A 55,999-nucleotide genomic window follows, 5' to 3' on the forward strand; every position below is an offset into this window, starting at 1 on the left:
GAGAAACTGCTCGTTGTGGCCGTGCTGATGCCGCTGTGGGCAAGCTACCTGGTCAAGGCCTACGCCTGGCGGAATGTCCTGTCCGAGGGTGGGCTGCTGGAGTGGCTGGGGACCCCGATCGGCCTGTCCTCGCCGGGCTACGGCGAAACCGCCGTCATCCTGACCCTGTCCTACATCTGGCTGCCATACATGATCCTGCCGATCTACGCGGGCTTTGACCGGGTGCCCGACTCCCTGCTGGAGGCCTCCGGGGATCTGGGCGCGAAGCCGCTCACCACCATGCGCCTGGTCATGCTTCCGCTGCTGGTTCCCTCCATCATCGCGGGCACGATCTTCACGTTCTCCCTGTCGCTGGGCGACTACATCACTGCGCAGATCGTCGGCGGGACCACCCAGATGCTGGGCACCGTGATTTACGCCAACGTCGGAGCGGCCAACAATCTGCCGTTCGCCGCCGCGGTATCGCTGGTGCCGATCGCCATCATCATGTTCTACCTTTTCGTCGTCCGCCGCACCGGCGCCCTGAACAGCCTGTAGTGCGAGGAGCATCATGAGACTTTCCCGTAGCGCCAAGGTGGTCCTGGGCATTGTCACGGCGCTGGTGTTTTTGTTCATCTACACACCGCTGCTGCTGGTGGTGGTGAACTCGTTCAACGCAGACCGGACTTTCGGCTGGCCGCCCAAGGGCTTCACGCTGGAATGGTGGGGCAAGGCCTTTGACTCGCCCGGCGTCAAGGAGGCCGTCGTGTCCTCCCTGTGGGTGGCAGTCGTATCGACCATCATTTCGCTGGTGCTGGGGACGCTGCTGGCGATCTCATTGCAGCGCTATGAGTTCTTCGGCCGTGACGTCATCAACCTCCTGGTCATCCTGCCCATCGCGTTGCCCGGGGTTGTCACGGGCATCGCGCTGAACAACATGTTCACCACGATCCTGGGAGTCCCGCTGAGCCTGTGGACGGTGGTGATCGCCCACGCCACGTTCTGCATGGTGACGGTGTTCAATAACGCCATTGCTCGGCTCCGCCGCACCAGCGCCGGCCTCGAGGAAGCCTCCGCCGACCTCGGCGCCGGTGTTTTCACCACATTTGGCTTGGTGACCTTCCCGCAGCTCCGCTCCGCCCTGCTGGCCGGCGGCCTGCTGGCCTTCGCGCTGAGCTTCGACGAGATCATCGTTACCACGTTCACGATCGGGGCCGGCGAGACCACGCTGCCGATCTGGATCCTGCAGAACCTCTTCCGTCCGAACCAGGCGCCCGTGGTCAATGTCGTGGCGGTCGTGCTGATCGTGGTCTCGATCGTCCCGATCTGGCTCGCGCAGCGGCTGTCCGGGGACTCGGTGCGTGTCGGCGGCGCCCGGGTGTAGGCGGACAGCGCTATACGGTGCCGGGTTCCGCAGGGTCGATCGAGATGACAGCCAGGAATCCGCGGCCCACGATTTCCGGTGTCGCGGTATCGGCGCCGACGATGGCGTCGTAACGGTTCAGCTCAAGTCGCTCCGGCTCCAAGGCGGCGACGGCGGCCGGACCGGTGGGAGTGCCGCCTGCAGTCCCGGGGCTGACGGTTCCCTGCCCCTGCAGGAGGATGCCGAGTTGGCCTGCGAACACCGGATGGGCACGCTTCTTGGACAGCTCGACGATTGAGGTGTAGCCCTTGAAGGCGCCGTTGCGGGTGATGACGTTCAGATCCCGGATGTCGCCGGTGGGCAGTGCCCCCGCCGAGTCCGCGTCGCCGGAGAACCGGAACGGCCGGTACTTCTCCAGCGGATGTTCGGCCCCGTCCACGCTCAGCAGCAGCAAGTCGCCGTCAATCACTGTCAGTACACGGTCCATCCCGGCGTAGGCGGAGAAGGGGCCCGCCTTGGAGACTTCGGCAATGCTGACGCGCCAGTCCCAGGCGCTGTCCTGCCCTGTATCTTGCGGGGCGTTCCGCAGGGACGGGGTCCTTGGATGGCGCGCCACTTCGCGCGTCACCCCGCCGCCGTTGCGCCAGGGGTGGGCTTTGAGCTCGGCATAGCGGATGATCTCCATGGCCTCAGCCTATCGGCCCGTTTCCGGGGACGGCGCTCGCGCCGACGCGCCGGGACGCCGGCGGGGACTGCGCACGCCCGTGCCGACGCAAAGTCGGCGGCCGGGGCCCGGCCTTGCTAACGTCGGAGGCAGGAAGCGCCCAGAAGGAGCCCGAATGTTTGTCAAAGTGTGCGGCCTGAGCACCCCGGATGCGGTCCGCGTCGCGGCAGGCGCCGGCGCGGACGCCGTCGGCTTCGTCCTGACCCGCAGCCCCCGGGAGGTCACGCCGGAACAGGTCAGGAACCTCCTCGCCCACGTCCCGGACGGGGTGCCCGCGGTGGGGGTGTTCCGGCACGAACCGGCCGCCGACGCCGTCGCCGTCGCCCGTGAGGCGGGCCTGGTCTGGGTCCAGCTCCACGGGGACCGCTCACCCGCCGACGTCCGGACAGTGCACGACGCCGGGATGAAACTCATCAGGGCTGTCACCATGGCCGCCGCGCCGGAGGCCTTCAGCGACTGGGACGAGGATTTGCTCCTGATCGACGCCGCCGTGCCAGGCTCAGGCGAGGCTTGGGACTACGGCTCGGTCCGGGCCAAGGCCCTGACCGGACGCAAGTGGCTGCTCGCCGGCGGTCTCGATCCCGCCAACGTGGCCCGGGCAGCGGCGGAGGCCGGGGCGTGGGGTGTCGATGTGTCCTCCGGCGTCGAGTCGGCGCGCGGCATCAAGGACTTGGCCAAGATCGGGGATTTCGTGCGGGCGGCCAAGGCGCCTGAATGAGGCTGGGCCGCCCGCGGACCATCTGAGGGGCTAGGAGCGTTTGATGACGACGTCATCGATGTATTCGTCGCCCTTTTGCCGGTTGTGCTCGGCCCCGAGCTGAACTTTGCTCAGGCTGCTCCCGAGCATTTGGACGCTCGAGCTGCTGTAGCGCTGCACGCCGTCGAACCATACCTGGATTGTTGACGAATTGCCGTTGGCGGTCACCCGCATGGACACATGGTGCCAGGCGCTCAGAGAGATGCTGCTGGAGATCAGCTTCGTGTAGACAAAGGTGCCACTCGGTGACGTGACCCTGAGCCACAACTGCCCGTTGCTGTTGTAGCGGTAGATGTCCGCGACACGGGTGGAACCGGAGAAGAAACGGAAGTACGGGACGTCATTGCCGGAAACGCCGGCAACAGTGATATTGAACCAGCCGTCCGCGTACGAGGTCTTGGTCCCCGAGGAAAACGAAGGGGATGAGAGGTTTGCGAGCGAGCCCGAATCCGTGGTCACGTGCAGCTTGGCCGCATGCGTCCCGGTGTGGGGCCGCGAAGTGGACATAGTTGCGGTGCCTGTGCCGGACACTTTGGGGACGAGGCCGCAAAAGCCGCCCGCTTCAAAACTGGTGGCGAGCACGACGGTGCCCGGATAGGAGTTTGTCGGTGCCGGGCTGCAGGTTGCGGCGGTGGCAGCCTGGGCGGAACCGAAGACAAGGGAACCGGCTACGAGCATTCCGAGCGTCCCAACCATGCTGAGTGTTCTAAGTTTTCTCATTGAAATACTTTCCGTGATTGGTTCGACTTGTTGGTGTCCGCCCAGTGCCGCGGCACCGGGCGGACGGTTTCTGTCATGCCAGCTGCGCCAGATGCACCAATTGCATGACCACCGCGACGCCGACTATGGCCAGCAGGGCTGCCGTGGTGATCACCACGGCGCGCGGGAGTGCCTTGTCCGGCTGCAACACGCGAAGCACATCGCAGCTCACGAGGGCCGTCATCGTGGCCAGCCCCGTCAGGAAGATGATCATTTCGCACGCACCAGGGCACGCTTTGGCCGCTTGAACTCAATGCCCAGGAATACGAGGGTCAGGGCCGACAGGAGGCATACGGCCGCCGGCGGTGACCAGAGACGTGCGTAGATCATCGCCGTCGCCACGAGGGTGGACATCGCGAGGCTGAAGGCGATTGCGATGGCGATGCTGAGGGGAAGCGCACCAGTTGCCTGGGCTGAGCGCGGGGGGTCGAAGCGGAGGAGCAGCACCAGCGCCGTTCCAGGCCCGGCCAGCATCAGCAGGCCTATCACCGCCAGGCGCAGGCCCTCGGGGCCGACAAACGAGAGCGGTATGGCTGCTACGGCGACGGCTGCCGTCGCATAGCTCACGTAGCTGCGTTCAGTTGCCATTGCTAACTCCTTCGATGTGAAAAATCACGCCGCCTGCGTTTTCAAAAACCTTTGTCCAGCCCGGACTCGTGGCGCATGTGGCGGTAAAACGTTGAAGGTCGCCGGTGGGAGTCGAACCGCGAAGTTCGGCTGCCTCCTGCTGGCTTTCGGTAACGATGAGGTACGCGCCCGCTTTGTGGGCGATCTGGTTGGCCGCGTCACAACTGAGCGGCGCGGCGTTGGGAATGGGCTCGGCAGCAACGAGCGCCCGGTAGTCGTAGTCCGCGTAGTGCTGGTATCTCCACGGGGTGTTGCGAACTGCCTCAATGAGGACGGAACCGGTGGGCGCTGTCGCATAGAGGTGGTTCACTAAGGCGATTTCGTCGTCGTTGAAGCTTTCCATGCCGTCATTTCCGTAACGGGAGACGACAGTGGCTGTAGCGAGCACCGCGCCCATCAGCAGCAGCGCGAGGGCCCGGCGCAGGCTCAGCCCCGCGGCACTGTCTGACACCAGTGGCAGCACCGCCAGGCAGACGGCGAACGGAAGGCTGAAGAGATACAGGCGCAGAAGCAGTTCACCGCCATAGGGCTGGAGGGGAATCAGGACCAGCGGCGCCAGCGCCGCGGCCGCGGCCGCCAGCCACGGTGCCTTCCGCCGGTAGCCCACAATGGCGCCGGCAACGGCGAGCACCCAGACCAGCGCAACCTCGGCCATGCGCGTGTACACCACGAACATGTGGGCGTCGCTGCCTGAGACCCTGCTGCTCAGCGCGCCGAGGCTGTTCGCACCGATGTCACCGAGCGAGCCGAGCAGCTGGCCGAAATGCCCCTCCACGAATGTGGAAGCCGCAAAGAGCAGCCAGCCGACGGGCAGGACCACGGCCAGGACCGGCAAGAAGCGCAGCCGGAGACGTCCGGTCAGCAGGAGCGCGGCCAGGATGGGGATCGCGGCGAAGGGGCTGAGCTGGTGTGAAGCCGTCATGGCGAGCAGGATCAGTGCGCAGACCACCACGAGAATCGCCGTGTCCGCCCGGTGCGGTTCCGCGGCGCCATACCGCGGGACCGAGCTGTCCAGTTTGCTGACACTGCGGGCAAGCCACCGGGAGAAGCGGGTGCGCTCCGTGGGCCAGGCCCAACCGCCGAAGACGCTGAGCAGGCAGGCAATCAGTGTGAGCAGGAGGAGGAACGAATAGGCCTGTGGTGACAGGTAGTCCTGTCCAATCCAGCTGGCCACGTAAAAGATCCAGACAGCCGCCCAGGCCTGGCGCGGATTTGCCGTCAACCGCCGGGCCAGGGCCAGCAGTGGTGCGAGCAGGAGGATGTTGATGCCCACCGGCGCCCACGTTGCGATCCCGAAAAGATCCTTGGCGCCCGTCGCCCCGGAGAGCATTCCCAGCACGTTGAAGAATCCTGGCCAGTTGAAGTAGGCGTCCAGGGTCGGATCCAGCTGGCCCGTTTGGCTAATGGTGTCCGCAATGCCCAGATGCCGGAAGCTGGCCTCGAGCCGGGGCAGGCCATGAATGATCGGGTCAGCACCGTCGAGGAGAACCACTGTGACCAGGAGCTGCCAGGTCAGAAGCGCCGGAACCAGACGGCGGAGGCTCAGCGACGCAACAAATCCGGCGAGGCTGAGCGCGAGCGCAACGAAATAGGCCGGCGGGAGGGCATCAATCAGCCCGGCCCCGCCGATCTGAAAAGGATTGACCTGGTTCATGCTCCACACGCCGAGGGCGAGCGCGGCCGCGGCTGCCGCGGCCAGGGCACCGATGTGCCACGACGGCGTGAGTCCGAGGTTGCGGTGGGTGGGCGGCTTAGCACCGCCGACGTGCGCATGCGCCTCATGCCGGTGGGCGGTGCCCACAGGGAGGCCTGTTGCCGTTTCGTGTGTCATCATTTCTCGATTCAGGTCGGCTGGTGGCGCGCCGCTGAAGGAATCTCGCCTGCGGTGGAGGCGGGCTTCATCCGGGTCAGGGTGATCAGGCGCCAGGTGGCCATCAGGCAAGCAGCCGCTTGGGCAATGGCCCATAGGACTGAGACCCCGGTGAGGCCATATTGCTGCGCCACTGCCGCGGCGGGTGCCACGACCAGGATGGCGGCCAGAGTGGCGACTATCGTGGATTCGAAAAGCCGCCCTTGGGCCCGGCACAGCCCGTAGTAGACCTGGGTCACGCAACTCAGGAGGAGTGCCGGGACGAGTACAGGAATGAGGACCCACGCGGACGCATAATCCGGTCCGAGGAAGCCCAGAAGCAGGGGGCCGGCCAGCAGCAGTATCAGCCCGGCCACGAGAGTCAGCATAAAGCTGGCCCGTAACGCTGAGGCGAGGAGGCCCGGCCGCGCCCGTGAACCCGCGAGGGCCGTTTGCAGGGTAAACCCGGCGGACTGCGGCACGAAGAACACTGCCGAGGCCATCATCCAGACCACATACCAGGCGGCAGTCGACGCCGGGCCCAGGGTAGCTGCAACGATGAGCGGGAGCAGGTAGCCGGGCGCGCGGTCGGCGAGCGTGAGGGCGTGGTTGGGAAGCCCCGGCTTCAGGAGATTGAGGGCCGGCCGAGGCCGGAAGCCGTGCTTCCAGTCCGGGGACACGTGGGCACGGGCGAGCTGGCGCAGCCCTACGAGGACACTGGCCAGGGCGCCGGCGGCGACGGCGCCCACAATCACCGCCAGGTCACGGAGCCCGGCGGCCAGCGCGGCGGCCAGGAAGAGGAGCTGGACGAGGGACTGTGCGAGGCTTCTGACCAGCGTGCGGTCGGCCCGTTCCTGGGCTACGCCCACGTGGTCCAGCTGGTAGGCGGTGGCGGCGAGCAGTGCCGTGGCCAGGAAAAGAATGGTGACCAGGGGGTCGGCCCAGGCCTCGCCCACGCCTGTGCCGAGCCACGAGGTGACGGCAACCAGCAGGCCAGCGCCCAGCAGGGAGCAGGTTGCCACGGTAAGCAGGCCGGTGGCGATGAGGCGCCGGCCGCCGTCAGTTTCCGCGGGCAGCAGCGTCAGCGTGGCAGGCCCGACGCCGAGCATCCCCAGCTGCACGGTCAGGAGCGCGGCTGCGACCACCGCGGACCCCAGGCCTATTTGCTCCGGCGGGAGCACGAGGGCCGCGAGTGCCCAGAACAGGAAGCCCGTCACCATGGGGGCAATCCTCGCGGCGGCCAGCCAGGCCGCGTTCCCGCCGACCGAGATCGGTTTGTGGGCCGGCCGCAGGAGCTCGCCGGCCATGGCGCGGTAGTTGTAGAGCAGGAAGCCCATCCAGTACGGCAGGAAGCGGGGTGCCCGGACCAGGGACATGCCAACCCCCCGCACGGTGGCCAGCAGTGGCAGCATCACGAGCCAGCCGGCGCGGCCCGTGTGCTTACGGACGGTCCGGGCCATCCCGGCCCCGTCCTGGAGCCATTGGTCGCGGGCGTAGTCGAACGTGTCGTCAAACCGGTGCCTGACCACCACGGAGTCGGAGACGCCGAGCTTGAACCCGGCCTGCTCCAGCCGGATTCTCAGCTCCACATCCTCCCCGGAGCGGAAGTCGTCGTCGAACCCGACGTCGAGCAGCACGTCGCGGCGCATCAGCGTGGCGCTGACGCCAAACCACTTGCGCACCCGGCTGTGGTTGTGGTGCCAGGCCAGCGCAGCCCCCCAATAGCCGGGGCCGTCGGCTTCGCTGGCCAGCCCGAATTGCAGGCCGTCGTAGCCGCCGGCCTCGAATTCGGTCAGCAGCCGGGACAGGCTCTTCGGCGGAAGGACGACGTCGGCGTCGATCAGGGCGACAACGTCGCCGGTGGCACTGCGGGCGCCGAGCATCCGTGCGGCAGGCAGGCCGCGTCCTTCATCGGAGATGACAGTCGCCCCGCAGTCGCGGGCGATTTCGACAGTGTCATCCGTCGAGCAGCCATCGACCACGATCATTTCGTACGGGTGTTGGCTGCGGATCGACTCCAGGCACTCGCCCAGCCAGGCTGCGGCATTGCGCGCCGGAACAACAACCGACACCTTCAGATCGCTCACGTGGCCTCGCCTCACTCATCCAGTTTTGAACGAACCAGATTCGCGATGAAGTCAGAGGCCTGGTCCGCTGACCAAGCGGCGGGAAGCCGGAGCAGCCAGCAGGGAACGTCCTCCAGGGCCCGGCGCACCACGGCCGCCTTCTGGCCAAAATGCTCCTCCAACGGGACCAGGCTGGTGGCGCCGAGGGCCTCGACAAGGCGCCGCGAGACCATGGGCAGTTCCGAATGGAAGTTGCCGACGACCCGGGAGGTCATCCACTCGGCGCTGCGTGCTTCCAGCCGCGCGTCCGCGCCGTCGAAGCGCTCGAGGAAGATGGCCAGCTGTGCCGGCGCCGCGGACGAGATCCGTTGCGCCCCGAAAACATGCTCCGGCTGCACCATGCGGTGTTCGGGGGACCAGCGCCGGGTGAATGCGGCTGTTTTCGGATAGCGGACAATGACCGGATGGACCGCCGTGGCCAGATGGGCGACAGGAGTCGTCAGCCATCCGGGGGCCAGGGGCTTGCGGGTTCCCCGGAACATGTCCGGGTAGATGGCGCGGTGGTGGGGTTTGATGAACATCGGTTTGGCGTAGCCCATGAGCATTCCGCCGGCGCCCATGAAGGCCCAGTCGTCGGCCATGAACCGCACGTCGGGCATGGCCACCAGCTTCGCCACCGTACTGGTCTTTCCAACACCTCCCCAGGCCGGCAGGAGAACCCCGGAGCCGCGGAAGTCCACCACGGCAGCATGGATCATGGCCGTCTCCTCCTGGACACACAGCCGGTCCAGCAGCGGAATCACAGAGGTCAGGAGCTCACCGGCGCCTTCGATCCGGTAGCCGTCCTTTGTTTCGATGATCTGGACGCGGTCCGCCGGAATATAGAGGGACTCCCCGGTGAACCGGTAGGCATCCTCCGCGTGCGACTGGCTGGAAACCGGCGATATCTTGGCGCCGATGGTGATCCGCCGCGGCGCGGTGGAATTCCCCAGGAACGGGGCGAGCATATCCCGCAGTTGCGGTTCCCCTGGTGTGCCCGCCTCCACGTCGATGCCCACGATCCCGTGGACATCGAAGGAGGCTCCGGCAGAGGCGCCAATGGGCTGTTTCACGTCGCGCTCAGGTTGGCTCATGATCCAAGCTTTCTGGGGTCGGGTTCCTGCGGTCAGGTGGTTCCGGGTGCAGGGCCTGCACCCGGCGCTCTACGGGGAAGGGCGCAGCGCGGTTCATTTGACTTCCCGCCACGGCTCTTCCGGCGTCACAACAGCCGCTTTGACCGGCGACGGCGCCGCAGGCAGCCGGCGGCCGCGCACATAGCCGGTCGCGGTGGCCGCGAGCACGGCGATGATGGCCGCTGCCCGGCCGAGCCCGGCACGGTCCCCGCCGCCGAGCCAGCCGCGGATTCCGGCGAATACTGCACGAGGCAGGACCTGCCGGACATAGCGCCGTTCGGGACCAAGTGCCCGTTTGTGGCCGACCACCCTGCTGACCTGCGCCTTGGAAATCCCTTCGCCCCAGGAACGGGCCAGCATGTAGCGCAAGGTGCCGCGCTCGGCCGGAACGTGGTGGTGCACCAGGGCCGCGGGCTCATAGACCACCCGGGATCCGGGAGCTCCGATCACCGCGCGGATGCACAGTTCGGTCTCTTCGCAGCCCAGCGGGACGGCATCCTGACGGCCCAGGGTTGTGTTGAAACCGCCGACCCGTTCCAGGACGCTGGCGCGGAAGGACATGTTCGCGCCAATGACGTTGCGGACCTCGGCGGCGACTTTGGGCATTCCCCGGTAAGTGCAGCCGACAATCCAGTCGAGCTCGTTGGCGAAGTAGCCCGGCCGTCCGGCTTCCCAGAGCGGTTCCACCCGGCCGCCGACCGCCAGAACGTCGGGATCGTCGTACATCGCCGCGAGCCGTTCGAGCCAGTCCGGCTCGGCTTCGGCGTCGTCATCGAGGAAGGCCACGATCTCGGCCTTAGCGATGCCTGCTCCGGTGTTGCGGGCGCCCGAGAGACCCTTGGGTCCGGCGTTCTCGATAATTACGGCATCCGGGACGGTAAAGATCAGGCGCTTGTACAAGTCCACGTTGTAGTCCACGACGACGATCGTCTGCTTGGGTGGGAAGGTCTGGGTGCGGACGGAGTCCAGGGCGCCGATCAGCTGGTCCCACCGGTCCTCCGAGTAGGAGCAAATGACCACGGATACTTCCGGAAGGCTGGAGTTCTCGGACATCCTATTCGCCTGCCCGTACGCCCAGGACGCTGCTGGGATCGGTGGGAACGTGCGGGAAGACCTCGTTGGGGTACTTGTACTTGACCCGACGCAGGGCTTCGGGGCGGGCGCCGGCGGTCGGGGCTTCCCAGCTCACTCGCTCGCGGGCCAGGGTGCGGAGGACCCGCCAGCCGTCCCGGAAGGTATGCAGGTTTGACTGCCCCGAGATGCGGGACAGTTCGTGGCTGGGCACCTCGGCAATGCGCAGGCCCGCCCTTGAGGCCCGCACAATCAGTTCAGTTTCGATCTCGAACCCGTCCGACTCCAGCTCCAGAATGTCAACGCATTCGCGGCGCAGGGCGATGTAGCCGTAGCAAAGGTCCGAGTAGTCGCTGTGGAGGACAGTGTTGGCGAGCCGGGTGAGCATCTTGTTTCCGCCGCTGCGCAGCCATGTGAGATCGTCTGAGCCGCCGCCCGTCACATAGCGGGAGCCTTTGACGAAGTCGTATTCGTGCTGGAGCGGAGTCACCAGCCAGCCGATCTCCTGGGGGTCCATACTGCCGTCCCCGTCGAGCATGACGATGATGTCGCCGGAGGCTGCGGCGAATCCGGCCCGCACGGCGTTTCCTTTGCCAGGGCGGGGCTCTGCCACCACCACGACGTCCAGGCGCAAGGCCCGGGCCACCTCCACTGTGCCGTCCAGGGAACGGCCGTCAACAATTACCACCTCATCCACATAGGAGGGCATACGCCGCAGCACCCACGGCAGGTTCATTGCCTCGTTCAAAGTGGGGATCACCACGCTGACCGAGGGATTTGCCGGCGGGGGCGTCGTTTGGGGGCGCACGTTCGGCTTGAGATTCGGGATGGACACTGGCCTCACCACTCAATGACGTATTCTGCTCGTCGCAACTACAGCGCTTTCCGACTCCTCCGACCGGAAAATAGACCCAATGCTTACGCTGTTCGGTTGTCGACAACTTAGTGATATACCCCAGGGTTAAAGTTTGGTTTCGCCACCTTGCATTAACCTTGGATTAACTGGAACTTTCAACCAAATTTGAGGCACAACTGTTGATGGGCGGTTGCCTCCATGCGACACTGGCTCGATGCGGACACCCGTTCATTGGGGGCGCGTGCCGGCAGGACGCCGGCGTCTCCTGACCTTCAGGACCATGGCGGTTCCCGCCATGGTCCTGGTCATGGCCCTGGCGGCGTGCGGCACGGATGCCGCTCCACAGGGCGAGCGGCCGCTGTTCACGTCCATTTCGGCGTCGCCGGCGGCTCCGCCGACCGACGCCGGAACAGGGGGGGCACAGCCCGGGCTCCAGTCGGTGGCGCCGACCGAGCCGCCGGCAGGTGGCACCGCCACTGCCGCCCCTGCGACTGGGAGCGCGCCGGCGTCCCGGCCTGCCCGGACATCGGCACCGCCTCCGGACCGGACCACTGACACGGCCATGTCGGGGGATCTGCCCGGATGGAGGAACGTCTTTGTGGAGGACTTCTCCGGCGGTGACGTCCCCCTGGGCTCCTTTCCCGGACCGCTTTACCGGGACCGGTGGAGTGCCGGATACAAAGACGGAACACCGGATACGGACGGACAGGTCAGCGGCGGAAAATCGGGCTACTATCCCTCGAAAGTCCTGAGCGTCAAAAACGGCGTTCTGGACTGGTTCATGCATTCGGAAAACGGTGTCTTCATGGGTGCCGCGCCCACGCCCAAATTTCCGAATGCCAGCAAAAATCCCCCGAGGGCCAACAGCATGCTGTACGGCCGCTACTCAGTCCGGTACAGGGGGGATGCCATGCCTGGCTTCAAGACGGCGTGGCTCCTGTGGCCGGATAGTGGCATCTGGCCGCGGGACGGGGAGATAGATTTCCCAGAAGGCGACCTCGGAGCAATCCTGACGGCAGCTGCCCATTTCATGTCCTTGGATCCAAAGCGCTTTGAACAGTTCTTTTCCAATAAAGTTTCCACAGACTGGCATGTTGCCACGACAGAGTGGACTCCCGGCCGCGTTGAGTTCTTCATTGACGGACGATCCATCGGCGCGAGCACAACGGACGTGCCCTCGACGCCCATGCATTTCATCCTGCAGACCGAATCCTGCCTGCCTCTGTGTCCGGCTCCGGAAACCCAGGGCCACGTCTACCTGGACTGGGTCAGCATCTGGGTGCCGGCCTGAGCCCTCTCGGGGCGCGTCCGACGGCTTACCGGCGGCCTACCCGCCGCCGCACACCTGAGCCCTTATGCCGCAGCAGGTTACCGGCGGAGGATGAAGGAATCCGAGAAGCTGTAGCCGTCGGCGGGAATGAACCGGGCGGCAAGTTCATCCGCCGTCGCCATGACGTCCAGGGTCCCAAAGGCCGGGTCCTGGTTCTTCCCGGATGTGCTGGCGAAGTAGCGCATCTCCGGGTCCTCGGATCGGACGTTATAGAGTCCGACGCCGCCAACGCCGACGGTGGCGAACACGGTCCCCGAGCCCTGGGCCATGGCGTCATCGGTATCGGCCAGGCATGCGGAGGCGAAGGTCGCGGGAACGAGTTCCGCGCAGCCTCCGCCCGTGGCCAGTTGATGCGTCCGCTGATAGACATGGTCGTGGCCGGACAGGACCAGGTCCACCTGCTTTTCGATCAGCATGTTCGTGAAGTCCTGCCCCGCCTGGCAGTCGTAGTTGCCGACGCTCAGGCACGGGGTATGCATGCCCACCACCGTCCAGGGGATGTTCTGCGATTTGGCCTCGTCGATGGCGTCCGCGGTCCAGCGCCAGCGTTCGCTGTCCCTTGAGTAGTCCAGCGGCTCCCCGCCCCGGAAATCGATGCCGGGGGAAACCATGATGAAGCGGACAACCGGATTCTGCTCGGGGACATCGAGGCGCCATTGGACGCCGTATTCGCCCTGGAGGCCGGGCATCCTGTTGGGCAGGCACTGGACATACTTCTCGATGTCGCCATCCCGGCCGTCACTCTCGTGGTTTCCGGTCACCAACTGGTACGGGAAGTTCTCGCCGAGACGGGCGGTGACCATGTCGCAGAACTCCTGTTCGAGCCCGGCCTTGTATGCGAAGTCGCCCAGAGCCAGGTTCAGGTGGGGCTTGAGGCCGGCAACGGCGTCGAGCACTTTCTTGGCGCCCGAGCCTACGCCGATGTCACCCTGGGCGGTGAAATGCACGGGCTCGCCGGCCGACGGCGCGGCAGACGACGACGGCGGTGCGGTGGACGGCGATGGGGGCGACGGCGCGGGGGACGACGGCGTGCCGGGGCTCGGGCGCGGTGCGGGTTCCGGCGGCCCGGGCTGGCAGGCGGAAAGCAACAGACCCAGGCTCAGCAAGCAAGCGCCGATACCCGCCTTGCCATGTTTCCCCAGGGACCTGGCCACGATTCCTCACATCATTTGGTTGATCAGGACTGTGTAAATAGTTCTGCGAAATTCGGTGATTGGCCGGCATTTATAGGCCAGAGTAACCCGGCCGTGGAGCGAAGGCCAGAGAACGCGTCGGCCCCGGATCGCTGGACCCGCCTTCGGAAATCCCGCCGCCGACGCGCGACGCCGACGCGCGACGCCGCCGCCCGGGGTGGCCGCTGGCGTGTCGCGTGCCGAGTGTCCCGCGTCAGGGCCGGTGGGACCTAGCCCGGGACGGGCTTCCTCGTTAGCATGCAGAGTGGGGAATACCCCGACCGCCCCGGCGGGACAGGCCCGCCACCGCTCGAAGGAGACCGTTGTGACTCTGCCCGAAGGTTTGACCCCCGGAGTGTGGACATTGGACATGTCCCACAGCGAAATCGGTTTCAGCGTCCGCCACGCGGGCATCAGCAAGGTCCGCGGCCGGTTCAACGAGGCCTCCGCCGAGGCAAGGGTGCGCGAGTCGCTGGCGGACGCAAGCCTGCACGCCACGGTCAAGACCGCCAGCTTCGATTCGGGCGACGCCAACCGCGACGGCCACGTCCGCGGCCCGGACTTCTTCGACGTTGAGCAGTTCCCCGACATGACTTTTCGGGCCACCGGGATCCGGGGCGAGGGGGAAGACTATGTGCTGACCGGCGAGCTCACAATCCGTGGAGTCACCAAGCCGGTGGAGCTCGAAGTCGAGTACACCGGTGTGGCGGTGGACCCCTTCGGCGCCACCCGGGCCGGATTCAGTGCCGAGGCGGACATCAGCCGGAAGGAATTCGGCCTGACGTGGAACGCCGCCCTTGAAGCGGGCGGCCTGCTGGTCAGCGACAAGGTCAAGATCAACGTTGAGGCCGCCATGGTCAAACAGGCCGATACCTAGGCACCGACGAGGCGGACCGAACCCGGCCGGGCACCCGTGGACCGGGCTCGTGGAAACCTGTCCGGGGTTGGGCGCGAAAATCAGGGATCTTTCCGGGTAAACCACTGATCCGAATGTCACTCCTACGGGCGAGAATTAATCCATGAAGACACTCCTGAACATCATCTGGCTGCTCTTCGGCGGCCTGTGGCTTGCCTTGGGATATTTCCTGGCCGGCGTCGTCTGCTGCCTGCTGGTCGTCACCATTCCGTGGGGCCTGGCCTCGTTCCGCATCGCGTCCTATGCCTTGTGGCCGTTCGGCCGCATGGTGGTGGACAAGCCCGGCGGCAACGGCATATTCACCCTGGTGGGAAATGTCATCTGGCTGCTTGTGGCCGGGATCTGGATCGCGATCGCACACGTCGTTACGGCCTTCGCCATGGCCATCACGATTATCGGCATTCCGCTGGCGATCGCCAATCTCAAGCTCATACCCATCTCGCTGATGCCGCTCGGGAAACAAATCATCCCGAGCAACACCCCGTATGTGACCGCCTACAGCCCCGGCCGGCGCTAGGCGGCGGCAGCGCAGCCAGCAGGCCGGGGCACTTCACCTGTCAGTTCAAGCAATCCGAGGGAGAGGACCATGAGCCAACCGGCAAACGGCGAAACGGACCTCATGCTGGTCATTGTCCGCGAGTTCAGGGCGCCGATCCAGGGCGTGTGGTCGGCTTTGACGGACCCGGACCAGGCTCCGCAGTGGTGGGGTCCGCGCGGCTTCCACGTCCCGCGTGAGAGCGTCGACGCGGACCTCGAAGTCGGCGGCCTGTACCGCGCCTGCATGATCCAGGACAGTACCGGGCAGCAATTCTGGTGGAGCGGGGTGCATACCGATGTCGAGCCGCCGCACCTGTTCGTGTTCACCCACGCATGGGACAGGCCGGACGGCACCCGCGGCTTCGAGACCGAGGTGACGATCCGGTTGGAGGAGATCGACGGCGGCACGCAGATGACCTTCACCCAGGGGCCGTTCGATTCCGCGGAAAGCCGCGACCGCCATGGCGAAGGGTGGCGCGAGTCGTTCGACCGGCTGGCGAATCACCTCAGCGTGGCTGCCTGAGCCGCCGGTCTCTAGTGGGAGGGCGGGACACCGCTCACGCGAGTTCGCCCTGCAGGTTCCGGCGGGCCGCGTCCAGCCACAGTGTGCGGCCACGGTCGGTGTGGAAGAGCGGATCGAGCTGGAGCAGCTGGCGGACGACGGCGGCGCGGCCGGCGGCGAAGTCGGCGTCGCCGATGTGGGCGAAATCTTCCCTGACGGCGGCGAGGTAGCGGGCGTAGGCCTCCGGTTCCCCGCCGAGGACGGAGAGGTCGGCGTCGCTGAGCAGAGCGCCGTCGTCGTCTCCGGGCTCCGGACAGTGGTCGGCCGTCAGCAGCACCAGGCGCACCACTTCGTCCACCTCGGCGGCCGGGAGTCCGGCATGCCGGAGCCGGTCGTCGGCCAGCCGCGCCGACTCTTCCTCGTCCTGGCCTGCCACGCCGCGGTAGACGGCGTCGTGGAACCAGGCGGCCAGCAGCACGGTCCGGGGCGGAACGGCCGGATCGCACAGCAGGTCCAGGGCTTCCAGCACCGCCAGCAGGTGGGTGCGGCCGTGGTACTTCCGGTGTTCCTCGCCCCAGCGGTCCAGCAGGTCCAGGAAGAGGGCGTCGTGGCCCGGCAACGCCTCGTTCCAGCGGTTCAGGAGCGGGACCCGGAGGGCCTTGCCGCGCCGTCGGGCCGGGATCCGCAACCCGCTGGCGATCAACTTTCGGACGAGGACCCGGCCCTCCACAGGAATGGCGCCGGCCGCCACCAGGGCCTCGTACCGGGCCTCGGCGACGTCGTAGTGGTCGCCGTCGAACGCTCGCCCGGGGATGCCGGCGGCTGCGGCGAAGGCGTGCAGTTCCGCGATCGACGTGTCCGAGACCAGATGGGAAAAGTGGGTTCCGTGGGCAGGCCAGAGCGGCGGATCGACGTAGACGGCCATGGTGGCAGTCTAGCCCCGACCGCGGACACGCGCGGCCCGGACTGCGCGCACCGGTGCGGGCACCGGGAGGGCGCCGCCGTCGGGGTCATGCCGCGACGGCGGGGCCACCGCCGTTGTGGTCACACCGCGACGGCGGGTCGGATGTTCTGGTTCCCGCGGAACACGTTCCCGGGATCAAACTCGCGTTTCACTTCCGCCAGCCGGTTGTAGTTTTCTTCGCCGTAGGCCGCGCGGATCCGGGCCTGGCCTTCGTCGCCAATGAAGTTCAGCCAGACGCCCCCGGTCGCGTAGGGGGAGATGTCCTGGCGGAAGCGTTTGACCCATGCCTTCGCGTCCTGCCCGCCCTGCGGGGTGTCACCCAGGCCGAACGGGTGGCTCACCCAGTTGGCGGTCCGGTTCAGCAGCGGGGTGGCCGCGGCGGCCGGCCCGCTCACCGCCCCGCCCCAATGGGCGATCAATTGCTGGGAGCTTGGTCCCGGGAGGTTCCGGGCCGAGTCGATGATGACGTCCAGGGCGTCGTCGGAGAGTTCATCGTGGTAGTCGGCACTCCAGTAGTTGTACTTGCCCGGCGGGTCGTCCAGGGAGCACTGGAAGTCTGCGTAGCCGGTGTCTTCCACCAGGTCCACAACAGGGCCCAGTTCCCGGTATGCCCTGGCATGATCTTTGCCTTCCTCGGCATCCCCGGCGAAGACATACACGACGTACACCGCCATCTTGCCCACCATGGCCGCGGGCACGAAGGGTTCCGCCGGTGCAATCCCGTAGATGAGGGTGGCGGACTCTTCGTTGGGAGCCGCGGAGGCCAGGTCCCGGTATCCGCGGCTGAGTTCCGGGGCTGCGTCCCCCGGCCACATCAGTACCCCGGCATGCACGCGTGGCCCCAGCTGATGCAGGCCGAACGTAAACGAGGTGGCGACGCCGAAGTTTCCGCCGCCGCCGTGCAGGGCCCAGAAGAGTTCGGGATTCTCCTGGGCGCTGGCCCTCACCTGCTCGCCGGTGGCGGTGACCAGATCCACGGAGACGAGGTCGTCGCAGGCGAAGCCGAAGGCGCGCTCGAGCCAGCCGGACCCGCCCCCGAGCGTGAAACCCGCGAGCCCGGTCGTGGAGACCCGCCCGCCTGTGATGGCGAGGCCGTATTCCTGGGTGGCGCGGTCAAACTCGCCGCAGGTGAGGCCCGCGCCCACCGTGGCAGTGCGGGCCTCCGGGTCCACCCGCACGGACTTCATCGGACGAACGTCGATCACGAGGCCGCCGTCGTTCATGGACATGCCGGCCACGGAGTGGCCGCCGGCCCGGACGGCGACTTCGAAGCCGTGTGTCCGCGCGTACGCCAGCGCCTCGGCCACCCCTACCGGGTCGGCGCACGGGGCTATGACGGCCGGATGGCGGTCGATCATCGCGTTGAAGAGTCTTCGTGTTTCGTCGTACTCCGGGTGACCCGGCCTGACCCACCTCATGGCAGTGCTCCCTCGGTGACCGCGGCTCCGCCCCACTTTTCGAGCTTACGACTGCACGCCAGTTGTGGCTACGGCTCATTGCTTAGCCAGCCGCGCACTGCCGGCGCCATAGTCGCCGACACCTGTCCGCCGACCGGGTGTTCTTGTGCGGGCGGCTGGCGGGAGTGGACGGTGGTTTAGCCGCGGGCGTCGCGGACCGGGTGCTGGCTGACGATGGAAACCCGGTTGAACGCGTTCATCGTAATCGCCAGCCAGCTGACGGCGGAAAATTCTTCGGCAGTCAGGTGCCGCCTGGCCTGTGCGCCTTCATGGTCGCGGGTATGGGCGTCAGAGATGGTGGTGATGGCCTCGGCCAGCGTCAGGGCTGCACGTTCCTTTTCGGAGAACAGGGTGGTGTCGCGCCATGCGGGGAGGACGGCCAGGCGCTGGGCCGACTCGCCGTTCTTGACGGCGTCGCCCACGTGCATGTCCAGGCAAAAGGCGCAGCCGTTGATCTGCGAAATGCGGACATTGAGCAACTCGATGAGGGTGTCGTCCAGCCCGGCCTCGGTGGCGGCTTCCTTGGCTTTCAGGCCCAGCCCGTTGAGTGCGCGCCAGGCAGCGGGGTGCGCCTTGTCAAGGAATATGCTCCGGTGCCCGGGATCGTGCGGTGCCGTCGTGTCATTCATGGATTCCACAATACCGACGGGCCTCGGCACGGCCCGGAGCGGCGTGTGACAATTTTGTCAAACCTGTGACAAGCTTTGGAGGTGGGAGTGTTTGGTTCGGCGGCCGGCTCCTTGGGGGACCCGGCCGCCGGACCGCTCCTTCTGAGCCGGGCCTCCCCGGGCAGCTACTTTCGAGCCGGGCCAGACTTCGCACCGCCGAGCTCCGCTAGGCCGGGCTTCACGAGCCGGGCCGCATTAACCGGGCCACATTAACCCGGCGACTCCTTCTGAGCCGCTCCTTCCGAGTCGCGCCTTCCTAGCCGGGCCTTCCGAGCCGGGCCAGGCTTCGCGCCGCCGAGCTCCGCCAGGCCGGGCTTCACGAGTTGATTTTCGCCAGTTCCCGCTGGGGGGACATGTCCAGTTTTCAGCCAATCGTGCGGCCGCGGGAATACATGTCCCATGGTCACGTCCGGCAGCGGGGCACATGTCCACTCTTAAGGTCCGGGTATGGGCACAAAGGGCGTATGTCCACTGGCACGGGGCGGCGGAGGGCACGTCCGGTGGTCACACGTGGCAGCGATGGGCATGTCCATTTTTTGGGCAATTTTGCGGAGCGGGGGAGGGCATGTCCCTTGGTCACGCCGGGCAGCGGAGGACATGTCCAGTCTTCAGGCCCGGGGATGGGCACAAAGGGAGTATGTCCACTGGCGCGGGCCAAGGAGGACATGTCCCGCGGACTCACAGGTGAGCAGGAGCAGCGCCAGCAGCAGGGGAAGCCGCCGAAGCCGCGCGGGCCAGTTCCGCCCCCGCCGCCTGCATGGCTGCCGGATCTCCGGCCAGGATGATGCGGGCAAAGCTGTCTGCGTAGTCGCCAAGGTCCGGATCCACCGATCCCACCACCGCGTACACCGGCGTGGTGCCGGCACGGGCCAGGATGGCACCGATGATCTTCCCCTGGCCGGTCTGGGAATCCAGCCGGCCCTCGCCGACCACCACCGCGCTGCTGGCGGCCAGTTGCGCGTCGAAGCCCAGCAGATCCAGGACATAGTCCGCCCCTGACACCAGGCGGGCGCCGTAACGGGCCCACATTCCGCCGGAGAAGCCACCCGCCGCGCCGGTCCGGGCCACCAGACGGGGATCGCGGCCGTAGTCCCGGGCGAACTCCGCCGCGAGCAGTTCGAGTCTGTGTGTCAGCAGCTCAACCGCGGCCGGCCCGGCTCCCTTCTGCGGCCCGAACACGCGTGCGGCGTCGGAAAAACGCGTCGTGACATCACTCAGGATCACCAGCTCGGCACCGCGGAGCCCGCCGCGTTCCTCGATCGCGGCGATGGCGCCGGCCCCGCCGTCGGTGGTGGCCGAGCCCCCTGCCGCCACCACGATGCGGCGTGCGCCGTGCCGGGCGGCCTCCGCGATCAGGACGCCGGTGCCGTACGTGCTCGCCGTCAGCGGGTCCCGGCCGCCGGCGGACGGCAGGTTGAGGCCGCTCGCGACGGCCAGTTCGACGACGGCGGTCCCGCCGGCGGTGAGCCCGACCGCCGCCTCGACGGGTTCGCCCCACGGCCCGACCGTGGTGACAAAGACGGGCCGGGCGTCCAGACCGCGGGCGAGGGCCTCGGTGGTGCCCTCGCCGCCGTCGGCCACGGGCAGCTCGCGGGCCGCCGCGCCGGCCGTGCGGATGCCGGCCGCGATGTGCCCGGCCACCTCGGAAGCGGTGAAGGTGCCCTTGAAACTGTCCGGGGCCACCAGGATGCTCATCGGCTCAGAACCCTACGTTTTCCCGGCCCTTGAGCTGCAGCATCTGCCGCGCCTCGTCGGGGGTGGCGACCTCAAAGTTGAGGGCTTCCAGGATGGTGCGGATCCGGGTGACCTGTTCGGCGTTGGACGCGGCGAGCTGGCCGGGACCGATCCACAGGGAATCCTCCAGGCCCACCCGGACGTGGGAGCCCATGGCGGCGCCGATCGTGGCGAGCGGCATCTGGTTCCTGCCGGCGCCCAGGATGGACCACTCGTAGTCCTCGCCGAGCAGGCGGTCCGCCGTGCGGCGCATGTGCATGAGGTCCTCGGGGTGCGCGCCGATGCCGCCGAGCAGGCCGAAGACCGACTGGACGAACAGCGGTCCCCTGGCCAGCCCGCGGCCGTGGAAGTGCGCGAGGTTGTTCAGGTGCGAGATGTCGTAGCACTCGAACTCGAAGCGGGTGCCGTTCTGGTTGCCGATGCCCAGGATGGTCTCGATGTCCTGGAAGGTGTTCTTGAAGACGAGGTCGCGGCTCTTTTCGAGCCCCTCGCGCTCCCAGTCGTGGCCGAACTCGGTGAAGCGGTCCAGCATCGGGTACAGCCCGAAGTTCATCGAGCCCATGTTGAGTGAGGCAAGCTCCGGCTTGAACAGCGCCGCCGGCTGCATCCGCTCCTCGACGCTCATGTGCGGCGAGCCGCCCGTGGTGATGTTGATGACGGCGTCGGTGTTGCGCTTGAGCTTGTCCAGGATCGGGGCGAAGTGCTCGGGGTCCTGGGAGGGGCGGCCGTCCCTGGGGTCGCGGGCGTGCATGTGCACAATAGCGGCGCCTGCCTCGGCGGCGCCGATCGCGGCGTCGGCGATCTCGTCGGGGGAGACGGGCAGGTGCGGGGACATGGACGGGGTGTGGATGGCGCCGGTGACGGCGCTGGTGATGATGACCTTGCGGGCAGCAGCCATGGGAATGTCTCCTTGGTGGGGCGGGGCGGGGCGGGGCAGCGTGGGTGCGGGGCGGGCGGCGGCCTGGGGCGGACCGGCTCCCCAGGCAGTTCAGTTCAGGTCAGTAGAGCTTTTCGGTGTTGCCGTCCACGGCGAGTGCCTGGCCGTTGACGTTGCGGGCCATGTCGCTGGCCACGAAGGCGGCCATGTTGGCGATGTCCTCGGCCTCGATCAGCCGGCCCAGCGAGGACTGGTTGTGGTACAGCGCGGACACCTCGTCCGCCGGCAGCTCGAGCATCCGGGCTTTGGCGGCGATCACGGAGTCGATGCGTGGGCCGTTGACGGCGCCGGGGCAGATGGCGTTGACGCGGATGCCGTCCGGGCCAAGTTCGATCGCGAGGGTTTTGGTCAGCCCGACGACGGCCCACTTCGACGCCGAATAGGCGCTGCGGCCGGCCATGCCCAGCCGCCCGGCGGCCGAGGACAGGTTCACGATAGAGGCGCCGCTGCCCTCGCGCAGCAGGGGCAGGGCATGCTTGATGCAGAAGAACTGGCCATGGATGTTGACGTCGAAGGTTGCCTTCCACGCCGCGGCGTCGAGGGATTCCAGGGGCCCGGTGGGACCGGCGATGCCGGCGTTGTTGACGAGGACGTCGAGGCCGCCCATTTCGTCCCGGACGGTGTCCATGAGTTCGCGGACCTGGCCCTCGTCCGAGACGTCGCTGACCGCGGCGAGGAGCCCGTTGACGCGGGCCTTGTCGACGGCGTCGGGGTCGATGTCGGTGACGAAGACGGTGGCGCCGAGTTCCCGGAACTTGCTGGCGATGGCCAGGCCGATGCCGTTCGCTCCGGCGGTGACGAGAATGCGCTTGGCGGTGAAATCCATGAGTAGTCCTTGCAGTGAGATGGCTTGCGGACCCGCTCCGAACGCGCGGCGGGGCGCATCCGGAACGGGCGGTGGGAGCAGTGCGTCAGTGGGCGGCCGGAACAATCGCGGGCTTCTCCGTGCCGCGCTTGAGCAGCAGGGACAGCAGCGCGCCGATGACGCACATGCCCACGATGAACCACAGGCCGGAGAGCTTGGAGCCGGTGGCGTCCTGCATGAAGCCCATGACGTAGGGGCCCAGGAAGCCGCCGCAGAGGCCGATGGTGTTGACGAAGGCGATGCCGCCGGCGAGGGCGGCGCCGCTGAGCCGGGTGGCCGGGTAGGTGAAGAGAATCGGCTGCAGGGCGAAGAAATTGAAGGCGGCGAGGCAGAAGCCGATCATGCCCAGCAGCGGCCCGCCGACGGCGCCGAGGGCGAAGCCGGCGACGATGCCGGTCATGGTGCCGGTGACCAGCATCCGGGAGCGGCGGCCGTCGGTGGCGAAGCGGGGGACCAGCAGGGCGCCCGCCGCGGAGAAGATCCACGGGATGGCCGTCAGCAGGCCGATCTGCAGCGGGCTGAGCTTGCCGTACGTGCCGATGATGGAGGGCAGGAAGTAGGACAGGGCGTAGACGGCGATCTGGTGGGTGAAGTAGACGCCGACAACGAGGAGGATCTGCTTGTCCTTCAGGACATCGCGGAGCAGGTGGTTGCCGGAGGCCGCGGCGCCGGCGGTCTCCTCGGCGGCGATGCGGGCCTCGAGATCGGCGGCTTCCTCGGCGGTGAGGAACGTCGCCATGCTGGGGCGGTCCGGGAGCTTCTTCCAGACGACGTAGGCGAGGACGCAGGCCGGGAGTCCTTCGACGAGGAACATCCACTGCCAGCCGTGCAGGCCGCCGAGCCCATCAAAGGTCAGCAGCAGCCCGCCCAGCGGGGCCCCGAGAATGTTGGCGATGGAGACGCCGAGCAGGAACATTCCGTTGGCCTTGGCGCGGTCCTTGACCACGAACCACTGCGTCAGGAAGTACATGACGCCCGGGAAGAGTCCGGCCTCGGCCACGCCGAGCAGCATCCGCATGATGTAGAAGGACCATTCGCCCTGGACGAAGGCCATGCCGGCGGAGATGATGCCCCAGGTGATCATGATCCGCATGATCCAGAACCGGGCGCCGACCTTGTGCATGATCAGGTTGGACGGGATTTCGGACAAGGCGTAGGTCAGGAAGAACAGCCCGGCGCCGATGCCGTACGCGGTGGCCGAGATGCCGAGGTCGATCTCCAGCCGGTCCTTGGCCATACCGATGTTGGTGCGGTCCAGGAAGGCCATGATGTAGGCGCCGATCAGCAGCGGCATGACGCGGCGTAAGATCACGCCGTTGATTTCCTGTGGCGTGCGCATCTTCTTTGTTGCGGATACAACTGACATGGGTCGGGGTCCTTGGCTCGTGGGCGGGATAGGTGGTCAGAGCGGGCATGCGGAAAGGGCAAACGGGAGGCAGACGGCCGCGGCAGTGCGCGCGGCGCGTGGTTCGTCAGGGTCGCGGGAATGGGTAGGGCTGGCCGCGGACGGGCCGGCCCGCGTGTAGCGCGGCCTCAGCTGTCAGGAGGCGTGCAGCCGCACGTCCGCCCGACGTGCAGGCGGTGCCGGCACACTTTCGAGGTATAGGTGGCGGACGGGGAATCGATGCGTTTGAGCAGCATGGCGAACGCCTCGTTGGCCATTTCCTGCTGCGGTTGGACAATGCTGGTCAGGTTGATCAGCCCGGAGCGGCTGTGCGGCAGCCCGTCACAGCCGGCGACGGCGACGTCGTCCGGGATGCGCAGGCCGCGCGACAACGCGTATTCCATGACGCCGATGGCAAGCTCGTCGCTGCCGCAGACCACGGCCTGCGGCGGCGTTCCGGCCGAGAAGAGCCGCTCCGCCGCCAGCCGGCCGCCCTCGTTGTTCACCCTGGTGCTGATCTTCCGGTCGCCGCTGATCGTGATGCCCGCCGCGGCGGCTGTGCGGACAAACGCCTGTTCGCGGGCCAGGGAGGCCGTTGAGAACCGGGGGCCGATCACGGTGGCGATTTCGGTGAAGCCGTGGCTGAGCATGTGCTGCATCAGCGTGGTGGCTGCGGCGTCGTCGTCGATCCCGACGAAATCCGAGTCGAGGAAGTCCGCCCGGCGGGACAGGCACACGTAGGGGATGCGGGCCGCCCTCAGCGTGCGGAGCGCGGTGGCGTCGTCCCGGAGCGAGGCGGCCAGGATGATGCCATCGACGTTGCGGTGCGCGAGCGTCGAGGTGACCTGGGCGAGCACCTCCGGATCGTCCTGGGTGGTGGCGACGAACACTTCGTAGCCGGACTCCGCCGCGGCCGTAATGACGCCCTGCGCCCAGCGCGGAAACATCGGATTGATGATGTTCGGCAGGATCAGCCCGATTACCCGGGTCCGCTGCGGGTCGGTTGACTGCGACGGCTTACGGGGCCTGAAGCCGAGCTCGTTCGCCACGTGGATGATGTGGCGTCGGGTCTCGGGCGAGACGCCGCCCTTGCCGTTGAGGACGTAGGAAACCGCAGCCGAGGAAACCCCTGCGGCGCGGGCCACGGCAGCGGCCGAAACCGGCGGAACGGGGCCGTCGACGGTGGCGCTTACGGCGTGTTCGTGCATGTCCGGCCCTCCTTCGCGTCGGTTCGTTTTGCTGTGACCCCAGTTACAGTAAGGAGCCCGCCGATCGTTAAGCAACGTTAAGTCATTCACGCGGGCCGTGCAGGCAGACTGCTGATGGACATGCTCATTGTTGGAGCCCGGGCCGAGGGGGCATGCTCATTGTTTTTGCCCGGGCCGGGGGACACGTCCATTGTTTGTGCCCGGGCCGGGGGGGGCATGCTCATTGTTCGCGCCCGGGTCGAGGGGGCACGTTCATTGTTCGCGCCCGGGCCGGGGGGACATGTCCAGCCGTGGGCCCGGGCGCTGGGCATAGTGGCACTATGTCCACTCTTCGGGCGCGGGGGAGGGCATGTCCCGCGGCGGGGTGCCCAGGGGAGGGCATGTCCCTCGGCCGGGGTGCGCGGCAGGGGTGCGCGGCCGCGGGGCGCACGGTGGCCGCGGGCGGTCGGCCCTAGACAGGCGTTTCGCTGTCGGCAAACATGGAGCCAGCCGCCCTCTTATCAAAGTTGAGCGATGTAGACTCAACTTTGATATCAGAACCTTTCCGGAAGGAGCCCTCGTTGGACGCCAAATTCACCACCAAGAGCCAGGAGGCCCTCGCTGCGGCCGCCATGAACGCCTCGACCGCAGGCAACCCGCAGCTCGAGCCCGCTCACTTGCTCAAGGCCCTCATGGACCAGCGGGAGGGCGTCGCCGTCGCGCTGCTCCGCGCCACCGGCGCCGACCCGGACGCCGTCAGTGTCCAGGCGAGCACCGCCATCAAGGCCCTTCCGTCGACCTCCGGGAGCAGCGTGCAGCAGGCGCAGTTGTCCCGGGCAGGGCTGCAGGCGATCAAGAATGCCCAGAACGAGGCCGAGCGGCTCGGGGACGCCTTCGTTTCCACCGAACACCTGCTGCTGGGCCTTGCCGCCGGGAGCGACGGCGTCGGGAAGCTCCTGCGCGAGGCCGGAGCCTCCCACGAGGCACTGCTGGCCGCCCTCCCGGGCGTCCGCGGCGACCGCAAAGTGGACAACGCGGACCCGGAGAACTCGTTCCAGGCGCTGGAGAAGTACGGCACGGACCTCACTGCGGTCGCCCGCTCGGGCAAGCTGGACCCTGTGATTGGCCGTGATGCCGAGATCCGGCGGATCATCCAGGTCCTGAGCCGCCGCACCAAGAACAACCCCGTCATCATCGGCGAGCCCGGCGTCGGCAAGACCGCCGTCGTCGAGGGGCTCGCCCAGCGGATCGTGGAAGGCGACGTGCCCGAAAGCCTGCGCGGCAAGACGCTGATCGCCCTGGACCTCGCCTCGATGGTGGCCGGGGCAAAGTACCGCGGCGAATTCGAGGAGCGGCTCAAGGCTGTCCTGGAGGAAATCAAGAACTCTGAGGGGCAGATCGTCACGTTCATCGACGAACTCCACACGGTGGTGGGTGCCGGCGCCACCGGGGACAGCTCCATGGATGCCGGCAACATGCTCAAGCCGATGCTGGCCCGCGGTGAGTTGCGCCTCATCGGTGCGACCACGCTGGACGAGTACCGCGAGAACATCGAAAAGGACCCCGCCCTGGAGCGCCGGTTCCAGCAGGTCTACGTGGGCGAGCCCAGCGTGGAGGACACCATCGGCATTCTGCGCGGCCTCAAGGAACGCTACGAGGCCCACCACAAGGTCTCCATCTCCGATTCCGCCCTCGTGGCGGCCGCGACGCTCTCCAACCGGTATATCTCCGGCCGGCAGCTGCCGGACAAGGCGATCGACCTCGTGGACGAGGCCGCGTCCCGGCTGCGCATGGAAATCGATTCCGCCCCGGAGGAGATCGACCAGCTGCGCCGCCAGGTGGACCGACTGACCATGGAGGAACTGGCCCTGGCCAGCGAGACCGATCCCGCCTCGGTGGAACGGCTCGCGGCCCTGCGGGCGGACATGGCGGACAAGAAGGAGGAACTCGCGGGCCTGAACGCCCGGTGGGAAGCCGAGAAGGCGGGGCTGAACCGGGTGGGCGACCTGCGGGCCAAGCTTGACGAGCTCCGCTCCGCCGCGGACAAGGCCCAGCGCGAGGGGGACCTGGAGACCGCATCCAGGATCCTCTACGGCGAGATCCCCGCCCTGGAACGGGAACTGAACGCCGCCGCCGAGGCCGAAGCGGCCGTGCCGGACAAGTCCGGGCAGATGGTGGCCGACCAGGTTACCGCCGACGACATCGCCGAGGTGATTTCGGCCTGGACCGGCATCCCCGCGGGGCGCATGCTCCAGGGCGAGAGCCAGAAGCTGCTGAACATGGAGCACGTGCTGGGCGAGCGGCTGATCGGCCAGAAGCAGGCCGTCGCCGCGGTCTCCGACGCGGTGCGCCGCGCCCGCGCCGGGATCAGCGACCCCAACCGGCCCACCGGCTCGTTCCTGTTCCTCGGCCCCACCGGCGTCGGCAAGACCGAACTCGCCAAGTCCCTCGCGGACTTCCTGTTCGACGACGAGCGCGCGATGGTGCGGATCGACATGTCCGAATATTCGGAGAAGCACTCCGTGGCCCGGCTCGTCGGGGCGCCTCCCGGGTACGTCGGCTATGAGGAGGGCGGCCAGCTTACCGAGGCCGTGCGGCGGCGCCCGTACTCCGTGCTGCTGCTCGACGAAGTGGAAAAGGCCCACCCGGAGGTCTTCGACATCCTCCTGCAGGTGCTCGACGACGGCCGGCTCACCGACGGGCAGGGCCGCACCGTGGACTTCCGCAACGTGATCCTGGTGCTCACCTCGAACCTGGGCAGCCAGTTCCTCGTGGACCCCAACCTCGACGCCGCGGCTAAGAAGAACGCCGTCATGGCCACGGTCAACGCTTCTTTCAAGCCGGAGTTCCTCAACCGGCTCGATGAAGTGGTGCTGTTCGATCCGCTGAGCGTGGAGGAGCTCTCCCGGATCGTGGAACTGCAGGTCAAGGAGCTGGGCGAGCGGCTCAAGGGCCGCCGGCTGAACCTCGAAGTTACCGAGGGTGCCCGCGCCTGGCTGGCCGTGTCCGGCTTCGATCCCGCGTACGGCGCGCGGCCGCTGCGCCGCCTGGTGCAGCGCGAGATCGGCGACCGGCTGGCAAAGGCCATCCTGGCCGGCGAAATCGCCGACGGCGACACCGTCCTGGTGGACACCGCGCCGGACCTGATGGAACTCACCATGGGCGGGCTGGGGGACAGGGAGCTGACCAGCGGCGGCGCGGCCACGGGCACCGGGCTCTCGGTCCGGCGCAAGGAGTAGGCGCCGCCGGGCAAGCCTAGGGCAGCAGGGACTCCTTGATGACGTTTCCGCCGTTCGTCGCGGCGTAGCAGTCGACCCGCCGGTCGCCCATCTCCCAGCTGCGCGGGCTCGGGTAGGCCAGCTTGTAGCTCAGGTCGTAGTCGCCGGCCTTTGCCGTGAGCGGAGCCGCCTTGCAGGCATCGCGTGCCTTCTGCTTGAGCTGGTCCCGGCCGGGGTACGAGTCATCTGGCCCGTATTTTTCCACGGCGACCAGCTGCGCCGAGTGGCCGGTCGCGCAGTCCACGACGGTGGACTGCTGCGCATCCGGGTCGAAGTCCTTGAAGCAGTCCCGCAGCTGGAAGTCCAGGGGGCTGACGCCCTCCAGCGGCAACGCCCCGCGGCTGGCGGGGGCGGACGCCGACGAAGCGGCGGGGGCCGGGCTGTCGTTTTCCGCGGAGGCCTGGCCGCTGCCGGCAAATGCGGCCACAGCCCACCAGACCAGAACCGCAAGCACCACCAGGGCGGCCACGGCCGCGCCGAGCCGCTTTGGCCCCTGCCGGCGGATCCGGCGGACCAGGGGGCGTGCCCGCCGTGAGAGAGCCTTCTTGGTGCGTGAGAGCGCTTTCCTGGCGCCGGCGAACGCGGTGCCGGCAAGGGCCGGGCGCGCGGGTTTCGCCGCTGCGGGTGCCGCCGCAGGATTCGTGGGCCGCGCACGGTCGGCTGTAATGACGGGCAGGGCGGACGTCGGCGGCCTCGAGGGCGGCGGCGGGATGGCCCCGGCGTCGTTCCTTGGATTCTCTTCGGTCACTGAGAAATTCACCACTTCCGTGCGTCTTTGCCGGGGCTGGAGGCCCGGCGTAGCGGCCCTTTTCTGGGCGCACATCACGAAACTCTATCGAAGATGCGCGGCACCGCGCATGCGCCGGTGGCTCCGGCCACCGTTGCGGGAGGCGCCACACTGTCCACAGGGGGCGGCCCGGCGAGCAGTTGGCGCCGAAAGCATGTAATCTAGGTGTACGACAAATTGACCAAACATTCCGGGGCCTCACCTATCGCCAAATGGTGACCACCTCCGGTCCAAGTACAAAAGGGGGTCACGCCATGGGGCGCGGCCGTCAAAAGGCAAAAGCTACCAAGCAGGCTCGGGACATCAAGTACTACTCCCCGAACACTGACTATTCGGCCCTCCAGCGCGAGCTCACGGGCCCGGGAAGTCGTGCCACGAGCCACTTCGCGGATGACCCGGTTGAACCGGATTATTCAGCGTATGTGGATAAGTACGCGGACGATGTGGAAGACGACGACGACGAGGTTGATTCCCGTCGTATAGGTTAGTCGACGCTTCCTTCCGGCAGTTTTCTCCGGGGGATCCATCCGGCACCGCGGTGCCAGCCAAAGATTTTCAGGCCGCCGGCCACACCTGTAACAGGCGTGGCCGGCGGCCTTTCTTGTGCCCGCAGCCTTCCGTATCCGGGCGGCCGGCTGGCCCGCGCTTCGCCGCGGATGAGCCGGCGCAGTTGTCACCGGCGGGGCACCGGGCTAGGTTGTTCGTGCCGGATTTTCCCGGACGCCACACCGATGCCCCGGAAGGACTGCCATGACCATGCGCAAAGGATTCGCCGAGGGCGAGCTCTGCTGGACAGACCTCCAGACCCCCGACGTGGAGACAGCGAAGGTCTTTTACACGGAGGTTTTCGGCTGGCGGTACGAAGACCTGCCCACTCCCGACGGACGCAGCTACGCGAAAGCCTTCCTGGGCGACGACCTGGTTACCGTGCTCGCTCCGCAGAACGCCCGGCAGGAAGCCGCGGCCGAACCGGGCCGGTGGAACGTGTATTTCGCGGTCGACGACGCCCGGGACCTGGCCGCCGAACTGGCGCATTCCCCCGGGCACCTTGAATTCGGCCCCGAGGAGATCGGTGACACCGGCGTCATCGTCTTCTTCGCCCCGCCCGGCGGCGGAACCACCGGGGCCTGGCAGGCCGGCAGCCACATCGGAGCCGGCCGGAGCCAGGAGGCGGGCACCTTGGCCTGGGCTGAACTGCTCACGCCGGAACCGCAGGCCGCCGTCGGCTTCTTCCAGCAGCTCTTCGGGCACGACGTCACCGAATACCCCCAGGACGACGGCGGCACCTACACCACGCTCATGGTGGGCGGTGCCGAGGTGGCCGGCATCGCCCGGGTTCCCGGCGACGCGCAGGACACCCTCGAGCCGGGGTGGCAGGTCTACTTCGGCGTCTCCAACGTCGCAGTGGCGGTGCAGGCTGCGGTGGCCGCGGGCGGCGTCGTGCTGATCGAACCGGATGAGATCGAGGAAGCCGGCACCATCGCCACCCTCAGAGATCCGCAGGGCGGCGTCTTCAGCCTGCTGGAGGTTTAGGGCCGCGGCTTAATCGGTTCGAGTGCTTCCCACCGGCCCCCTCGCCTCGCAAGCTCGGCCAGGGAACCCTGCCGGCGTGGGCCCAGCTGCCGTTTTGAGACCTCAAAACGGCTGGGGAGCACTCGACGTGGGTCGGGCCTGTTTAGGCGTAGGCGTTGACCAGCCGGACGGCGCCGCCGTCGACGCCCTTGGCGCCCTGGACGTAATCCGGGCCGGTCTTGAGGACCGCATCCGAGTTCTGCTCGACGGTGCCCATGATCCAGGACGGCAGGCCGCGGTCGTTGAGCCGGTTCACGGCCGCGTCGGCCGCTTCCGGCGAAACAATGGCGACCATGCCCACGCCCAGGTTCAGGGTGCGCTCGAGGTCGGCCAGCGGGACGTTGCCGAGCTCGGAAACCAGCTTGAAGATGGCCGGGAGCTCCCAGGTGGAGCGGTCGACGGTGGCCAGCAAGCCCTGCGGGAGGACGCGGGCGAGGTTGGCTGCGAGGCCGCCGCCGGTCACGTGGCTGAAGCCGTGGACGGCCTTGCCGCCCGCGGAGCCGTTCACCGGGAAGGTGCGGGCGAGGTCCAGGCAGTCCGCGGCGTAGACGCGGGTGGGCTCGAGGAGCTCCTCGCCCAGGGTGCGGCCTAGCTCGGAGACCTGGCGGTCCAGGGCCCAGCCGGCGTGGTTGATGACGCGGCGGACCAGCGAGTAGCCGTTGGAGTGCAGGCCGGAGGAGGCCATGCCGATCACCACGTCGCCGGCGCGGACGCGGTCCGGGCCGAGCAGCTGGTCGGCCTCGACAACGCCGGTGGCGGCACCGGCGACGTCGTACTCGTGTTCCCCGAGCAGGCCGGGGTGTTCGGCGGTTTCGCCGCCCACCAGGGCGGTGCCGGCGACCGAGCAGGCGGCCGCGATGCCGCGGACGATGTCGGCGATGCGCTCCGGGACCACCTTGCCGCAGGCGATGTAGTCGGTCATGTACAGCGGCTCGGCGCCCACGACGACGATGTCGTCCACCACCATGCCGACGAGGTCGTAGCCGATGGTGTCGTGGATGTCCATGGCCTGAGCGATTGCCACTTTGGTGCCGACGCCGTCGGTGGAGGTGGCCAGCAGCGGGCGCCTGTAGGTAAGCAGCCGGGAGACGTCGTAGAGGCCAGCGAACCCGCCGACGCCGCCGATCACCGAGGCGTTGTGGGTGGCCTTGACGGCGTCCTTCATGAGTTCGACGGCGCGGTCTCCCGCTTCGACGTCGACGCCGGCGGAGGCGTAGGTGATGCCGGCGTTCTGTGCGGCGTTCATGTCAGCGGCCGGGGAGGCGGAAGTCATACTGGCTCTTTCTTGTCGGCTGTGGTGACGCGGTCGGCATCGGTGAGCAGTTCTTCGAATTCGGAGTCCGGCCCCGGATCGCAGCCGGTGGCGCCGGCCTTCTCGGCCGGATCGTCGGCGATGGAGGTGCCGGGTTCGGCGTCGGAGGCGGCACCGGAGGGCGCCGCGGCGGAATCAGCCGCGCCGGCGGCGGTTGGGAGGCCGCCGAGGTCGGTGCGCTCGAGCAGGTTCTTGCCGAGCTTGTCAGCGCCGGGCAGCTCAATCGGGTACTTGCCGGTGAAGCAGGCGGTGCAGAGACGCTCGCGCGGCTGGCGGGTGGCGTCGATCATGCCGTCTTCGGAAATGTATGCGAGCGAGTCGGCGCCGATGGCCTGGGTGATCTCGTCGATGGTGGCGCCGTTGGCGATCAGTTCCGCCCGGGAGGCGAAGTCGATGCCGTAGAAGCAGGGCCACTTGACCGGCGGGGAGGAAATCTTGATGTGGACGCTTGCGGCGCCCGCCTCCCGGAGCATCCGCACGATGGCGCGCTGGGTGTTTCCGCGGACGATCGAGTCGTCCACCACCACGACACGCTTGCCGCGGATCACGGATTCGAGGGCGTTGAGCTTGAGCCGGATGCCGAGCTGGCGCAGCGTCTGCGAGGGCTGGATGAACGTGCGGCCCACGTAGGAGTTCTTGACGAAGCCGTGCGCGAAGGGGATGCCGGATTCTTCGGCGTAGCCCACCGCCGCGGGGGTGCCGGATTCGGGCACGGGAATGACGATGTCCGCTTCCTGGGTGTTTTCGCGGGCCAGCTGGCGGCCCATTTCGACGCGGGATTCGTACACCGAGCGGCCCGCAATGGAGGCGTCCGGGCGGGCGAGGTAGACGTATTCGAAAACGCAGCCGGCCGGCGTCGCCTCGGCGAAGCGCTGCGAGCGGACGCCGTCCTCGTCGATCGCGATGAATTCGCCGGGTTCGATTTCGCGGATGAAGCTGGCGCCGACGGTGGCGAGGGCGGACTGCTCGGAGGCAACCACCCAGCCGCGTTCAAGCCGGCCCAGGCACAGCGGGCGGATCCCGTAGGTGTCGCGGGCCGCGTAGAGGGTGCCCTCATCCATGAAGACGAAGCAGAAACCGCCCTTGATCATGGGCAGCAGCTCCATGGCCGTCTGCTCCAGGGACTTGCCCTCTTCGCCCTCCAGGAGCGCGGTCACCAGCGCGGTGTCGGAGGTGTTGCCCTGCTTCATCTCGCCGCTGAGGTTTCCGCCGTTGCGGTCCTCGATCATCGCCTTGAGCTCGGCCGTGTTGGTCAGGTTGCCGTTGTGGGCCAGGGCCACGGTGCCCGTGGACGTCGCGCCCAAGGTGGGCTGGGCGTTGGCCCAGTGGCTCGCACCGGTAGTGGAATAGCGGCAGTGGCCGACGGCCAGGTGCCCGGTCAGGGTGTTCAGCGTGGTCTCGTCGAAGACCTGGGAAACGAGGCCCATGTCCTTGTAGACGTTGATCCGCTTGCCGTCGCTGGTTGCTATGCCAGCCGACTCCTGACCGCGGTGCTGCAGTGCATACAGCCCGTAGTAGGTGAGTTTTGCTACTTCTTCACCGGGTGCCCAGACCCCGAAGACGCCGCATGCGTCCTGAGGGCCTTTTTCGCCTGGGAGAAGATCATGAGAAAGTTTTCCATCGCCGCGTGCCACTGGTCGATTATCTCACGATGTGCGCTAAGACTTTTCCGGCGGCCGGTTTATGACCTGACGCCCTTCAGCGGAGGTTCCCGTCGCGGCCCTCGTCGTCGTCGGCGTCCGGTGCGGATTCGACGACGGCGTGCTCGGCGCGGCGGACGCTCCGCCGGTCCAGGACCAGGGCGATCGCGGCACCCACGATCACGCCGCCGGCCGCGCAGAGGACCATGAAGAAGCCGAAGACCGAGGAGCGGTCGAAGCTCGGGTCACCGGGCAGGGCGTAGGCGATGATGGCCGCGACGGCCACGCCCAGGAGCCCGCCCAGGATCAGGAAGGGCACATATTTCGGGGCCCGGCGGACGGTGACCTCACGGCGCTCCGGAACGCCGCCCTGAACGTTCCCCTGTGCCGGTTCCCGCTGGGGGTCGTTGCCTGCTGTGCCGGGGGTTTCGTGGGGAGACATGCCCTTAAGCCTACTGCCCTTCGACTCATTGCCGCGGACCGCATCCCAGAGCAGACTAGGGCTAGGTACAGACGAGCTAAGGATCCGCCATGTTAGCCTCAGCCGACCGTGTTCGTGAGGAGCAGCGCTTGCTCTGGGATGAGTTCTCGGCGGGCTGGAAGAAATGGGACGCGGAACTGCTCGGCTGGCAGGCCCCGTTCGGCGACGCCCTCCGCCAGGAGCTCCGGCTCCGCCCCGACTCAGCGGTGCTGGACGTCGCGGCAGGCACGGGGGAGCCCGGCCTCAACGTGGCCGCGCAGGTGCCGGAAGGCCGTGTGGTCCTGACTGACATTTCGGCCGGGATGCTCCGGGTGGCCGAAGAGAAGGCATCGGCCCGGCGCCTGAACAACCTGGACTTTCAAGTGTGCGATTCGGCCGCCCTGCCGTTCCGCAACAACACGTTCGACGCCGTGTACAGCCACTTCGGCTTGATGTTCTTCCCGGTGATGTCCGCGGCCATGGCAGAGATGGCGCGCACCGCGAGGCCGGGCGCCCGGGTGGGCGCCGTCGTCTGGGGACGCGCGGCGGCAAACCCCTGGGCCAGCCTGATCCTGGGCACAATTGCCCGGCACCGGGAACTGCCCATTCCGCCCGCCGAGACTCCCGGGCTGTTCCGCTGCGCACCCACTGGGTTCATGACCCGGATGTTCAAGGAGGCCGGGCTCGCCGAGGTGGCCGAGCATCAGGTCAGCACCGACCTGGTGCACGAATCCCCGGAGAGCTACTGGGAGTTCATGACCGACATCGCGACCACCGTGGCGATGGGCCTGGCCAAGGCGGACGCGGAGTCGCGGGCCCTGATCCGCTCGGATGTGTTCGCTCTGCTGGGCCGCTACGAGCACGACGGCGCGATCCGGCTCCGGTCCACCGCCACCGTGGTGGCGGGGACCAAGGTGTAGCCGGCTGGCGTCCCGGGCCCGTTTTCGCGGCGTTTTCGGACAGGGGCTGCGGTTTCGGACGGGCGCGCCGGGGATCCGCGCTGCACGGGTCCGATTTCGTAGCGAATTCCCGGGACAGTGGCGGGATGATCAGCGCCCACAGGCTGGGAGCGGCTGCCGGGGAACGCCGGCGTCCGCCAGGAATGCGGAGAATGTTCCGGGATTGGCCAGCTCCGACCACGTCCAACGGATCACCCGGCGGCCGGTGGCACGAATCCGGTCCTCCCGGCGTTTCTCGTCGGTGAGGGCCTCGGCTGGGGTCCGGCCCCGGAGGTACTCCGCGTTGCGGTACTTCACGAGGCCGTCGAACTCTCCGCAAAGCTGATCATCGGGCCAGTCAAAGTCAGTGAACGCCACCAGCCCCCGGGCATCACGAACTTCGACCTAGAGGAGCGGGATCCGGAAGCCGAGCCGGTACATCAGAGCGCGGCTCACCGATTCTCCAGGGGAGCCGGATGCAGGATCAGCAAACTGCAGGGCGGTCCGGATCCGCCGGGCCGCGGCTGCCGTGTAGTTGCCGCCAATGCCGGCGTCGAGTTCCCCGCGGCTGAGCGGTGCCAGGTTGCCAGGCCGCGGCCCCAGGACATGGTCGAATACTGCGACGCCCTGCTCAAACGATTCGAAGGCGGCCAGGTCCAGTGCTGTCCGGACACGGTCTGTGACCAGGAGCCCGTGACGTTCCTCGATCTGCACCGAGCCCAAATCGACCAGATGCCGGCGGACCCCGGCGCGCGAGCGCCCGCCGCTGCCGTCGGACGTGCAGGCATGCACCAGATGGCTGTGGCCCAGAACCGGCATGTCCCACAGCACAGCGGAGGACTGGCGGCAGAAGACGGTCCGGCTCCGCAATGTGGAAGCAGCCGCCCGGATGAGGACCCGATTCCTGTCCCACGGCGGCAGCGCCTCCCACTCGTGGGCCCGGACGTACACGCCCTGCCTTATGCGCCGGAGCTGCCCGGCTTTCGCCTGCCGTGCAAGGCCCCGTGCGTCCTGGCCGAGGCGCGCGAGGTCGCTGCTGAGAATCAGTCGGGGTAGGTCCATGCCCCGATGGTGGCCCGCGCTGCGGGGCCGGACAACCACCTGCGGGGCGGATGTGGAAAACTACTCCGCTGCGGCTTCGGACCGGCGCGCAGCTATGGGAACCGCGCGCCGCGGATCCGTGCTGCATCTGTCCGATTCCGCCGCGGTGGTCCGAATCCGCCCCGAGAACGCCGCGAGAACGCCGTGGAGCGGTGCGTCGTCAGACGCCCAGCGCTTCCTTCAGCGACGCCACGTGGCCCTGGGCCTTGACCTGGTACTGCGCCAGTTTGACCTTGCCCTCGGGGTCCAGCACCACGGTGGAGCGGACGATGCCCTCCGTGACCTCGCCGTGGACCAGCTTCTCGCCCCACGCGCCGTAGGCGAGGGCCACGGCGTGGTCCTCGTCGGCCAGGAGCGGGAAGGTCAGGGCGAAGTCGCCGGTGAAATGGGCCAGGGCATCGGGGGCGTCGGGGGAGATGCCCAGGACCTCGTAGCCGGAGCCCTGCAGGGACGCGAGGTTGTCGCGGAAATCGCACGCCTCGGTGGTGCAGCCGGGGGTTGCCGCCTGCGGGTAGAAGTACACAATGACGTTCTTGCCGCGGTAGTCGGCCAGGGCAACCGGCTTGCCTTCGGCGTCAGGCAGGGTGAAATCCGGGGCCGGGGTGCCCGGCTGAAGCTTGACGGTCATGTTTGCGCTCATGATGATCCTTCGGGGGTGGACAACGGGTCTGTGATGCACAACATCGTGGACCGAGGCTGTATTCCGCCGCCTGGGTCTGGCAAGGACCCGTCCGGGGCGGCTTTGGCAGGCTTGGGGCCGACAGCTTTTTCATAGCTCCGGCATAGCTGCCGTAGCTAGATTGAAGTCATTATGGAACAGCGAAATCCACAGCAGCGACGATTTGGATTCGGGCGCACTTCCGGCCGCGGGCGCGTCGAGTGACCGTCCGGCCACGGGCCTTGATGGGTGCGGTCTGTGCAGCAGTGCTCGCGGTCGTCCTGGCCGCAGGTATCTATTCCTTTGCGCAAGCCCGCTTGACGGCGGCGAATCCCACGGCGGCGAATCCCACGACGACGTCGGCCGCGCCGTCTGCCGCGACGACGGCTGAGGCCGGTGCTTCGCCGTCAGCCAGTCTCAATCCGGCGGTCCCGGCGGTCCCGGCGTCGAGCGCGGTGGACGCTGCCCTGGACGCGCGCATCCAGGCCATTCTCGCTGCCAACAGCCAGTACCAGATCGGCGTGGCGCTGATCGGCCTCTCCCAGGGCGCCGGTACCGCGGACGTCCACGAATACGGTGTCCGGGAGAAATTCGTGGCCGCGAGCACAGCCAAAGTCCTGGCCGCGGCGGCCTACTACCACTTGGTCGAAACCGGGGCGGCCAGCCTCGATGACCCTTTGGGGAGCTACACCGCCGGCTTCCAGCTCCGGGAGATGATCCAGCAGAGCGACAACGACTCGTGGTCGCTGATCATGGATGCCGTGGGCCACGAGGAGCTGACGGAGTACGCGGCATCGCTGGGCGTGAGCTATGACCCGGAAATCAACACGCTGACACCGGCGGAAATGGCGACGATCCTGGCGGGGCTCTACTCCGGGACGCTCCTGAACGCCGGGGACACCGCCGAGCTGTTGTCCTATATGCAGGACACCAACTACGAAACGCTCATTCCCGCCGCCGTTCCGGAAGGGATCACGGTCTTCCACAAGTACGGGCTCCTGGGCGGTGAGCTGCACGACGCCGGCATCCTCGCCCGGGACGGCACCGCATACGCGCTGGTCATCTACACCAAGGGCCAGGACCTGAGCGACGTCCCGGAACGCACTGAAGTGATCCATCAGCTGACGCAGGCGGTGGCGGACGCCCTCTTCTAGGCCGTTTCCAGCCCGCGCACGTCCGGGTCCGCCCGCATGGCGTCCGAGCCCCTAGATGCCAAGCTCCTCCCGCAGCGCCCGCACGTGGCCCTGCGGACTGACGTGGTATTGCGCCAAGACCACGTTGCCATCGGGACCGACAACCACGGTGGACCGGACCGTGCCTTCGCGGACCTCGCCGTCCATCAGCTTCTCGCCCCAGGCGCCGTACGCGAGGGCCACAGCGTGGTCTTCGTCCGCGAGAAGGGGGAACGTGAGCGCATGTTCCGCGGCAAAGGCGGACAGGGCCTCCCGGGCGTCGGGTGAGATGCCAAGGACCTCGAAGCCTGCGCCGTGGAGGGCAGCGAGGCTGTCTCGGAAGTCGCAAGCCTCGGTGGTGCACCCGGGAGTGGCTGCGCGGGGGTAGAAGTAGATGATGACGCTTTTGCCGCGATAATCGGCCAGGGAGATCCGGCGGCCCGCAGCATCTGGCAGCGTGAACCCGGGTGCTGGATCTTCGCTGTGCAGCTTAGTGATGGCGTGCAGCTTGGTGGTGGCGGTGGATTGCATGCAGTTCCTTCGATCGAGGGTCGGGATGGTTGTGGCAGCGGAGCTCAGATGCTGTATTCCGCTGGTCCGCGGACCGTCGCCCGCGGACCGGGGACGAAGCGGTAGCCGCCGCTGCGGACAGTGACGACGGCGTGCCGGCAGCTCTTGAGTTTCCGGCGCAACCGGCCGACGTACACGTCGATGGACCGGGTTGCCGCGCCCGGGGTGTCGAACGCGTCGAGGCAAAGCTGCAGCTCCTGCCGGCTTACCGTGCGGGAGCAGTTCTGCACGAGACATCTCAGAAGCGTGAACTCCAGATCCGTCAGGGGCACCCGCTCTCCATCCAGCCTGGCGTCTCCGGCCGCGAGGTCGACGGCGAGCCGGCTGATGCTGCCGGGGACGGGCTCCAGGCCCGCCCCGCCGGTGTCCCCGGCGGGATCTGCTGTTCCCGCCGGGGTGCCGTCGTCTCCGGGGGACGGGACGACGGCGGATGTTGCGGCTCCGGCGGCGGGCCTAAAGTGGACTTCCGCCTCCGGGGCACATCTGAGGGCGCGGCCGAGCACGAGTTCGGCCGCGCGGGCCAGGCACACCGGGTCAACGTCGGAGTCGTCCGGCACCGTGACCCAGACCGCCAGTCCCTTCGCGGTGAGGCCGGCCTGCCGTGCCTGCCCGTTATTCCGGGCCAGTCCGTGAACGGCGGGTGGGGTGCCGGCCACGGCCGCCTGGCTCACACGCCGCCGCGGCGGATTAGCTTGCCGGCCGGGGTCCGGCCGTCGATCAGGGTGCCGCGGAGGTAGGTCTGCCGGACGACGCCGGAAAGCGCCTTGCCGTCATACGGGGTGATGGGGTTCTTGTGCTTGAGCTTGGAGACATCCACAACGAAAGCCTCGTCCGGGGCAAATACGGCGAGGTCGGCGTCGTATCCCGGCGCCAGTTGGCCTTTGTTGCCCAGGCCGGCGAGTTGGGCCGGCTTTGCCGCCATCCACGAGAGAACCTGCTCGAGCGGGATACCGCGGTGCCGGGCCTCGGTCCAGATCAGCGACAGGCCCAGCTGCAGCGAGGAGACGCCGCCCCAGGCCACGGCGAAGTCACCGTTTTCCAGGTCCTTCAGGTCCAGGGTGGACGGGGAGTGGTCCGAGACGATGCAGTCGATGGTGCCGTCCTGCAGGCCGGCCCACAGCAGTTCGCGGTTGGAGGCTTCGCGGATCGGCGGGCAGCACTTGTAGGCTGTGGCGCCGTTCGGGATTTCCTCGGCCGTCAGCGTCAGGTAGTGCGGGCACGTTTCCACGGTGAGGCGAACGCCGTCGCGCTTGGCGGTGGCGATCATGGGGAGCGCGTCGGAGGAGGAAAGGTGCAGGATGTGGGCGCGGGCTCCGGTCCAGCGGGCCCGTTCGATGACCTCGGCGACGGCCTTGTTCTCGGCCCCGCGCGGGCGGGAGGCCAGGAACGTGGAGTAGTGGTCGCCGCCGGGGTGGGGCGCGTGGTCGATCGCGTGGGAGTCCTCGGCGTGGACGATCATGAGCGAGTCGAAGGACTTGAGCTCGGCCATGTCCTGTTCCATTTCGTCCGCTTCCAAGTGCGGGAACTCGTCCACGCCGGAGTGCAGCAGGAAGCATTTGAAGCCGAAAACGCCCTCGTCGTGCAGCGGCCGCAGTTCGTTCTTGTTGCCCGGGACGGCTCCGCCCCAGAAGCCGACGTCCACGAACACCTGGTCCCCGGCCACCTCCCGCTTCAGTTTCAGGGCCTCCACGGTAGTGGTGGGCGGGATGCTGTTCAACGGCATGTCAATGATGGTGGTGACGCCGCCGGCCGCTGCCGCCCGGGTGGCGGACGCGAATCCCTCCCACTCGGTCCGGCCGGGCTCATTGACGTGCACGTGGGTGTCCACGAGGCCCGGCAGGAGGGTCTCGTCGTCGGCGAGTTCAATGACTTCACGGCCGGAGAGGCCTTTGCCCAGCGGCTCGATCGCGACAATCACGCCGCCGCGGATGCCGACTTCCCGGGCGGCGATGCCGGCGGTGGTCAGCACCCGCTGCCCGCGGAAGACGACGTCGTAGGTTTCTTCAGACACTGAGGGTCTCCTTTCCCGGAGCACTGTCCAGGGCGCGGGCGCCCTGCGCGGAGTGCGCCACGTTGGCCAATTGCTCGCCGAGTTGCCGTCCGAGGCGCTCCAGCAGCGCCGCGGCGTCGGCTATACATGTGTCTACATTGCTTTCCAGCTCCGTCAAAGCGTGGACTGCGAGGAACCCGGAACTGCTGATCTGCTCCGGGGTCAGGACGGACCGGCCGCACACCGCGACCACCGGAACCTTGGCGCGGCGCGCCGCCCGGGCAACGCCCACCGGAGTCTTGCCCAGCAGGGTCTGTTCGTCGAGGCTGCCTTCGCCGGTGATCACCAGATCCGCGCCGGCCAGCCGCTCGGCCAGCCCGGTGAATTCGAGGACGACGTCGATGCCGGGCCGGCGGGTCGCGGCCAGTACCGCGATGGCTGCGTAGCCCACGCCGCCGGCAGCCCCGGCACCCGGAGCGTCCGCAGCCTTCCGCGCCCGGGGCCCGATTTCGGCGCAGAGCACGTCCACAAAGCGGGCCAGGGCGGCGTCGAGGGCTGCTACGTCCTCGGGGTCGGCGCCCTTCTGCGGACCGAAGATCGCAGCGGCGCCTTGGGCACCAAGCAACGGGTTGTCGACGTCGCTGGCGAGTACGAAGCGTGCGCCGTCCAGGCGGGAATCGAAGCCGGAGAAGTCGATCCAGTCCAGCCGGGCCAGGGCCGCACCGCCGGGCGGAAGTTCGTTGCCGTCGGCGTCGAGGAGCTTGGCACCGAGTCCCTGCAGGACCCCGGCGCCGCCGTCGGTGTTGGCGCTGCCGCCGACGCCCAGGATGATCTGCCGGCACCCGGCGTCGAGCGCGGCCCGGATCAGTTCGCCGGTTCCCTTGCTGCTGGCGCCATTGGCGGAGGCGGAATCAGGGCGGCCGCCCCTGCCGCCGGGCAGGACGGCGAGGCCGGACGCGGCGGCCATCTCGATGACCGCCTCGCGTCCGCGGACCGCGAACTCCGCCCGGATCGGCGCGCCGGTGGGGCCGCTGACGACGGCGCTGCGGCGGGTGAAGCCGGAGCCGACGGCGGCATCGAGGGTGCCCTCGCCGCCGTCGGCCACGGGAATCCGCAGTACCTCCAGATTGCCACCGCAAGCCCTCTGCAGCCCTGCTTCGAGGTGCCGGGCGACGTCCGGGGCCGAGAGCGATCCCTTGAACTTGTCCGGCGCTATGACGACGCGCATCTCAGGCCTGCAGGGCCAGAATGGCGGTGGGGGCGTCCTCGGCGGTCTCGGCCAGGGCCTCGAACTCGTTGACGGCGTTGATTTCGGTGCCCATGGAGATGTTCGTGATCTTCTCCAGGATGACTTCCACCACCACCGGAACCCTGAACTCGCCCAGGAGCGCCTTGGCCTTGTCGAACGCGGCAGGCAGGTCCTCCGGGTTTTCCACCCGGATCGCCTTGCAGCCCAGGCCCTCGGCCACCTTAATGTGGTCCACGCCGTAGCCGCTTGCGGTTGCAGAGAGATCCGTGGAGTTGATGTTCTCGAACGCCAGGGACACGTTCTGTTCCATGTTGAAGCCGCGCTGGGACTGCCGGATCAGGCCGAGGTAGGAGTTGTTGACCACAACGTGGATGTACGGCAGGTTGAATTGTGCGCCCACGGCCAGTTCCTCGATCATGAACTGGAAGTCGTAGTCGCCGGAGAGGGCAACCACGGTCTGGTCCGGCTTGCCCCGGACCACGCCCAGCGCGGCGGGGGCGGTCCAGCCCAGCGGGCCTGCCTGTCCGGCGTTGATCCATTTGCGCGGGCCGAACACGTGCAGCATCTGGGCGCCGGCGATCTGCGACAGTCCGATGGTGGACACGTACGTGGTGTCCTTGCCGAATGCTTTGTTCATTTCCTCGTACACGCGCTGCGGCTTGATCGGCACGTTGTCGAAGTGGGTCTTGCGGTGCAGTGTGGCTTTGCGCCCGGAACATTCGTCAACCCAGGCGGTGTAGTCCGGCAGGGACCCGGCGTCCCGGCGTTCCCGGGCCAGCTCCAGCAGCCCATCCAGGGCGGCGCCGGCGTCGGAGGCGATGCCGAAGTCCGGGGAGAACACGCGGCCGATCTGGGTCGGCTCGATGTCGATGTGCACGAACGTGCGGCCGGCGGTGTAGGTGTCCAGGCCGCCGGTGTGGCGGTTGGCCCAGCGGTTGCCGATGCCGATCACGGAGTCGCTGCGCAGGAAGTTCTCGTTGCCGTACCGGTGGCTGGTCTGCAGGCCCACCATGCCGGCCATGAGTTCGTGGTCATCCGGGATCGCGCCCCAGCCCATCAGGGTGGGGATCACGGGGACGCCCAGCAGCTCGGCCAGTTCCACGAGCTGGGCCGAGGCTCCGGCATTGATGATGCCGCCGCCGGCCACGATGAGCGGGCGCTCGCCTGCGGTGAGCATGTCGAGTGCCTTTTCCAGTTGCTTCCGGCTGGCCCTGGGCTTCTCCGCGGGCAGGGGCTCATAGGTGTCGATATCGAATTCGATCTCGGCCATCTGCACGTCGATCGGCAGGTCCAGCAGGACCGGGCCCGGCCGGCCTGAGCGCATGAGCTGGAAAGCTTTCTGGAAGGCTCCGGGAACCTGGCCGGGTTCAAGGATGGTCATGGCCAACTTGGTGACCGGCTTGGCGATGGACTCGATGTCCACGGCCTGGAAGTCCTCCTTGTGCAGCTTGGCCACGGGTGCCTGGCCGGTGATGCAGAGCATCGGGATGGAATCGGCCCACGCCGCGTACAGGCCGGTGATCATGTCCGTGCCCGCGGGGCCCGAGGTGCCGATGCAGATGCCGATGTTGCCGTCCTTGGCCCGGCTGTAGCCGTCGGCCATGTGGCTGGCGCCTTCAACGTGGCGGGCCAGGGTGTGGCGGATGCCGCCGTGGGCCCTCATGGCCGAATAGAACGGGTTGATCGCCGCGCCTGGCAGGCCGAACGCCTCGGTGGCGCCCTCCTTTTCCAGGATGGCGACGGCTGCGTCTACAGTGCGCATCTTCGTCATGGTGTGCTCCTTGAAAGTCTGTTTTTGGGTGTGCTGAAGGGAAGCCCGGCGAATCGTCGCGGGCACCTCTTGTTGGGGGGAGGGCGGGCCGCCGTCGTAAATCTCGACGCCGGCCGGTGCGTTCGTGTCGAAGTGCCCCTTGACGGGGCGGCAGCGCCGCTTAGTTGCGGCCGCTGAGCTTCAGGACCTGCTTGAAAAGGCCCGAGTGGTCCAGTCCGCCGTCGCCCTGGTTGACGGTGGCGGCGACGAGCTGCGCGACGATGGCGCCGAGGGGGACGGCGACATTGGCCTCGCGGGCCGCGGAGGTGACGATGCCGAGGTCCTTGTGGTGCAGGGCCAGGCGGAAACCGGGGTCGAAGTTGCGGTCCAGCATCTTCTGGCCCTTCTGCTCCAGGACCTTGGAGCCGGCCAGGCCGCCGCCGAGGACCTTGAGGGCGGCGTCCGTGTCCACGCCGTAGGCCTCGAGGAAGGCGATCGCCTCGCCAAGGACTTCAATGTTGACGGCCACGATCAGCTGGTTGGCTGCCTTGACGGTCTGGCCGGCGCCGGAGGGCCCCACGTGGACGATGGTCTTGCCGACGGCGGCCAGGACATCCCGTGCCGCCTCGAAGTCGGCGGCGTCACCGCCCACCATGATGGAGAGCGCGGCGTCGATGGCGCCTTGTTCGCCGCCGGAGACCGGGGCGTCGAGGGGACGGATCCCGGCGGCCCGGGCGTCGTCGGCGAGGCGTTTGGCGACGTCGGGGCGGATGCTGCTGGCATCAACCCACAGGGCGCCCGGCTTGGCGTTGTCGAACACGCCGTCGGGACCGCTGACCACGCCTTCGACGTCGGGGGAGTCCGGCACCATGGTGATGACCACGTCGGCGTCCCTGACGGCCTCCGCGATGCTCGCGGCACCCTTGCCGCCTTCGGAGACGAGCTTGTCGGTCTTGTCCTGGCTGCGGTTGAAGCCCGTGACCGCGTGGCCGGCCTTGACGAGGTTGATGGCCATGGGCAGGCCCATGATACCGAGGCCGATGACTGCGATGTTGCTCATTGTGGTTCTCTTTCTGACGTCTTTGTGTTCGATGTAGCGCGGGTGTGCTTCTTTGCCACGGCGGGCGGTGGGCCCACGCCCGCCGGGTTCCCTGGCCGAGCTTGCGAGGTTAGGGAGCGGGTGGGGATTACTGCGAGACGCGCTGGCGGATGGCCCAGCTGAATGCGGTCCCCGCGGGTTCCTTGTATTCGAGGCCGATGTAGCCCTCGTAGCCGAGTGCGCGGCTGCGGGCGATCCATTCGCCGAGGGGAAGCTGCCCGGTTCCGGGAGCCCCGCGGCCGGGGTTGTCGGCGATCTGGATGTGGCCGAAGTCCTTGGCGTGCTTTTCGATGACGGCGGCGACGTCGTCACCGTTCACGGCCAGGTGGTAGAAGTCCGCGAGGAGCTTGACGTTCCCGGCGCCGGATTCCTGCTTGACCCGGGCGATCACATCGAGGGCATCCTGCGCCTTGAGCAGGGGGTACCGGGGGGCGCCGCTGACGGGTTCCAGGAGGACCGTACCGCCGATGCGGGCCACGCCGGCAGCCGCCGTCGCGAGATTTTCGGCGCCAATGGCGTCCTGCTGCTCAGCGGATTCGCCGTCAATGCGGTTGCCGTAGAGGGCGTTGAAGGCCTTGCAGCCGAGGCGCTCACCGATGCCGGCGACGACGTCGATGTTGTCCTGGAATTCGGTGGAGCGCGCGGGCCAGGAGACCAGGCCGCGGTCGCCGCCGGGCATGTCGCCCGCGTTGAAGTTCAGGCCCGTCAGCTGAACGCCGGCGTCGGTAATGGCGTTCTCAAACCGGGCAACCTCGACGTCGGTGGGGACGGAGGTCTCGAAGGGCCACCAGAATTCTACGGCGTCAAAACCGGCGGCCTTCGCGGCGGCCGGGCGTTCCCAGAGGGGGAGCTCCGTCAGGAGGATGGAGCAGTTCACGGTGTACGTCATTGTGGGTTCCTTCCGGTGTGGGCGGGAGCTGGATCCCGGGCACCTTTGCCTTGCAGATCCTTGCTTGTTTTCCGCTTTGTGGAATTAAGATTCTGCTTTATGAAAAGTGTAGGGAAGGTTGGGCCGGGGAGTCAAGGGGTGAGCGAATGGGGGTGTGGCTGCGGGGTGAGGCGCGAGGGACCCCAATATTCTTTCCCCGGCACCTCGGAGCGCGGGAGCCTACGGTATTTCAGGTTCCGGCAGTTCAGGGCGCGCGGGCAGCAGATGCGGCGAAATTCCCTACCGCTTCGTTGGGTCCTTGCGGATGCCCAGGCCCACGAGTGCGCCGACCCCGAGGCCGATCAGCAGGCCCGTGAATGGCTTGTCGACGGTGGTGACTCCGATGGCGAAGCCGAGGGCCGCGCCAAGGAGCATTCCGATCCACAGGGATTCGTACTTCACAGCCTCAGGCTAGTAAGCATCGCCCGGGCCGCAAGGGCTCCGGGCTGGGTGACCAGATTTGGTGCCGAGGCGCGGCCGGCGGAACCACGGAGGAGTCCGCCCCGTCAGACGGGGCGGACTCCACTACGTGGATCGGTATTGGTGGATCGGTATTCGTGGATCGGTCTTAGGTCAGGCGGATCTGGCGGTTGACGTCCTTGTACAGCAGGTACCGGAAGTTGCCCGGACCGCCGGCGTAGCACGCCTGGGGGCAGAAGGCACGCAGCCACATGAAGTCGCCGGCCTCCACCTCCACCCAGTCGTCATTGAGCCGGTAGACGGCTTTGCCTTCCAGCACGAAGAGGCCGTGCTCCATGACGTGGGTTTCCGCGAAGGGGATGGAGGCGCCGGGCTTGAGGGTGACGATGTTGACGTGCATGTCGTGGGCGAGGTCCTCCGGGTCCACGAAACGCGTGGTGGCCCAGGCCCCGTCGGTGTCCGGCATCGCCCGCGGTGCGACGTCCTGGTCGCGGGTTACAAAGGATTTCGCCGTGTAGCCGTCCAGCGGCTCGTAGGCCTTCCGGATCCACTGGAAACTGGCGATCTCCCCGGACTCGTTCGCCACGGACCATTGGGCCCCCGCGGCGAGGTAGGCGTAGCCGCCCTCGCCCAGCCTGTGGATTTCCCCTTCGAGGGTCAGTGCCAGGGCGCCCTTGGTCAGGAAGATGACGCCTTCGACGCCGGCCTCCGGCTCGGGCTTCTCCGAGCCTCCGCCCGGTCCCACCTCGACGATCAGCTGCGAGAACGTCGTGGCAAAACCGGCGATGGGCCGGGCCAGGATCCAGGAGCGGGAGTTGGTCCAGCCGGGCAGTTTGCTCGTGACGATGTCCCGGAGCACGCCCTTCGGAATGACGGTGTAGGCCTCCTTGACCACGGCCCGGTCGGAGAGGATCTGGGTCTGCGGCGGAAGCCCGCCTTCGGGGTAGAAATAGTTGCTCATGGGTGCGTTCCTTTTGCGGAGGGAGTGGAGGTGTTGGCCAGCCGGGGGTGGGCCAGCGCGGTGAGTTCGGGGAGCCCGACGCCGGCCAGCGCCAGGACTTCTTCGGTGCCGACGGCGCCGCACTGGACGCCGCGAAGCACGAAGGCTGCCAGAGCCCGTGCGGTGGCGGGTTCATCCAGAACGCCGCCGGCGGTTTGGTCCACGTAATTGCGGAGCCGGGCAGCGGCGGCCGGGAGCCCTTGCCGGTAGAAGGCGTAGGTCGCGGCGAACCGGCTGGGCAGCTGGGCGGGGTGGAGGTCCCAGCCCTGGTAGTAGCCGCGTTCCAGCGAGCGGCGGACCAGCCGGCCGTGGAGCTGCCAGGCCTGCTCCACGTTCCCGCCCACCGGGATGATGTTGGTGGAGCCGTCGGAGAGCCGGATCCCGGTGCCGGCCGCGGCAAGCTGCATGACTTCCTTGGCAAAGTCCGCCACGGGATGTTCCATGGACTGGTATTCGGCGGAGATCTGCAGCGATGCTGAGTAGTCGTAGGTGCCGTAGTGCAGCCCGCTGATCCGGCCGGGCACCGCGTGCGGCAGGCGCGCCACCGGCGAGGTTCCGTCCGGGCCCAGGATGAGCTGCGGCGTTTCCACCTGAACCTCAAAGCGGAGCCGGCCCGCGGGGAGCGAGTGGACTTCCTCGAGCCGGGACACGGCGAAGGCCATGGCCTCAACCTGCGCCACCGTGGTGACCTTGGGCAGGGTGAGGACGAGCCCGTCCGGCAGTTCGCCGGCGGTGGCCAGCTGCGAGACGAAGAGATCCAGGGTCCGCAGACCCCGGGCGCGGGTGGCAGCCTCGAAGCACTTGAAGCGGATCCCGATGAACGGCGGCGCGGTACCGGCGGCGACGGCGGCGGCCACGGCGGATGCCGCGGCGACAGCGGCGGCGTCCTCGGCGTCGTCGCCCCGGTCCCCGAACCCGTCCTCAAAGTCCAGGCGGAGGTCCTCGATCGGCTCGCGTGAGAGCTTGGCCCGGACCCGCGGCGCGACGGCGGCGGCCAGTTCGGTTTCCTGGCCCTGCAGCGCGCACAGGCTTTCGACGCCGCCGCGGGCGTCCACCGCGGCGAGGCCCTGGGCGCCCCAGTCCGCGGCGAACTCCGGGCTGAAGCGGTCGGCCGGAACGTAGACGGTGTGCACCGGCTGGCGGGAGCCGTCGTCGCCCGGGTAGCTGCGCTCCAGCAGCCGGTCGGTGTCGGCGAGCTGCGCATCGATCCGGGCGAGGTCGGCCCCGGAGAGGGCCGGCGTCACCGGACCCTGACGCTGCAGATGGCTGCGTGGTTGCGTCCTGGCGCTGGCGGAGGTGGCTGCCATGCCTCAGCCCACCAGCTCGTACGCCGGCGTGGTGAGGAAGTCCGTGTAGTCCTCGGACAGGCAGATGTCGCCGATGAGCTTGCTGGCGGGCAGGTAGTGCTTCACGAAAGCGTCCTCGCCCACCTCGCCCCGGAGCTTCTCGGTTTCCTCGGCCAGGATCCCGGATACCAGCTCGCGGGTGACGGTCCGGCCAGTGTCGGCGAGCACAGAGTGGTTGCGGATCTGCTGCCAGACCTGGGACCGCGAGATTTCCGCCGTCGCCGCGTCCTCCATCAGGTTGTGGATGGCGACCGCGCCGTTGCCCGAAATCCACACCGCTGTGTAGGCGACGGCAACGTAGAGGTTCAGGCGCATGCCTGCCTCGGTGACCGTGCCACGGGCGGAGGCGACGTCCAGGAGCTGGTCCGCGGTGACCGAGACTTCCGGGCGCTGCCTGTCCAGCTGGTTCGGCCGCTCGCCCAGGACGGCGTCGAAGACGTCCCGGCAGACCGGCACCAGGTCCGGGTGGGCCACCCAGGAACCGTCAAAGCCGTCGTTCGCCTCACGGGTCTTGTCCGCGCGCACTTTCTCGAACGCCTGGGCTGTAACCTCGGGTTCGCGGCGGTTGGGAATGACGGCCGCCATGCCGCCCATGGCGAAGGCGCCGCGGTGGTGGCAGGTCTTGACCAGCAGTTCGGTGTAGGCGCGCATAAACGGCGCGGTCATAGCCACGGTGGCGCGGTCCGGCAGCACAAAGCGCGAGCCGGCGTCACGGAAGTACTTGATGATGCTGAACAGGTAGTCCCAGCGGCCGGCGTTCAGGCCTGAGGCGTGGTCGCGGAGTTCGTAGAGGATCTCGTCCATTTCGAATGCTGCGGGGATGGTCTCGATCAGGACGGTCGCGCGGATGGTGCCTTGCGGAATGCCGAGGTAGTCCTGGGCGAAGACGAAGACCTCGTTCCACAGCCGGGCCTCGAGGTGGCTCTCCATCTTGGGCAGGTAATAGTACGGGCCATGGCCATTCTTCAGCAGCTGCCTGGCGGTGTGGAAGAAGTGCAGGCCGAAGTCCACCAGGGCGCCCACGGTGTGTTCGCCGTCGATCAGCAGGTGGCGCTCTGCCATGTGCCAGCCGCGCGGGCGGGCGACAACGACGGCCAGCGGGGCATCGGTCCGGAGCGTATATTCCTTGCCCTCGGGGGACGTGTAGGCCAGGGTTCCCGCCGCGGCGTCGCGGAGGTTCAGGATTGATTCGATCACGTTGGACCAGGTGGGAGTGCTGGCGTCCTCGAGGTCCGCGAGCCAGACCTTGGCCCCGGAGTTCAGGGCATTAATGGCCATCTTGGCCGGTGCGGCCGGACCCGTCATTTCCACCCGGCGGTCCTGCAGGGCTGTCGGGGCCGGGGCCACCGTCCAGTCGCCTTCACGGATATCACGGGTTTCCGGCAGGAAATCGAGCCGGCCGGTGCGGGCCACCTCGTCGCGTTTGACCGCGCGGGCCTTGAGCAAATCCGCGCGGGTGGCGGCGAAACGCTGGTGCAATTGCTCAATGAAGGCCAGCGCCTCGGCTGTGAGGATCTCCTCCGCGCGGTCAACGGGGCGGCGGGCTGAAATGGTGAGGGCCATTGTGGTCCTTCCTGGTCGGTGAAGCAGGCGGCGAATCAGGCGTGGGTCAGCGCGGCGGCCGGGACCGTCGCGTGGGCAGCCGCGACAACCGCCGCGGCGACGTCGGCGGCAACGTGGGGGTCGAAGACGCTGGGAATGATGTAGCTGGCATTGAGCTCGTCGTCGGCGACCCGGTTGGCGATCGCCGCGGCGGCGGCCACCAGCATCTCGGGGGTGATGTCCGCCGCCCCCGCGTCCAGCAGCCCGCGGAAGAACCCTGGGAAGGCCAGGACGTTGTTGATCTGGTTGGGGAAGTCGCTGCGGCCGGTCGCCACCACAGCGGCGTGCCGTGATGCGACCACCGGGTCGATTTCCGGCGTGGGGTTGGCCATGGCGAACACAATAGCGTCGTTGGCCATGGATGCCACCTGTTCTTCGCCGATCACGTGCGGTGCGCTGACGCCGATGAAGACGTCGGCTCCCTTGAGCGCTTCGTGCAGCGTGCCCGAGAAGCCCCGTTCATTGGTGTTCTCGGCAATCCACGTGCGGTGCTCGTCGTTGTACTGTTCGCCGAAGTGGATCGCTCCCGATCGGCCGGCGGCGATGATGTTGCGGGCCCCCTGTGCCTTGAGCAGCGCGATGATGGCGGAGCCGGCGGCGCCGACGCCCGAAACGACAATCCGGACCTCGGAGAGTTTTTTGTCCACGACGCGCAGGGCGTTGGTCAGGGCTGCCAGCGTGACGATTGCGGTTCCGTGCTGGTCGTCGTGGAAGACCGGGATGTCGAGCTCCTCGCGGAGCCGGGTTTCGATCTCGAAGCAGCGCGGAGCGGCGATGTCCTCAAGGTTGACCCCGCCATAGACCGGGGCGAGCGCCTTGACGATCCGGATGATTTCCTCCGTGTCCTGGGTGTCCAGGCAGACCGGCCAGGCGTCGACGTTGGCGAACTGCTTGAAGAGCGCGGCCTTGCCTTCCATGACCGGCAGTGCGGCGGCCGGGCCGATGTTGCCGAGGCCCAGGACGGCGGAGCCGTCGGTCACGACGGCGATGGTGTTGCGTTTGATGGTCAGGTTCCGGGCGGCCGCAGGGTTTTCCGCGATCGCCAGGCAGACGCGGGCGACGCCGGGGGTGTAGGCGCGGGAGAGGTCGTCGCGGTTGCGCAGGGCGACCTTCGGCACAACCTCCAGCTTGCCGCCGAGGTGCATCAGGAAGGTTCGGTCCGAGACGTTCCGGACCGTGACGCCGTCGAGCGCGTTGAGCGCGTCCTTGACGCGTGCGGCGTGGTCGTCGTCCGTGGTGTTGCAGGTGACGTCGACTACCAGGGTCTCGTGGTGGGACTCGGTGACGTCCAGGGCCGTGATCGCGGCGCCGGCCGCACCGACGGCGGCGGCCAGTTCGCTGGTGGCGGTGAAGCTCGAGGGCGCCTCCACGCGCAGGGTGATCGAATTTCCGGGGCTGGGATTCGCCATTGAATTTTCCTCCTAGTCGGCCCGCGGGCGGGCTCTTACTGCACTAACTTATTTCGTATGATGGATATTATTATCTACTTTGTGGAAATACAAGCCCCGAGGGTCCGTCGACGGCGGGCCGGCGGTACTGTATCTTGGGTCTACTAAGCACTTTTTTCACGATGTGGATAAAATTTGTCGGAAGCAACCTCTCAGGAGAGCAAAGTTATGGCGGAAAAAGCCCCCGGAGGCGTGCAGTCCGTTGAACGCGTTTTCGAACTTCTGGAACTGATCACTGACGCCGGCGGCGACGTCACACTCAGCGAACTCTCGTCCTCCACCGACCTGCCGCTTCCCACCATCCACCGGCTGCTGCGCACCCTCGTTACCCTGGGCTACATCCGGCAGCTGCCGAACCGGCGCTATGCCCTGGGCCCGCGCCTGATCCGTCTGGGCGAGGCGGCGAACAAGCAGCTCGGCGCGCTTGCCCGGCCGCAGCTCCAGTCCCTCGTGGAACGGCTCGGGGAAACCGCCAACATGGCCGTGCTGGACTCTGACATGGTGATGTACGTGGCCCAGGTCCCGTCCCTGCATTCCATGCGGATGATCACCGAAGTGGGCCGCCGCGGTTACATGCATGCCACCGGCATGGGCAAAGCGATCCTGGCCCAGCTGGACGATGAGACGGTGCGTGGCATCGTGACCCGGAAGGGCATGCCCACCCCCACTCCGAAGAGCATCGGCGACGTCGAGTCCCTGTTCGCCGACTTGAAGCTGATCCGCGGCCGCGGCTATTCGATCGATGAGGAAGAGCAAGAGATCGGCGTCCGCTGCTTCGCGATTGCCATCCCCAATGCGCCGACCCCCGCGGCGATTTCCGTCTCCGGGCCTGTTTCCCGGGTGGACGAGACTTTCGCGGATCGGGCTGTGCCATTGCTGCGCGAGGCAGCCCTGGCGATCTCCCAGGACCTTAACAAGAGCTGACCTCCAGCTGCTGTGCCGCCGTCTGCCAGGCCACGTTGCGGCCCCTTTACCTTCACAGGGAGGGGCCGCAACGCTCATGCCGGTGGTGTCTTAGGGGGCTAGTGTTCGGATGTCGCGGCGGACTCCACCGGGACTTCCTTGCCGTCGCAGTCGATCAGTTTGCCGTTCTCGTAACGGTCGCCCTCGGCAAGGCATTGAAGGTCTTCCTCGCGGATGACGCGGCCCGTTCCGGCCACGAAGACCGACTGGTTCTCCGAGTTGCCCTTCTTTAGGTGGTTGAAGAGCAGGTTCAGCGCGATGGCCATGACCGCTGCGGAGCTGATGCCGGAATGGAAAATCGTTGCGAACCAGCTGGGGAACTTGTCGTAGAACGTGGGGGCGGCGATCGGGATCATCCCGAAGCCGATGGAGGCGGCGACGATGATCAGGTTCATGTTGTTCCGGTACTCCACCTTGGCCAGCGTGCGGATGCCGCTCGCGGCCACCGTGCCGAAGAGCACAATTCCGGCACCTCCCAAGACCGCCGTCGGGACCGCCGCGACCACGCGGCCGAGCACTGGCAGCAGGCCCAGCAGCACCAGGATGACGCCGCCGGCCGCCACTACATAGCGGCTCTTGATCTTGGTGACGGCGACCAGGCCAACGTTCTGGGCGAACGCGCTTTGCGTGAAGGAGCCGAAGACCGGCGCCACGAGGCTGGAAACCATATCTGCCCGCAGGCCCGCTGCGATCCGCTTCGAATCAACCCGGGTGCCCACGATTTCGCCGACGGCCAGGATGTCGGCCATGGTCTCGGTCAGGATCACCAGCACCACGATCAGCATGGAGATGATGGCGGCAGCTTCGAAGGTGGGTGCGCCGAGGTGGAACGGTGCGGGGAAGGCGACGATCGGGCCGTCGCCGACGTTCGAGAAGTCCGCCATGCCGGTGACGACGGCGACCCCCGTTCCGGCCAGCATGGCCAGCAGGATGGACAGGCGGGAAATAGTGGCGCTGCCGACCTTGCTCAGCAGGAGCACGAGGGCCAGGGTAATGGCCGCCAGCCCGATGTTGGCCACGCTCCCGTAGTCCTCGGCCTTCCTGTTTCCGCCCATGGCCCAGTTGGCCGCCACGGGCATCAGTGTGAGGCCGATGATGGTGATGACTGTGCCGGTGACCACCGGCGGGAAGAACCGGACAATCTTGGAGAACACCGGGGCGATCAGCAGCCCGATGGCTGCAGAGGCAATGACAGCGCCGAAGACGGCAGGGAGGCCGCCTCCGCCGGTGACGATGGCGACCATCGTCGCCACGCTGGCGAACGAGACGCCCTGAACCAGGGGGAGCTGGGAGCCGAAGAACGGCAAGCCCAGGGTCTGGAGCAGCGTGGCCAGGCCGCCCATGAAGAGGGCCGCGGCGATCAGAACCCCGACGTCGGCCGGAGCCAGGCCGGCGGCCTGGCCGACGATCAGGGGGACGGCGATGATGCCGCCGTACATAGTCAGGACGTGCTGGAAGCCGTAGGCGAAACTGCTTCCGATGGAGAGTCGTTGGTCCTCGGGGCGGGGGGTGCCGCCGGAGCCGCCGGTGCCGCGGGTGCGTGGCAGCCGGGCGGTCAATTTTTTGCGTGCGTTCATGGCAGACCTTCTTGGTTCATGGCGGACTTCTTCGTCCGGCTAACAATGTCTGGCTAACGGGTGCTGGAATGCCGGCGCCGGAGCTCCGGGCCGGCCCGCTCGGGAGTCCTAGCAGAAGCCGGCGATCCCGGACCAGGCGATTTCCGCGGGGCTGGCGTCTTCACGCTGGACGGTGGCCTCGATCAGGCCGTAGGGGCGGTCGGCGGCGAAGAAGACCTCGTTGGGGTTGTCGAGGCCAAAGGGCGAGAGGTCAACGAGGAAGTGGTGCTTGTTGGGCATGGAGAACTTGATCTCGTCGATCTCGGTGTGAGCTTCGAGGACCTTGGCGCCCATGTCAAAGAGGGTCTGCTGCAGGGCGTGCGAGTACTTTTCGGTGAAGCCCTCCAGCAGCAGGCTCTTGACGTCCTCGTAGCTCTTGTTGAAGTCGAAGGTGCCGAAGTCGGTGCCGGTCCTGAAGCGCCAGCGGGCCGATACGTCCGTGGCGAGGATGCGGTCGGACGTTTCCGGGAGGGTGGTGTACTTGTCCCGCGGGAAGCCGCTGAATCCAGACTGGGTGGACTTCAGCACGGTGAGGTCCTTGAGCCCGGCGATGAGGTGCTCGGTACCGCCGTTGCGGACAAGGACCGCGGTGCGGACTTCCTGGCCGCTGCGGACGAAGGAGTGGTCGTGCCCGGTCCCGTGGGCCTGGATCCGGTCCCATTTGTAGGATTCGGCTGCCCAGCGGCCGCCGGTGACCCAGTCGAAGTTCGAGGTGAAGTGCTTGCCTAGCCGCAGCAGGAAGGCTTCCGGGGAGCCGATGCCGTCCCGGGCGAAGGCATAGATGGTGTTCTTTTGGGTGTCCGTGGCCACCACATGGCTGTTGTCGCCTTCGAGGTGGGCAGCCGCGAAGTCCCCGCGCAACTGCGAGGTGACATTCAGGTCTTCGATTGCATGGCGGTCGGTGTCCCTGGTGATCTTGACGACCCGGACTTCGGCTTTTCCGTACTGGTTGTGGCCGAGGACGATCTTGTTGCTCATGGTCTGATTCCCAACTTCAGGTATGTGGCACCAAAGTCCCACATAGAAATTAAGCGCGTGTTTCCCGCGCGTTTCTCATTCCGTCGGCCCACAAAAAAGAGCCGACATCAGTTGATGCCAGCTCATTACGACCCTGCCTGCTGCTCCCAGGTTACGTGACCTGCGCCACGAATTGGGATTAAGCGTAGCCCGGTCCGGGCGTGGTGTACATCACTTTCCGAAAAAACGGTTTGTGACCGCGGCGGTCAGGGCCCTTGACCGCCGGCTTCCGTCGCCCTAGTCTTTTCCATATAGCAATAAATTATTTCCAAAATGTGGAATTCTGCCGCATGATTCGGTTCGGTGCGAGGAAGCAGCCACACAATGCATGAGGAGGAATCCATGAACTCGCAGGAGAAGGGCAGTGCCGTTGAATTTCCGGCGCCCGGGGTGGAGCTGTACCTGCCGTTCGCCGCCGCGGACTTCGGTGCCACGGACCCGGACTTCTACATTCCGGCCGACTGCGAGCGGAGGGACCGCGGCTTTTCCCGATGGCTACGTGCGCTGCCGCTCTTTGGCCGGTAGGCGTTTTTTTGGGCGGTAGGGCGGCGTTGGCGTGAAGACCCGGAAATAGAGATTTCACATAACGAAAACAGGCTTCCATCAAGTTGGGCGCGCCGCGCGGACATCCCGGTGCTACTGTCGATCTTGCCAACGGCGGGCAGCCCGGGACGCGGGAAGCTATCTACCAGGCGCAACCTTCAAGGCACATGCTGAAGACTGGTCACCGTCGCATACGGCCCTTGCGTACCCGTCACGGTGTACAGGCTTCCGCAGGTAGGGAGTGGCGGCATGACTACAACCGGTACGGCTCAGAAGTTCCTGGCGAGATCCATCGAGTTGGCTACGGCTAACGTCCTGAACGGCGGCGGCCCGTTCGGCGCAGTGGTGGTCACTGCGGACGGGCTTGCGTTCGAAGGCGTCAACCGCGTCACCGCCACCAACGATCCCACGGCGCACGCCGAGGTGACGGCCATCCGGCGGGCCTGTAGCGAACTGGGCACTTTCGATCTCAGCGGTGCCACGCTCTACTGCAGCTGCGAGCCGTGCCCCATGTGCCTGGCGTCCGCACTGTGGGCGCGGGTGTCACGCGTGATGTTCGCCGCGGACCGGCACGATGCCGCGGCTGCGGGGTTCGATGACGCCGTCTTCTACGAATACTTCGAAAACGACCAGCGCGACACGCTCATGCCGGTGGGCAGGCTGC

General features: G+C 67.5%; 55 protein-coding genes (2 of these 55 running past the window's edge). 15 read left to right on the forward strand and 40 right to left on the reverse strand.

Going from position 1 to position 55,999, the window contains the following annotated elements; genetic code table 11:
* A protein-coding gene (locus tag AC1DKN_RS15845) for an ABC transporter permease (RefSeq protein ID WP_223917155.1) crosses the window boundary here: on the forward strand, positions 1–537 show its 3' portion. The gene continues 393 nt to the left of window position 1, outside the view; only the last 537 of its 930 coding nucleotides appear in the window; the start codon falls outside the window, past its left edge; it ends in the stop codon at positions 535–537.
* A 13-nt stretch (positions 538–550) separates the two neighbouring features.
* Positions 551–1,363 carry an ABC transporter permease gene (locus tag AC1DKN_RS15850; protein ID WP_476871817.1) on the forward strand — a complete coding sequence of 271 codons (813 nt, stop codon included), beginning with the start codon at positions 551–553 and terminating at the stop codon, positions 1,361–1,363.
* A 10-nt stretch (positions 1,364–1,373) separates the two neighbouring features.
* Here AC1DKN_RS15850 and AC1DKN_RS15855 read toward each other — a convergent pair whose 3' ends face one another.
* Positions 1,374–2,027: a HutD/Ves family protein gene (locus AC1DKN_RS15855; protein ID WP_476871818.1), complete on the reverse strand. Its 654-nt coding sequence runs from the start codon at positions 2,025–2,027 to the stop codon at positions 1,374–1,376.
* Positions 2,028–2,181: 154 nt separating this feature from the next.
* Here AC1DKN_RS15855 and AC1DKN_RS15860 point away from each other — a divergent pair, with 154 nt between their 5' ends.
* Entirely contained in the window at positions 2,182–2,784 is a 603-nt protein-coding gene (locus AC1DKN_RS15860) for a phosphoribosylanthranilate isomerase (RefSeq protein ID WP_476871819.1), read from the forward strand.
* Positions 2,785–2,814: 30 nt separating this feature from the next.
* On the opposite strand, the gene AC1DKN_RS15865 is transcribed toward AC1DKN_RS15860, so the two are convergent.
* From AC1DKN_RS15865 to AC1DKN_RS15900, 8 genes are all read right to left on the reverse strand, one after another.
* Positions 2,815–3,519, reverse strand: a complete 705-nt coding sequence (locus AC1DKN_RS15865) for a hypothetical protein (RefSeq protein ID WP_476871820.1) — start codon at positions 3,517–3,519, stop codon at positions 2,815–2,817.
* A 97-nt stretch (positions 3,520–3,616) separates the two neighbouring features.
* Complete coding sequence (locus tag AC1DKN_RS15870; RefSeq protein ID WP_026538140.1) at positions 3,617–3,796, reverse strand: hypothetical protein; 180 nt, start codon at positions 3,794–3,796, stop codon at positions 3,617–3,619.
* Entirely contained in the window at positions 3,793–4,170 is a 378-nt protein-coding gene (locus AC1DKN_RS15875) for a hypothetical protein (RefSeq protein ID WP_230009974.1), read from the reverse strand. Before AC1DKN_RS15875 ends, AC1DKN_RS15870 begins: the two co-directional genes overlap by 4 nt.
* Positions 4,160–6,043 carry a hypothetical protein gene (locus AC1DKN_RS15880; RefSeq protein ID WP_476871821.1) on the reverse strand — a complete coding sequence of 628 codons (1,884 nt, stop codon included), beginning with the start codon at positions 6,041–6,043 and terminating at the stop codon, positions 4,160–4,162. The genes AC1DKN_RS15875 and AC1DKN_RS15880 overlap by 11 nt, the downstream gene beginning before the upstream one ends.
* A gap of 8 nt (positions 6,044–6,051) precedes the next feature.
* On the reverse strand, positions 6,052–8,145 hold the full coding sequence (locus AC1DKN_RS15885) for a glycosyltransferase (RefSeq protein WP_476871822.1): 2,094 nt from the start codon (positions 8,143–8,145) through the stop codon (positions 6,052–6,054).
* A gap of 11 nt (positions 8,146–8,156) precedes the next feature.
* The gene (locus AC1DKN_RS15890) at positions 8,157–9,257 is read right to left on the reverse strand and encodes a hypothetical protein (protein ID WP_223917141.1); all 1,101 of its coding nucleotides are present in this window, start codon (positions 9,255–9,257) and stop codon (positions 8,157–8,159) included.
* Positions 9,258–9,350: 93 nt separating this feature from the next.
* Entirely contained in the window at positions 9,351–10,349 is a 999-nt protein-coding gene (locus AC1DKN_RS15895; protein WP_476860206.1) for a glycosyltransferase family 2 protein, read from the reverse strand.
* 1 nt (position 10,350) lies between these two features.
* Complete coding sequence (locus tag AC1DKN_RS15900) at positions 10,351–11,202, reverse strand: glycosyltransferase family 2 protein (protein ID WP_243180637.1); 852 nt, start codon at positions 11,200–11,202, stop codon at positions 10,351–10,353.
* A gap of 301 nt (positions 11,203–11,503) precedes the next feature.
* On the opposite strand from AC1DKN_RS15900, the gene AC1DKN_RS15905 reads away from it, so the two are divergent.
* The gene (locus tag AC1DKN_RS15905; protein ID WP_476871823.1) at positions 11,504–12,514 is read left to right on the forward strand and encodes a glycoside hydrolase family 16 protein; all 1,011 of its coding nucleotides are present in this window, start codon (positions 11,504–11,506) and stop codon (positions 12,512–12,514) included.
* 77 nt (positions 12,515–12,591) lie between these two features.
* Here AC1DKN_RS15905 and AC1DKN_RS15910 read toward each other — a convergent pair whose 3' ends face one another.
* On the reverse strand, positions 12,592–13,641 hold the full coding sequence (locus tag AC1DKN_RS15910) for a metallophosphoesterase (RefSeq protein ID WP_476871824.1): 1,050 nt from the start codon (positions 13,639–13,641) through the stop codon (positions 12,592–12,594).
* Between the two features lie 409 nt (positions 13,642–14,050).
* On the opposite strand from AC1DKN_RS15910, the gene AC1DKN_RS15915 reads away from it, so the two are divergent.
* The 3 genes from AC1DKN_RS15915 to AC1DKN_RS15925 all read left to right on the forward strand — a co-directional run bounded on the left by AC1DKN_RS15915 (position 14,051) and on the right by AC1DKN_RS15925 (position 15,701).
* Positions 14,051–14,602, forward strand: coding sequence for a YceI family protein (locus tag AC1DKN_RS15915; protein WP_028275465.1), 552 nt, complete (start codon positions 14,051–14,053; stop codon positions 14,600–14,602).
* Positions 14,603–14,744: 142 nt separating this feature from the next.
* The gene (locus AC1DKN_RS15920) at positions 14,745–15,158 is read left to right on the forward strand and encodes a YccF domain-containing protein (RefSeq protein ID WP_028275466.1); all 414 of its coding nucleotides are present in this window, start codon (positions 14,745–14,747) and stop codon (positions 15,156–15,158) included.
* A 69-nt stretch (positions 15,159–15,227) separates the two neighbouring features.
* Positions 15,228–15,701 (forward strand): SRPBCC family protein, encoded by a 474-nt coding sequence (locus AC1DKN_RS15925; RefSeq protein WP_028275467.1) that lies wholly within the window; start codon positions 15,228–15,230, stop codon positions 15,699–15,701.
* A 34-nt stretch (positions 15,702–15,735) separates the two neighbouring features.
* Here the strand turns inward: AC1DKN_RS15925 and AC1DKN_RS15930 are convergent, their stop codons facing one another.
* From AC1DKN_RS15930 to AC1DKN_RS15965, 8 genes are all read right to left on the reverse strand, one after another.
* On the reverse strand, positions 15,736–16,605 hold the full coding sequence (locus tag AC1DKN_RS15930; protein WP_476871825.1) for a DUF4031 domain-containing protein: 870 nt from the start codon (positions 16,603–16,605) through the stop codon (positions 15,736–15,738).
* A gap of 119 nt (positions 16,606–16,724) precedes the next feature.
* On the reverse strand, positions 16,725–18,062 hold the full coding sequence (locus AC1DKN_RS15935; RefSeq protein WP_476856983.1) for an FAD-binding oxidoreductase: 1,338 nt from the start codon (positions 18,060–18,062) through the stop codon (positions 16,725–16,727).
* Between the two features lie 176 nt (positions 18,063–18,238).
* Positions 18,239–18,730, reverse strand: a complete 492-nt coding sequence (locus tag AC1DKN_RS15940; RefSeq protein ID WP_476871826.1) for a carboxymuconolactone decarboxylase family protein — start codon at positions 18,728–18,730, stop codon at positions 18,239–18,241.
* A gap of 717 nt (positions 18,731–19,447) precedes the next feature.
* Positions 19,448–20,464 (reverse strand): glycerate kinase, encoded by a 1,017-nt coding sequence (locus AC1DKN_RS15945; protein WP_476871827.1) that lies wholly within the window; start codon positions 20,462–20,464, stop codon positions 19,448–19,450.
* 4 nt (positions 20,465–20,468) lie between these two features.
* Positions 20,469–21,401, reverse strand: coding sequence for a 3,5-dioxohexanoate:acetyl-CoA acetone transferase (gene kce / locus AC1DKN_RS15950; protein ID WP_028275471.1), 933 nt, complete (start codon positions 21,399–21,401; stop codon positions 20,469–20,471).
* 100 nt (positions 21,402–21,501) lie between these two features.
* Positions 21,502–22,266, reverse strand: a complete 765-nt coding sequence (locus tag AC1DKN_RS15955) for an SDR family oxidoreductase (protein WP_476856980.1) — start codon at positions 22,264–22,266, stop codon at positions 21,502–21,504.
* An 85-nt stretch (positions 22,267–22,351) separates the two neighbouring features.
* Positions 22,352–23,671, reverse strand: coding sequence for an MFS transporter (locus tag AC1DKN_RS15960; RefSeq protein WP_476871828.1), 1,320 nt, complete (start codon positions 23,669–23,671; stop codon positions 22,352–22,354).
* A 167-nt stretch (positions 23,672–23,838) separates the two neighbouring features.
* Positions 23,839–24,897, reverse strand: a complete 1,059-nt coding sequence (locus AC1DKN_RS15965; protein WP_230008957.1) for a LacI family DNA-binding transcriptional regulator — start codon at positions 24,895–24,897, stop codon at positions 23,839–23,841.
* A gap of 560 nt (positions 24,898–25,457) precedes the next feature.
* On the opposite strand from AC1DKN_RS15965, the gene clpB reads away from it, so the two are divergent.
* Positions 25,458–28,115 (forward strand): ATP-dependent chaperone ClpB, encoded by a 2,658-nt coding sequence (gene clpB, locus AC1DKN_RS15970; RefSeq protein ID WP_476871829.1) that lies wholly within the window; start codon positions 25,458–25,460, stop codon positions 28,113–28,115.
* Between the two features lie 16 nt (positions 28,116–28,131).
* Here the strand turns inward: clpB and AC1DKN_RS15975 are convergent, their stop codons facing one another.
* Entirely contained in the window at positions 28,132–28,902 is a 771-nt protein-coding gene (locus AC1DKN_RS15975; RefSeq protein ID WP_476871830.1) for a septum formation family protein, read from the reverse strand.
* A gap of 293 nt (positions 28,903–29,195) precedes the next feature.
* On the opposite strand from AC1DKN_RS15975, the gene AC1DKN_RS15980 reads away from it, so the two are divergent.
* Entirely contained in the window at positions 29,196–29,429 is a 234-nt protein-coding gene (locus tag AC1DKN_RS15980; protein WP_018774150.1) for a DUF3073 domain-containing protein, read from the forward strand.
* A gap of 262 nt (positions 29,430–29,691) precedes the next feature.
* On the forward strand, positions 29,692–30,474 hold the full coding sequence (locus AC1DKN_RS15985) for a VOC family protein (RefSeq protein WP_476871831.1): 783 nt from the start codon (positions 29,692–29,694) through the stop codon (positions 30,472–30,474).
* 142 nt (positions 30,475–30,616) lie between these two features.
* Here the strand turns inward: AC1DKN_RS15985 and purM are convergent, their stop codons facing one another.
* The 3 genes from purM to AC1DKN_RS16000 form a co-directional block, all read right to left on the reverse strand.
* Entirely contained in the window at positions 30,617–31,786 is a 1,170-nt protein-coding gene (gene purM / locus AC1DKN_RS15990) for a phosphoribosylformylglycinamidine cyclo-ligase (RefSeq protein ID WP_223913416.1), read from the reverse strand.
* On the reverse strand, positions 31,783–33,459 hold the full coding sequence (gene purF / locus AC1DKN_RS15995; protein WP_476871832.1) for an amidophosphoribosyltransferase: 1,677 nt from the start codon (positions 33,457–33,459) through the stop codon (positions 31,783–31,785). Before purF ends, purM begins: the two co-directional genes overlap by 4 nt.
* A 64-nt stretch (positions 33,460–33,523) precedes the next feature.
* On the reverse strand, positions 33,524–33,907 hold the full coding sequence (locus AC1DKN_RS16000; protein ID WP_476871833.1) for a hypothetical protein: 384 nt from the start codon (positions 33,905–33,907) through the stop codon (positions 33,524–33,526).
* Between the two features lie 89 nt (positions 33,908–33,996).
* On the opposite strand from AC1DKN_RS16000, the gene AC1DKN_RS16005 reads away from it, so the two are divergent.
* The gene (locus AC1DKN_RS16005) at positions 33,997–34,845 is read left to right on the forward strand and encodes a class I SAM-dependent methyltransferase (RefSeq protein WP_243180654.1); all 849 of its coding nucleotides are present in this window, start codon (positions 33,997–33,999) and stop codon (positions 34,843–34,845) included.
* 129 nt (positions 34,846–34,974) lie between these two features.
* Here the strand turns inward: AC1DKN_RS16005 and AC1DKN_RS16010 are convergent, their stop codons facing one another.
* The 4 genes from AC1DKN_RS16010 to AC1DKN_RS16025 all read right to left on the reverse strand — a co-directional run bounded on the left by AC1DKN_RS16010 (position 34,975) and on the right by AC1DKN_RS16025 (position 37,103).
* Positions 34,975–35,241 (reverse strand): hypothetical protein, encoded by a 267-nt coding sequence (locus tag AC1DKN_RS16010; protein ID WP_476871834.1) that lies wholly within the window; start codon positions 35,239–35,241, stop codon positions 34,975–34,977.
* 27 nt (positions 35,242–35,268) lie between these two features.
* The gene (locus AC1DKN_RS16015; protein WP_476871835.1) at positions 35,269–35,925 is read right to left on the reverse strand and encodes a hypothetical protein; all 657 of its coding nucleotides are present in this window, start codon (positions 35,923–35,925) and stop codon (positions 35,269–35,271) included.
* Positions 35,926–36,124: 199 nt separating this feature from the next.
* Complete coding sequence (gene bcp / locus AC1DKN_RS16020; protein WP_223913421.1) at positions 36,125–36,604, reverse strand: thioredoxin-dependent thiol peroxidase; 480 nt, start codon at positions 36,602–36,604, stop codon at positions 36,125–36,127.
* A gap of 313 nt (positions 36,605–36,917) precedes the next feature.
* The gene (locus AC1DKN_RS16025) at positions 36,918–37,103 is read right to left on the reverse strand and encodes a hypothetical protein (protein WP_476871836.1); all 186 of its coding nucleotides are present in this window, start codon (positions 37,101–37,103) and stop codon (positions 36,918–36,920) included.
* Between AC1DKN_RS16025 and AC1DKN_RS16030 the strand changes: the two genes are divergently transcribed.
* Positions 37,078–37,776 (forward strand): serine hydrolase, encoded by a 699-nt coding sequence (locus AC1DKN_RS16030; RefSeq protein ID WP_476871837.1) that lies wholly within the window; start codon positions 37,078–37,080, stop codon positions 37,774–37,776. The two genes, AC1DKN_RS16025 and AC1DKN_RS16030, sit on opposite strands and share 26 nt — an antisense overlap.
* Positions 37,777–37,827: 51 nt before the next feature.
* Here AC1DKN_RS16030 and AC1DKN_RS16035 read toward each other — a convergent pair whose 3' ends face one another.
* From AC1DKN_RS16035 to AC1DKN_RS16090, 12 genes are all read right to left on the reverse strand, one after another.
* Positions 37,828–38,325, reverse strand: coding sequence for a peroxiredoxin (locus AC1DKN_RS16035; RefSeq protein ID WP_476871838.1), 498 nt, complete (start codon positions 38,323–38,325; stop codon positions 37,828–37,830).
* Positions 38,326–38,369: 44 nt separating this feature from the next.
* Positions 38,370–39,020, reverse strand: a complete 651-nt coding sequence (locus AC1DKN_RS16040) for a winged helix-turn-helix domain-containing protein (protein WP_476871839.1) — start codon at positions 39,018–39,020, stop codon at positions 38,370–38,372.
* An 11-nt stretch (positions 39,021–39,031) separates the two neighbouring features.
* Positions 39,032–40,375 carry an allantoinase AllB gene (gene allB, locus AC1DKN_RS16045; protein ID WP_476871840.1) on the reverse strand — a complete coding sequence of 448 codons (1,344 nt, stop codon included), beginning with the start codon at positions 40,373–40,375 and terminating at the stop codon, positions 39,032–39,034.
* The gene (locus AC1DKN_RS16050) at positions 40,368–41,582 is read right to left on the reverse strand and encodes a glycerate kinase (RefSeq protein WP_476871841.1); all 1,215 of its coding nucleotides are present in this window, start codon (positions 41,580–41,582) and stop codon (positions 40,368–40,370) included. The genes allB and AC1DKN_RS16050 overlap by 8 nt, the downstream gene beginning before the upstream one ends.
* Position 41,583: 1 nt before the next feature.
* The gene (gene gcl / locus AC1DKN_RS16055) at positions 41,584–43,374 is read right to left on the reverse strand and encodes a glyoxylate carboligase (RefSeq protein ID WP_476871842.1); all 1,791 of its coding nucleotides are present in this window, start codon (positions 43,372–43,374) and stop codon (positions 41,584–41,586) included.
* A 160-nt stretch (positions 43,375–43,534) separates the two neighbouring features.
* Complete coding sequence (locus tag AC1DKN_RS16060; protein ID WP_476871861.1) at positions 43,535–44,446, reverse strand: 2-hydroxy-3-oxopropionate reductase; 912 nt, start codon at positions 44,444–44,446, stop codon at positions 43,535–43,537.
* 94 nt (positions 44,447–44,540) lie between these two features.
* Positions 44,541–45,341 (reverse strand): hydroxypyruvate isomerase family protein, encoded by an 801-nt coding sequence (locus AC1DKN_RS16065; protein ID WP_476871843.1) that lies wholly within the window; start codon positions 45,339–45,341, stop codon positions 44,541–44,543.
* A gap of 279 nt (positions 45,342–45,620) precedes the next feature.
* Positions 45,621–45,782 (reverse strand): glycine zipper domain-containing protein, encoded by a 162-nt coding sequence (locus AC1DKN_RS16070; RefSeq protein WP_162159054.1) that lies wholly within the window; start codon positions 45,780–45,782, stop codon positions 45,621–45,623.
* Positions 45,783–45,948: 166 nt separating this feature from the next.
* Entirely contained in the window at positions 45,949–46,761 is an 813-nt protein-coding gene (locus tag AC1DKN_RS16075) for a bifunctional allantoicase/(S)-ureidoglycine aminohydrolase (protein ID WP_476871844.1), read from the reverse strand.
* Positions 46,758–48,044, reverse strand: coding sequence for a DUF6986 family protein (locus AC1DKN_RS16080; RefSeq protein WP_476871862.1), 1,287 nt, complete (start codon positions 48,042–48,044; stop codon positions 46,758–46,760). Before AC1DKN_RS16080 ends, AC1DKN_RS16075 begins: the two co-directional genes overlap by 4 nt.
* 66 nt (positions 48,045–48,110) lie before the next feature.
* Entirely contained in the window at positions 48,111–49,709 is a 1,599-nt protein-coding gene (gene aceB / locus AC1DKN_RS16085; protein WP_476871845.1) for a malate synthase A, read from the reverse strand.
* A 35-nt stretch (positions 49,710–49,744) separates the two neighbouring features.
* Positions 49,745–51,157, reverse strand: coding sequence for an NAD-dependent malic enzyme (locus AC1DKN_RS16090; protein WP_476871846.1), 1,413 nt, complete (start codon positions 51,155–51,157; stop codon positions 49,745–49,747).
* Between the two features lie 207 nt (positions 51,158–51,364).
* On the opposite strand from AC1DKN_RS16090, the gene AC1DKN_RS16095 reads away from it, so the two are divergent.
* Positions 51,365–52,120, forward strand: a complete 756-nt coding sequence (locus tag AC1DKN_RS16095; protein WP_476860186.1) for an IclR family transcriptional regulator — start codon at positions 51,365–51,367, stop codon at positions 52,118–52,120.
* 98 nt (positions 52,121–52,218) lie between these two features.
* Here AC1DKN_RS16095 and AC1DKN_RS16100 read toward each other — a convergent pair whose 3' ends face one another.
* Both AC1DKN_RS16100 and pucL read right to left on the reverse strand, forming a co-directional pair.
* Complete coding sequence (locus AC1DKN_RS16100; protein WP_476871847.1) at positions 52,219–53,736, reverse strand: nucleobase:cation symporter-2 family protein; 1,518 nt, start codon at positions 53,734–53,736, stop codon at positions 52,219–52,221.
* A gap of 108 nt (positions 53,737–53,844) precedes the next feature.
* Positions 53,845–54,753 carry a factor-independent urate hydroxylase gene (gene pucL / locus AC1DKN_RS16105; protein WP_476871848.1) on the reverse strand — a complete coding sequence of 303 codons (909 nt, stop codon included), beginning with the start codon at positions 54,751–54,753 and terminating at the stop codon, positions 53,845–53,847.
* Between the two features lie 381 nt (positions 54,754–55,134).
* Between pucL and AC1DKN_RS16110 the strand changes: the two genes are divergently transcribed.
* The gene (locus AC1DKN_RS16110; RefSeq protein WP_476871849.1) at positions 55,135–55,317 is read left to right on the forward strand and encodes a hypothetical protein; all 183 of its coding nucleotides are present in this window, start codon (positions 55,135–55,137) and stop codon (positions 55,315–55,317) included.
* 267 nt (positions 55,318–55,584) lie between these two features.
* Positions 55,585–55,999: the 5' portion of a nucleoside deaminase gene (locus AC1DKN_RS16115; protein WP_476871850.1), read on the forward strand. Its footprint extends 80 nt past the window's final position; only the first 415 of its 495 coding nucleotides appear in the window; it begins with the start codon at positions 55,585–55,587; its stop codon lies off the right edge, out of view.

The sequence above is a fragment of the Arthrobacter sp. 01N444 genome (assembly GCF_056399305.1).

Excerpts from the sequence above, each read along its gene's own strand:
- AC1DKN_RS15875 (WP_230009974.1), bottom strand. The coding sequence starts at position 4,170 with ATGGCAACTGAACGCAGCTACGTGAGCTATGCGACGGCAGCCGTCGCC.
- AC1DKN_RS15940 (WP_476871826.1), bottom strand. The coding sequence starts at position 18,730 with ATGAATGACACGACGGCACCGCACGATCCCGGGCACCGGAGCATATTC.
- AC1DKN_RS16035 (WP_476871838.1), bottom strand. The coding sequence starts at position 38,325 with ATGCAATCCACCGCCACCACCAAGCTGCACGCCATCACTAAGCTGCAC.
- AC1DKN_RS15855 (WP_476871818.1), bottom strand. The coding sequence starts at position 2,027 with ATGGAGATCATCCGCTATGCCGAGCTCAAAGCCCACCCCTGGCGCAAC.
- AC1DKN_RS16095 (WP_476860186.1), top strand. The coding sequence starts at position 51,365 with ATGGCGGAAAAAGCCCCCGGAGGCGTGCAGTCCGTTGAACGCGTTTTC.
- AC1DKN_RS16110 (WP_476871849.1), top strand. The coding sequence starts at position 55,135 with ATGAACTCGCAGGAGAAGGGCAGTGCCGTTGAATTTCCGGCGCCCGGG.
- AC1DKN_RS15870 (WP_026538140.1), bottom strand. The coding sequence starts at position 3,796 with ATGATCATCTTCCTGACGGGGCTGGCCACGATGACGGCCCTCGTGAGC.
- AC1DKN_RS15925 (WP_028275467.1), top strand. The coding sequence starts at position 15,228 with ATGAGCCAACCGGCAAACGGCGAAACGGACCTCATGCTGGTCATTGTC.
- bcp (WP_223913421.1), bottom strand. The coding sequence starts at position 36,604 with ATGAGCGCAAACATGACCGTCAAGCTTCAGCCGGGCACCCCGGCCCCG.
- AC1DKN_RS15955 (WP_476856980.1), bottom strand. The coding sequence starts at position 22,266 with ATGGATTTCACCGCCAAGCGCATTCTCGTCACCGCCGGAGCGAACGGC.
- AC1DKN_RS15905 (WP_476871823.1), top strand. The coding sequence starts at position 11,504 with ATGGCGGTTCCCGCCATGGTCCTGGTCATGGCCCTGGCGGCGTGCGGC.
- kce (WP_028275471.1), bottom strand. The coding sequence starts at position 21,401 with ATGGCTGCTGCCCGCAAGGTCATCATCACCAGCGCCGTCACCGGCGCC.
- AC1DKN_RS16050 (WP_476871841.1), bottom strand. The coding sequence starts at position 41,582 with ATGCGCGTCGTCATAGCGCCGGACAAGTTCAAGGGATCGCTCTCGGCC.
- AC1DKN_RS16100 (WP_476871847.1), bottom strand. The coding sequence starts at position 53,736 with ATGAACGCACGCAAAAAATTGACCGCCCGGCTGCCACGCACCCGCGGC.
- AC1DKN_RS15920 (WP_028275466.1), top strand. The coding sequence starts at position 14,745 with ATGAAGACACTCCTGAACATCATCTGGCTGCTCTTCGGCGGCCTGTGG.
- AC1DKN_RS15980 (WP_018774150.1), top strand. The coding sequence starts at position 29,196 with ATGGGGCGCGGCCGTCAAAAGGCAAAAGCTACCAAGCAGGCTCGGGAC.
- AC1DKN_RS16075 (WP_476871844.1), bottom strand. The coding sequence starts at position 46,761 with ATGAGCAACTATTTCTACCCCGAAGGCGGGCTTCCGCCGCAGACCCAG.
- pucL (WP_476871848.1), bottom strand. The coding sequence starts at position 54,753 with ATGAGCAACAAGATCGTCCTCGGCCACAACCAGTACGGAAAAGCCGAA.
- AC1DKN_RS15960 (WP_476871828.1), bottom strand. The coding sequence starts at position 23,671 with ATGTCAGTTGTATCCGCAACAAAGAAGATGCGCACGCCACAGGAAATC.
- purM (WP_223913416.1), bottom strand. The coding sequence starts at position 31,786 with ATGACTTCCGCCTCCCCGGCCGCTGACATGAACGCCGCACAGAACGCC.
- AC1DKN_RS16005 (WP_243180654.1), top strand. The coding sequence starts at position 33,997 with ATGTTAGCCTCAGCCGACCGTGTTCGTGAGGAGCAGCGCTTGCTCTGG.
- AC1DKN_RS16065 (WP_476871843.1), bottom strand. The coding sequence starts at position 45,341 with ATGACGTACACCGTGAACTGCTCCATCCTCCTGACGGAGCTCCCCCTC.
- AC1DKN_RS15965 (WP_230008957.1), bottom strand. The coding sequence starts at position 24,897 with ATGCACGAACACGCCGTAAGCGCCACCGTCGACGGCCCCGTTCCGCCG.
- AC1DKN_RS15860 (WP_476871819.1), top strand. The coding sequence starts at position 2,182 with ATGTTTGTCAAAGTGTGCGGCCTGAGCACCCCGGATGCGGTCCGCGTC.
- AC1DKN_RS15890 (WP_223917141.1), bottom strand. The coding sequence starts at position 9,257 with ATGAGCCAACCTGAGCGCGACGTGAAACAGCCCATTGGCGCCTCTGCC.
- AC1DKN_RS16025 (WP_476871836.1), bottom strand. The coding sequence starts at position 37,103 with ATGCGCGCGTCCAGGGCAGCGTCCACCGCGCTCGACGCCGGGACCGCC.
- AC1DKN_RS15880 (WP_476871821.1), bottom strand. The coding sequence starts at position 6,043 with ATGATGACACACGAAACGGCAACAGGCCTCCCTGTGGGCACCGCCCAC.
- AC1DKN_RS16015 (WP_476871835.1), bottom strand. The coding sequence starts at position 35,925 with ATGGACCTACCCCGACTGATTCTCAGCAGCGACCTCGCGCGCCTCGGC.
- AC1DKN_RS15850 (WP_476871817.1), top strand. The coding sequence starts at position 551 with ATGAGACTTTCCCGTAGCGCCAAGGTGGTCCTGGGCATTGTCACGGCG.
- AC1DKN_RS15930 (WP_476871825.1), bottom strand. The coding sequence starts at position 16,605 with ATGGCCGTCTACGTCGATCCGCCGCTCTGGCCTGCCCACGGAACCCAC.
- AC1DKN_RS15945 (WP_476871827.1), bottom strand. The coding sequence starts at position 20,464 with ATGAGCATCCTGGTGGCCCCGGACAGTTTCAAGGGCACCTTCACCGCT.
- AC1DKN_RS15865 (WP_476871820.1), bottom strand. The coding sequence starts at position 3,519 with ATGGTTGGGACGCTCGGAATGCTCGTAGCCGGTTCCCTTGTCTTCGGT.
- AC1DKN_RS16090 (WP_476871846.1), bottom strand. The coding sequence starts at position 51,157 with ATGGCGAATCCCAGCCCCGGAAATTCGATCACCCTGCGCGTGGAGGCG.
- AC1DKN_RS15935 (WP_476856983.1), bottom strand. The coding sequence starts at position 18,062 with ATGAGGTGGGTCAGGCCGGGTCACCCGGAGTACGACGAAACACGAAGA.
- gcl (WP_476871842.1), bottom strand. The coding sequence starts at position 43,374 with ATGACGAAGATGCGCACTGTAGACGCAGCCGTCGCCATCCTGGAAAAG.
- aceB (WP_476871845.1), bottom strand. The coding sequence starts at position 49,709 with ATGGCCCTCACCATTTCAGCCCGCCGCCCCGTTGACCGCGCGGAGGAG.
- AC1DKN_RS16000 (WP_476871833.1), bottom strand. The coding sequence starts at position 33,907 with ATGTCTCCCCACGAAACCCCCGGCACAGCAGGCAACGACCCCCAGCGG.
- AC1DKN_RS15895 (WP_476860206.1), bottom strand. The coding sequence starts at position 10,349 with ATGTCCGAGAACTCCAGCCTTCCGGAAGTATCCGTGGTCATTTGCTCC.
- AC1DKN_RS15985 (WP_476871831.1), top strand. The coding sequence starts at position 29,692 with ATGACCATGCGCAAAGGATTCGCCGAGGGCGAGCTCTGCTGGACAGAC.